Consider the following 49,704-nt stretch of genomic DNA (forward strand, 5'->3'; position numbering starts at 1 on the left):
GCCCCGGACGGGCCGGCCGGCCGGCGGGGCACCGGAGCGGCCGGAGCCGCCGTCCGAGCAGGTCGGCGGCAGCCGGGCGGGCCGGACCCGGCCAGGTGCGCCCCAGGACGACTACCCTACGGGCGAGTTCACCTTCGTCGACGAGGAGGCGGAGGAGTCCGAGGACGTCATCGACTGGCTGAAGTTCGCCGAGTCGCGCTCCGAGCGCCGTGACGAGCGGCGCCGCAAGCTGCGCAACCGGCTGGTCGGCGCGGCCGTGGCGCTGGCGCTGCTGGGCGCCGGGGCGGGCGGCTACGTCTGGTTCACCCGGGAGGACACCTCGGCGGCGGCCGCGGCCGGCGGGCGCCAGGTCAACGTGGTGCACCTGCGCGACCTGCAGGGCAAGGTGTCGACGGCACTGCTGGTCAACGACGCCTCCGGGAAGAAGGGCACGGTCCTGCTGCTGCCGGACACCCTGAAGCTGCCCGGTCCGGGCGACCCGCCGGTGGTCGCCCTCTCCCAGGCGATGGACAGCCTCGGCGCCTCCGGCACCCGCGACGGCCTGACCACCGTGCTGGGCGCGCCGGTGGCCGGCACCTGGCGGCTGGACACGCCGTTCCTGCGGCTGCTGGTCTCGCAGCTGGGCGGGGTCCGGGTGGACACCGACGTGGAGACCCACGAGGGCGGCAAGCCGGAGGGCAAACTGCTGGCCCCGGCCGGCAAGAACACCCTGCTCAGCGGGCAGGCCGCGGTGGAGTACGCCACCTACCAGGGCCCCGGCGAGAGCCGGGACGCCCAGCTGAAGCGCTTCGGGCAGGTGATGGACGCGGTGGTGCGCACCACGCCCACCGCCTTCGCCGACGCGAAGGACACCGTGCACCGGATGAACGGGCTCTTCGACCCGTCGCTGCCCGAGGAGGCGGTGGCCGGGGTGCTGGCCCAGCTCTCCCAGCTCGCCAAGGACGGCCACTTCTCGACCGTCCCGCTCCAGGTCAAGCCGGACGGCACGCTGGACGAGGCGACGGCCGGCAAGCAGGTCAAGGAGGTGCTGGGCGGCACGGTGAAGTCCGCACAGGGCGGCGAGGGCGCGGCCCGGGTCTCGATCCAGGACGCCACCGGCAACGACCAGGCGGCCGTGGCGGCCCAGGTGCAGGTGGTCAACTCCGGCCTCACCTTCGTGCCGGGCGGGGCCAAGGCGGCGCCGCAGGCCGCCAGTGAGATCCGCTACACCGACGACGCCAAGCAGGCGGCGGCCAAGTCGCTGGCGACCAGCCTCAACCTGCCGGAGACGGCGGTCAAGAAGGTCACCGACCCGCAGAACGCGGACCTGGTGGTCGTCCTCGGCAAGGACTACGCGCCCCCGAAGGCCCCGTAGCCGCGGACCGGACCGGGGCCGCCCCGCGGGGCGGCCCCGGAAAACGGTTCCGGGGCCGCCGCGGCGGCGTGAGATCCTGGAAGGCGATCCCGGCCCGAGCGCCGGGGCGCAGTCCAAGCCGCCGAGCCGGAAGAACACCGTGACCGTCACCGACCACAGCCAGGAACTCATCACCGTCGCCGCCCAGGCGGCGGCCGACAAGCTGGCCCACAACATCGTCGCGTTCGACGTCAGCGAGGTGCTGTCGATCACCGACGCCTTCCTGATCGCCTCCGCGAGCAACGACCGCCAGGTCCGTTCGATCGCCGAGGAGATCGAGGACCAGCTGCGCGAGCAGCTGTCCGTCAAGCCGGTGCGCCGCGAGGGCGAGCGCGAGGGCCGCTGGATCCTGCTCGACTACCTGGACATCGTGGTGCACGTCCAGCACTCCGAGGAGCGCTCCTTCTACTCGCTGGACCGCCTCTGGAAGGACTGCCCCGAGCTGCCGCTGCCCGCCGACGCGATCGCCTCCCGCAACCGCCCCGAGGGCGCGCACACCGACGCGGCCGGCAACGCCGTCGCCCCGGCCGAGCAGGCCCCGGCGGACGACTTCGGCGCCGAGGACTACAGCTGAGCCGGGACGCGCGGGGCCCGCGCATCGTCTTCTGGCGGCACGGCCAGACCTCCTGGAACCTCGAATCGCGCTTCCAGGGCACCACGGACATCGAGCTGACCGGCCAGGGCGTGCTGCAGGCGCAGCGCGCGGCCCGGCTGCTGTCCGGGCTCCGGCCCGACCTGCTGATCTCCTCGGACCTCCGGCGCGCCAGGCGCACCGCCGAGGAGCTGGCCCGGATCACCGACCTGGAGGTGCAGCACCACGAGGGGCTGCGCGAGACCTACGCGGGCGAGTGGCAGGGCCTGACCAACGCCGAGATCCGGGCGCGCTTCCCGGAGGAGTACGCGGCCTGGGCGCAGGGCGAACCGGTGCGCCGCGGCGGTGGCGAACTCTCCACCGAGGTCGCGGACCGCTCGGTGCCGGTGGTGCTGGCGGCGGTCGAGAAGCTGCCCGAGAACGGCACCCTGGTGGTGGTCAGCCACGGCGGCACCATCCGGACCATGCTCGGGCGGCTGCTCGGGCTGGAGCCGCCGCTCTGGGAGTGCTTCGGCGGGCTGTCCAACTGCTGCTGGTCGGTGCTCGGCCAGGGGGCGCGCGGTTGGCGCCTGCTGGAGCACAACGCCGGCACCCTCCCGGAGCCGGTCATCGGCGACGACACCTGACCGGCGGTCGACCGGCCCGTTCGCGGCCGGTCGCCGACGGTCGGCGGGGCGGTCCGCGGGGGCGGATTTCGCAGTTCCGGGCCTGACCGGCTAGAGTCTTCCTCGTTCGCACGGAGGGAACGCGGCCCGGAAGGGAAGCGGGAGATCCGGTGAGTGCGGGGCTGTAGCTCAGTTGGTAGAGCGCTTGCATGGCATGCAAGAGGTCCGGGGTTCAATTCCCCGTAGCTCCACTCCGCACCTGCGGTCCGCGAGGGCCGTGCGTGTTGCGGGGCTGTAGCTCAGTTGGTAGAGCGCTTGCATGGCATGCAAGAGGTCCGGGGTTCAATTCCCCGTAGCTCCACAGCGGAGGAGAGGCCGTCACCCACCGGGTGGCGGCCTCTCCTCGTTCAGCAGCCGCTGCCGTGGCAGCTGGGGCACGGGTCCTCCCAGGACCAGGCCGGTGCGTCGACCAGCCGCTCCATCCGCTCCCGGTCCTCCGCGCCCTCCGGGGTGTAGACCAGCAGGTAGGTCTCCGGCACCCCGGGCATGGTCAGGTACGACGCGTTGAACCGCAGCACCCCGACCGCCGGGTGCCGGAACACCCGCAGGGACGTCCGCGGCGGCGCCACCTCCTGCCGCGCCCACACCTCCCGGAACTCCGCGCTGCGCTCGGACAGCGCCCGGATGTGCTCCTCCCAGGCGGGCTCGCCCACGTGCCGCCCGTACGAGGCGCGCAGCACCGCCACCATCCGGGGCATCGCCTCGTCCCGGTTGAGGAAGGGGTTGCAGCAGCTCGGGGTGGACAGCGCGCACCAGAGGCTGTTGAACCCGCCGTGGTACGAGGTCGAGCGCGTGGGGCCGAACAGCGCGAGGTAGCCGCTGTTGTGCAGCAGGACGTCGAAGCGGGTGTTGGAGACCGCGGCCGGCAGCGGGGCCAGGGCGTCCAGGATGACCTGCGTCGCCGGGTCGAGGATCGCGGCGGGCGGCTCCGGGGGCGTCTTGGCGGTGACCCCGGCGAGGCGGTGGAGGTGTTCCCGCTCGGTGCCGTCCAGCCGCAGTGCCCGGGCGACCGCGGTCAGCACCTGCTCGCTGGCGTTGATCGGGCGGCCCTGCTCCAGCCACGTGTACCAGGTGATCCCGACACCGGCGAGCTGGGCCACCTCCTCGCGGCGCAGCCCCGGGGTACGGCGGCGGGGACCGGGCGGCAGGCCGACGTCCTCCGGGGTGACCCTCGCCCGGCAGGCCTTGAGGAAGCGGGCGAGTTCGGTGCGCCGGTGGGCCTCCCGGCCGGTGGTGGCGGCGGGTGCGTCGTCCAGGACGGTCATACGGTCATCGTGCCGGATCGGACCGGGCCGTAACAGGTGCTGCCGGTACCAGGATCAGCAGGCTCTAACCACCAGTACCGGCGCCCGCCGAAGGTGGTGGCATGACGGACCTCCAGACCCGACCGGCACCGGTCGACCCCACTCCGCGCCGGGCGGTACGGCCCGGCCTGCTCCTCGCCCTCGTGCTCTGCGGCCAGTTCATGGCCGTGCTCGACGCCTCCATCGTCAACGTCGCCGTCCCCGGTATCCGCACCGACCTGGACGCCTCCGGGGCGGCCCTGCAACTGGTGATCGCCGGCTACACCATCGCGTACGCCGTGCTGCTGATCACCGGCGCGCGGCTCGGCGCCCGCTACGGCTACAGCCGGGTCTTCCAGCTGGGCCTGGCCGTCTTCACCGCCGCCTCGCTGGCCTGCGGGCTCGCCCCGGCCACCGGCTGGCTGATCGCCTTCCGGGTGCTGCAGGGCGCCGGTTCGGCGCTGATGGTGCCCCAGGTGATGAGCCTGGTGCAGCGGACCTTCACCGGCGCGGCCCGGGTGCGGGCGCTCGGCCTGTACGCGGCCGTGCTCGCCGGGGGCATGGCGGTCGGCCAGGTGGTCGGCGGGGTGCTGGTGAACGCCGACCTGTTCGGGACGGGCTGGCGCCCGGTGTTCCTGGTGAACCTGCCGATCGGGCTGGTCCTGCTGGCGATCGGCGCGCGGACCCTGCCCGCGCTGCCCGGCGACCGCGACCGCCGTTTCGACGTGCCCGGGCTGGTGGTGCTCGGGGCCGCCCTCGGACTGCTGGTGGTGCCGCTCGTCCTCGGCCACGAGCTGGGCTGGCCGCTCTGGTGCTGGGCGATGCCGGCCGGCAGCGCGGTGCTGTTCGGACTGTTCGCGGTGGTCGAGCGCCGGATCGCCCGGCGCGGCGGGCAGCCGCTGATCTCCGGCCGGGTGCTCCGGGCACCGGGGCTGCGACCCGCGGCCGGCGCGATCTTCCTGATCATGTCGGCGGTCGCCGGCTACCTGTTCGCCTTCGCCCTGCACCAGCAGGCCGGACTCGGCCACAGCGCGCTGCGGGCCGGGCTGCACTCGGCTCCGATGGCGGTCGGCTTCGGGGTGGCGAGCCTGCACTGGCAGCGGCTGCCCGCCCGGCTGCACCGCTCGCTGCCGGTCGCCGGCACCGCCGCGCTCGCCCTCGGCTACCTGCTGCTCGGCCTCCTGCTGGGCGGCGGCGCGGGGATCGGGCCCGGCACGCTGCTGCTGATGACGGCACTGGGCCTGGTGGCCGGCTGTGCCTACGCGCCGCTGTTCGCCCGGGCCCTGGCGGAGGTGGCCCCGGCGGACGCGGCGGACGCCAGCGGGGTGATGGTGACGGTCGTCCAGCTCGGCCAGGTGGTCGGGGTGGCGCTGCTCGGCACGGTCTTCCTCGGCGGGGTCTCCTACCCGGCCACGGCGGCCGACTCCGGCCACGCCCTGCTGGTGGCCTCGGCGGCCATCGCGGGTGCGGTCGCCCTCGGGACGGGCTTCGCGGCCCGTACCCGGCGCGCGGCCGGCTGAGCGCCGGGTGCGGGCCCGAGTGCCGCGGCCGGGGTTCGACAGTCGGCCGGCTGAGTGCCGCGGCCCGGGTTCGACGGCTGGCCGGCTGAGTGCCGCAGATCGGGTTCGACGGCCGCGGTCCGGGCCTGCGGGAGGGGCCTGGGAACTGATTCGTGGAGCACCCCTTCGACCGTGTAAAGTAGTCGATGTCGCCGAGGGAAACCGAAGGAAACCTCCGGTGACAACGCAGGTCGAGGGGCTGTAGCTCAGTTGGTAGAGCGCTTGCATGGCATGCAAGAGGTCCGGGGTTCAATTCCCCGTAGCTCCACAGTGGTCGAGGGCCGCCTTCCGGATCGGGAGGCGGCCCTTGGCGTTCTCGGCGTTGTCGCCGCCCGCGCCGCTCCCGCCGCGCTCGTTGCTGTGGCGCTCCGTCGGGTGGTCCCGGCCGGTCGGGCCTTCCGCCCCGCGGGGCCGGCCCGGACCGCTACCGTCGGGTCATGGCCGATCTGGAGCGCAGACGCAACGAGGAGCTGGCCCGGATCCTGCACCAGCTCGGGTGGAGCCCGGAGCGGCTCGCCCGCGAGGTCGGCCTCGCCCTCCCGCCCAGCCTGGCGATCAGCTCCACCGCCCCCTACAAGTGGCGCGACCGGGGCATGGTCCCGCGCAGCCCGCACGACCAGGCGGTCTGCGAGGTGCTCGGCCGCGCCCTCGGCATCGCCGTCACCTACGAGCAGCTCTGGGGACCGATGGGCAGCAACCGCGGCGCCAAGATCCTCTCGCCCGGCCTGCTCACCGACCCGTGGACGGCCGACACCGCGCGGACCGCGCTGCGCGAGACGGCCACCGGCGCCGGTCCGGTCCGGCTCACGGACCTCCTCCGCGGCGCCGAACTCGACCGCGCCACCCGGCACCTGGCCTCCCCGCCGCCCGCCGTCGACGGCGGCGGGGGCGCCCTGCGGATCGCCCCGGAGATGCCCGGCGACCTGCTCCACTCCTACCGCGGCAAGCTCCGGCTGGCGCGGGCCTGCGGCGGCGGACTCGTGCTCGGCCCGGCCCGCGCGGAACTCGGCATGGTCGCCAAACTGCTCGAACTCGGTTCCTACGACGAGAAGTCGGGCCGCGAGCTGTACGGCGCGGCGAGCCGACTGGCCCGGCTGGTCGGCCGGGCCGGCGACGACCTCGGCCACGACGCCGCCGCCCAGCGGGCCTTCGCCGCCGCCCTGCGCGCCGCGCACCTCGCCGACGAGCCCCGGCTCGCGGTGGCCGCGGCCGGCGGCCTGCTGGCCCAGGCCACCCGCGGCCCGGGCGGACGGGAGCCGGCGGCCGTCGGGATGCTGACCGCGCTGCTCGCGGCGGCGGAGTCCGCCCCCGAACCGCTCACCCCGGCCGAGCGGGCCCGGCAGCTGGGCCGGATCGCCCGCGCGCACGGCCGCCGCGGCGAGGAGGCGGAGGCCGAACGCGCGGCCGGACGGGCCCTCGCCGCAGGGGCCCAGGGGGAGGGCGCCGCGCTGGCCGAAGGCCTGGTCGGGGAGGCGTACCTGTACCTCGGCGCGCCCCTGCGGGCCCGCCCGCTGCTCGCCGCGGCGGTCGACGGCCTCGGCCCCGGACGGGCCAGGGTGAAGGCGCTGCTGATGGTCCGGCTCGCCGATGCGCACCGGCGCACCGGCAACCGCGGCGAGGCCGCCCGGATCGCCGACCGGGCCCGCGCCCTGGCCGCCGGCATGCAGTCGGAACGGGTGGCCGCGGCACTGCACGACTTCGACGCGGCCGTCCGCGGGCGCGACGGCCGCGGTGCCACGGGCTGAGACGCCGCGGTATCGCCGGGAGGCGGCCGAGCGGCTTGCGGTACCCTGAGCCCATGCGAACCGTGCGCCTGCTCCTTAGCCGGCCGCGCTGACCAGGACCGGCCGCGCCCCAGGGCAGTGCCGGAGTCGGCGTGGCGTCCCCTCCTGCGAGGGGCTTTTTTGTTTTCCGACCCTGCCGGTCGAGACCGGTTCGCTATCCGACACCGATGGAGCCTGAAGGACCATGAGCGAGACGACCCCTGCTTCCGGCGCGGCGGAGGCCGCGACCGAGCCGTTCCGGTACAGCGCCTCCCTGGCCGCGGACATCGAGTCCCGCTGGCAGGACATCTGGGAGAAGGAGGGGACGTTCAACGCCCCCAACCCGGCCGGCGCGCTGGCCGACCCGGCCGCGGGCGACGTCTCCGCGAAGCCGCACAGCTTCATCATGGACATGTTCCCGTACCCCTCGGGCGCGGGTCTGCACGTCGGCCACCCGCTGGGCTACATCGCCACCGACGTGTACGCCCGCTACCAGCGGATGACCGGCCACAACGTCCTGCACACCCTGGGCTACGACGCGTTCGGCCTGCCCGCCGAGCAGCACGCCGTCGCCACCGGCCAGCACCCGCGGATCACCACCGAGGCGGCCATGGCCAACATGCGCCGCCAGCTGCGCCGCCTGGGCCTGGGCCACGACTCCCGCCGGTCGATCGCCACCATCGACCCGGAGTACTACCGCTGGACCCAGTGGATCTTCCTGCAGATCTTCAACTCCTGGTTCGACCCCGAGGCCGGGAAGGCCCGCCCGATCGCCGAGCTGGTCGCCGCGTTCGAGTCCGGTGCCCAGGCCACCCCGGACGGCCGCCCCTGGGCCGAGCTGACCGGTGCCGAGCGCGACGAACTGCTGGGCGAGTACCGGCTGGCGTACGCCAAGGAGGTGCCGGTCAACTGGTGCCCCGGCCTGGGCACCGTGCTGGCCAACGAGGAGGTCACCGCGGACGGCCGCTCCGAGCGCGGCAACTTCCCGGTGTTCAAGTCCAACCTGCGCCAGTGGATGATGCGGATCACCGCGTACGCCGACCGCCTGATCGGCGACCTGGACCTGCTGGACTGGCCGGAGGCCATCAAGCTTCAGCAGCGGAACTGGATCGGCCGCTCCGAGGGCGCCCGGGTCGACTTCGCCGTCACCACCGCGGCCGGCGGCGACGAGAAGATCACCGTCTTCACCACCCGCCCGGACACCCTGTTCGGCGCCACCTACATGGTGCTGGCCCCCGAGCACGGCCTGGTCGACGCCGTCGTCCCGGCCGCCTGGCCGGCCGGCGCCCCCGAGGCGTGGACCGGCGGCGCCGCCACCCCCGCCGAGGCCGTCGCCGCCTACCGCGCCGCCGCGGCCGCCAAGTCCGACGTCGAGCGCCAGGTCGAGGCCAAGGTCAAGACCGGCGTCTTCACCGGTGCGTACGCCGTGAACCCGGTCAGCGGCGAGCCCGTCCCGGTCTTCATCGCCGACTACGTGCTGATGGGCTACGGCACCGGCGCCATCATGGCCGTCCCCGCGCACGACCACCGCGACTTCGCCTTCGCCCGCGCCTTCGAACTGCCGATGCGCTGCGTCGTGCAGCCCACCGACGGCCGCGGCGAGGACCCGGCGGAGTGGGCCGACGCCTTCGACACCTACGACTCCGTCATCGTCAACTCGGCGCACGACGAGGGCACCGCCGACGGCATCGCGCTGGACGGCCTGTCCGTGGTCGACGCCAAGGCCGCCGTCACCGCCTGGCTGACCGGCCGCGGCATCGGCGAGGGCACCGTCAACTACCGCCTGCGCGACTGGCTGTTCAGCCGCCAGCGATACTGGGGCGAGCCCTTCCCGATCGTCTACGACGAGGACGGCGTCATGCACGCGCTGCCCGAGTCGATGCTGCCGGTCGAGGTCCCCGAGGTCGACGACTACTCGCCGCACACCTACGACCCGTACGACTCCACCTCCTCGCCGAAGACCCCGCTGTCGCGCAACGAGGCCTGGGTCGAGGTCGAGCTGGACCTGGGCGACGGCCCCAGGAAGTACCGCCGCGAGACCAACACCATGCCCAACTGGGCCGGCTCCTGCTGGTACGAGCTGCGCTACGTCGACCCGGTCGACCGCGAGCAGGTCGTCGACCCCGCCAACGAGCAGTACTGGATGGGCCCGACCGCCGACAAGCCGGCCGGCGGCGTCGACCTGTACGTCGGCGGTGCCGAGCACGCCGTGCTGCACCTGCTGTACGCCCGCTTCTGGCACAAGGTGCTGCACGACCTGGGCCACGTCTCCTCGGTCGAGCCGTTCCACAAGCTGTTCAACCAGGGCATGATCACCGCCGACGTCTACCGCGACGAGCGCGGCTTCCCGGTGCCCGCCGCCGAGGTCGAGGAGCACGACGGCCAGTACTCCTGGCAGGGCGAGCCGGTCAAGCGCGAGGCCGGCAAGATGGGCAAGTCCCTGAAGAACGCCGTCGCCCCCGACGAGATCGCCGACGAGTACGGCGCCGACACCCTGCGCCTGTACGAGATGTCGATGGGCCCGCTGGACGTCTCCCGCCCCTGGGACACCCGCGCCGTCGTCGGCTCGTACCGCTTCCTGCAGCGCCTGTGGCGCAACATCGTCTCCGAGACCACCGGCGAGCCGGTCGTCACGGAGGAGGAGGCCGACGAGGCCACCCTGCGCGCCCTGCACAAGGCGATCGACGGCATCCGCGGCGACATGGCCGGCCTGCGCTTCAACACCGCCGTCGCCAAGGCCATCGAGCTGAACAACTTCCTGGTCAAGCGCGGCTCCACCCCGCGGTCGGTCGCCGACCAGCTGGTCCTGCTGGTCGCCCCGCTGGCCCCGCACATCGCCGAGGAGCTGTGGCGCCGCCTGGGCCACGAGGGCTCGCTGGCCTTCGCCGACTACCCGGTCGCCGACCCGGCGTACGTGGTGGACGAGAGCGTCACCTGCGTCGTGCAGATCAAGGGCAAGGTCAAGGCCCGGCTGGAGGTCGCCCCGTCGATCTCCGACGCCGAGCTGGAGGCGCTGGCACTGGCCGACCCGGCGGTCGTCGCGGCCATCGGGGACGCGCCGGTGCGCAAGGTGATCGCGCGGGCGCCGAAGCTGGTGAACATCGTCACGGGCTGACGGCGTACGGCACGGGTCGGCGGGCCGGCGGTGCACGGCACGGGCTGACGGCGTGCGGCACGGGTCGGCGGGCGCACGCGGTACGGCGTGCGGGCCGGTGGTCGTCACGGGCCGGCCGTTCGCGGCCGTGCGGCAGGGCGGGTGCTCCTCGGGGCGCCCGCCCTGCGGCGTCCGGTCCGGGGTGGGGAGATCGGCGAAGGGCCCTCAGGGGGATCCCCGATCTGTCCCTGATCCGGGGCCCCGGGCGGTCCTTCGGGCTGCCCGGCGCAGGTCGATCCCGATACGGTGGAACCGTCGGTGACCCGGCCCGCGTTGGGCCTGGTGGCGGCTCCGTATCGGTGCTGCTCGGCTCGGAGGAAGGCGGCTTGTGATGGAAGCGCTCAGCGTGATGGTGGGGCTGGCCCTGCTCATCGGCGTGACGCTGCTCGTCCTGGCGGTGGTCGGCACGGTCAAGGTGACCAAGAAGGTGGCGTCCAAGGCCGCCAAGGAGGCCGCCAAGCAGGAGGCCGTGGCCCGGCGGGCCATCGAGAACGTCGCCCTCAAGGCGAAGAGCTACACCAAGATCGGCCCGGCGGGGCAGATCTCCGCCGTCCGGCTGTCGCTGCGCACCTCGCTCGACAACACCCGGCACATCCTGGAGGGCGGCCTCGCCGAGGACAGCCAGCTCGGCGAGTCGCTGCAGCTGCTGACCCGGCTCGACGCCCACGCGGCCGAACTCGACAGGGAGCTGCGCCTGCTGGAGCGCGAGCCCGACGTCGACCGGATCGCCGCCAAACTGCCGGAGCTGCGCGAGCGCGCCGAGCGGATCACCCACGCGGCGGAGACCATGCGCTGGGCCGCCCAGGACCGGATGCACCGCTTCGCCGACGACGAGCTGGGCCGGCTCAGCCAGGAGTGCGAGAGCGAGGCCGGGGCGCTGCGGCACTGGGACGCCGTCGGGTCGGCCGGTCCGGCTGCCGGTGCTGCGGGTGCGGCCGGTGCGCCCGCCGGTTCTTCGGCCGGGACTGGTGCTGCCGGGGCCGGTGCTGCCGGTGCCGGTTCGGCGGCGGCTCGGGAGGAGGCGTCGCAGCGTCCGGCGCTCGCGCCCGGTGCCGGCAACCGTCCGACCGCCGAGGAACTGCTCGGGCTCGCCGACCCGCTGACCCGGCTCGGACAGCGACTGCGCAAGCCCAACGCGGGACCCTCGGCGGGCTGACCTTCGTCTTGCGCCCGGCGGGCCGGTGGACCTTGGGTCCGCCGGCCTGCTTCGTTCGTGGCGCCCGGGGCCGTCCCGTTCGGGCGGGCCTCCGGCTCCGTGCTTCCGGTGTCCCGGTCCGTCGGCGGCGGCGCCCGCCTCCGTTCGGGCGGGCCTCCGGTTTCGTTCGGGCGTCCGGCTGCGTCGCGTTACCGGGTCGGCGATCCGCGTCGGTGGATCCGGGACGGTGATCCGGGTCGCGCGCGTGGGTCCGGCCGCGGGGCGGTCGAGCAGGACGTCGGCTGCGACACGGCGCTGTCGTCCGCGCCGGGCGGGGGGTAACCTCCGGCACATGCCCGCCGACCTCGCCCTCGTCACGGATTCCACGGCCTACCTGCCGCAGGAGGCCATCGACCGCCACGGCATCACCGTCGTCCCGCTGAGCGTCGCGGTCGGCGACACCGTCCTCGCCGAGGGCGTCGAGATCTCGCCGAAGGACGTCGCCGAGGCGCTGCGCGGCCGGCAGCGGGTGACCACCTCCCGCCCCAACCCGGAGACCTTCGCCGCCGCGTACCGGGCCGCAGCCGAGGCCGGCGCCCGCGGGATCATCTCGGTGCACATCTCCGGCGAGCTGTCAGGCACCCACGAGGCCGCCCTGCTGGCCGCCGCCGAAGCGCCCGTCCCGGTGCGGGTGGTCGACAGCCGGCTGGTCGGCATGGCCCTCGGGTACGCGGTGCTGGCGGCGGCCGAGGCCGTAGCGGGGGGCCGGGGACTGGACGAGGCGGCCGGCGCCGCCGTCGACCGCGCGGCCGGGACCAGCGGCTTCTTCTACGTCGACACGCTGGAGTACCTGCGCCGCGGCGGCAGGATCGGAGCCGCCCGGGCCCTGCTGGGCTCGGCGCTGGCCGTGAAGCCGCTGCTGCACCTCGCGGGCGGGCGGATCGAGCCGCTGGAGAAGGTCCGGACGGCTTCCCGCGCCATCGCCAGGCTGGAGGAGATCGCCGTCGAGCACGCCGGGGAGCGGGAGGTCGACATCGCCGTGCACCACCTGGCCGCCGAGGACCGCGCCGAGCCGCTGGCGGAGCGGCTGCGGGTCCGGGTGCCCGGGCTGCGGGAGCTGCAGGTGAGCGAGGTCGGTGCGGTGATCGGTGCGCACGTCGGGCCGGGGCTGCTCGCGGTGGTCGTCTCGCCGCGCTGAGGCGGGCGCGGGCGGTCCGGTGGTCCGGGCGTCCGGGGTGTCACGGGATGCCTCTGGGTGTTCCGGGTCCTGGGTGTTCCGGATCGTGGGCGTGGCGTGGGCCTGGTTCACTCGTTCGGGCGACAGTGGTTTTCCACAGGGCCGGGTTGTCCACAGGGTCCCGGATGTTTTCCCTGCGGGCGGGCGGAGTCGTCTACGGTGCTCCGCATGACGACTCTTCGTAAGCGTTCGAGTGCCGTGAGTGGTGCTGTGAGTGGTGCTGCGGGTGGTGCTTTCGGTGGGGGTGGCCGCGGGGCCGGGGCTGCCGGAGCCGTTGCGCGGCTGAGGTTGGCCGCCCTGTTCCCTCCGCCGGACGGGCGTGCGGGTGGGGCACCCGTGGCCGGCGGACCGGCCGCGGGCGAGGGACCGGCCGTGGGAGGTCGGGGTGCGGGGCCCGACCCGCCGCCGCACGGGGCATCCGACTCCGCCGGGACGTCCGATTCCAACGGGACGTCCGACGTCCCTGAGGTGTCCGACGATCCGTTCGGGCTGCCCGAGCCCGTTCGGGGCGGGGGTCTGCAGCGGTTCGGCCGGGCCGTCCTGCTCGACCGGCGAGCGGCGGTCGGGCTCGGCGTCCTGCTGTTGATCGCCGTCGCCTACGCCGCGCAGCACTTCTGGCTCGGTCGGCCGCAGGAGGTTCCGTTGCCCGTGCCGCGCGCCGAGGCCGTGGCCTCCGCCGGTGCCGCGCCCGCCGGGCCGGGGGTGCCGGGGCCGTCGGACGCCGCCTCCCCGTACGCCCCGTCTCCGGCGGCCGGCGGCCCGGCCGGAGCGGTCGCCCCCGGCACCCCGGGCGCCCCGGGCGGCGCGGACCCGGTGGTGGTGGACATCGCCGGCCGGGTGCCGACCCCGGGCGTGCACACCCTCCCGGGCGGAGCGCGCGTGGCGGATGCCCTGCGGGTGGCCGGGGGCGCGCTGCCCGGCACGGACACCCGGGCGCTCAACCTGGCCCGGGTCCTGACGGACGGCGAGCAGATCCTGGTCGGGGAGACAGCAGTGCCCCAGCCTCCGCAGGTCCAGCTGCCGGCCCCGGTCGGCACGGCGCCCCGGCAGCCGATCAGCCTCAACCGGGCCACCCTCGAACAACTCGACACCCTCCCCGGTGTCGGCCCGACCCTCGCCCGGCGCATCCTCGCACACCGGCAGGCCCACGGTCCGTTCCGCTCGCTCGACCAACTGCGCCAGGTCGGCGGGATCGGGGAGCGCACCTACGCCGAACTCCGACCGCTGCTCACCCTCTGACCGCCCCGAAGGGAGGTGCCCGCCGTGCTCTCCATCCCGGTCCTCCGCCCTCCGGTGCCCTCCGCGAACGGGCCCACCTCCCCGTGGCCCGCCGCGGACGCACCCTCGCCGAGGGCCCCGACGCCGTTGCTGCTCCCCGCCGCCTCCGCCTGGCTGGTCACCGCCCTGGCGCTCGGCCCCGGGGCCGGCCACGGCCTCCTCCTCGCCGTCGCCGCGGGTACCGCCACCCTGATCGCGGTCCTGCTGCTCCGGCGAGCGGCGGGCCGCCGGGGTGCGGCGGTCACGGCGGCCGCCGCCCTGCTCACCGGTGCGGCAGCGGTCGCGGCCACCGTGCTGCACACCGCCGACCTCCACCGGGGCCCGCTGCCGGCCCTCGCCCGTCCCGCCGCAGCCGCCGCCCACGGCGAGACCGGCCCCCGCGAACCGTCACCGCGGCCGCCGACGGCAGGCGTCGAACTGACCGTCACCGGCGATCCCAGCACGGGCACCTCCCGGACCAGGGGGACCACCGCGGGCCGCGCGTACCTCACCGTGGACGCCGTGGCCGACCACGTCACCGTGCTCACCGCCCCCGCGGGCGGTCCGCCGCCCGGCAGCACCACGCGGACCCGGACGCCGGTCACCGTCCTGGTCCGGGCACCGGACACCGCCGCCTGGCAGTCGCTGCTGCCCTCCACCCGGCTCGCGGTCGAGGCCAGGGTCGCACCGCCCGGCCAGGGGCACGGGGAGGAGTCGTCGACCCTGCTGCTCCCACAGGGGCCGCCCCGAGTCCTCGCGGGCCCCAGCCTCCCGCAGCGGGTCGCGGGCCGACTGCGGGCGGGCCTGCGCTCGGCCACCGACGGGCTTCCTGCGGACGCCCGCGGGCTCCTCCCGGGCCTGGTCGTCGGCGACACCTCACGCCTCCCCGACGACCTGCGGGACGCCTTCCGGGCCACCGACCTGGCCCACCTGACGGCCGTCAGCGGCGCCAACCTCGCCATCGTCCTGGGCGTCCTGATCGGCGTGCCCGGCCGGGCGGGAACGGCCGAACGCAGCGGGCTCGCCGCCCTCTGCGGACTCTCGCTGCGCGGCACCGCGACCGCCGGGGCGGCCCTCGTCCTGGCCTTCGTGGTCGTGTGCCGACCGGAACCCAGTGTGCTCCGGGCCGCCGGCACCGGCCTGATCGGGCTGCTCGCCCTCGCCACCGGCCGTCCCCGGCAGGCCGTCCCGGCGCTCTCCGGCACGGTCCTGGTCCTGGTGCTGCTGGATCCGTCCCTGGCCCGCTCGTACGGGTTCCTGCTCTCGGTGCTCGCCACCACCGGGCTGCTGGTGCTCGGCCCGCGCTGGGCCGACGCGCTGCGGGCCCGGGGCTGGCCGCCCCGCCCGGCCGCCGCGGTCGCGGCCGCGGCAGCCGCCCAGGCGCTCTGCGCACCCGTCACCGTGCTGCTCTCCGGGCACGTCAGCCTGGTCGGGATCCCGTGCAACCTGCTCGCCGAACTCGCGGTCGCCCCCGCCACCCTGCTCGGCTTCACCGTCCTCGCCGTCGAACCGCTCTCCCCGGCGGCCGCCGGGGCGCTCGCCGAGGCGGCGGCCGTCCCGACGGGCTGGCTCGCCGCGGTGGCCCGGCACGGCGCGAGCCTCCCCGGCGCACAACTGGCCTGGCCGGACACCCTCCTGGGCACCGCGGCGCTCGCCGTCGCCACCCTCGCGGCCTGCTGGGCGGCCCCGCTGCTGCTCGCACCCGGCGGCGGCCGCAGGGCGGCGCGGCTGCGGCCGGCCGTGGCGGGCGCACTGGCAGCAGCCCTGCTGGTCGTCCTGTGGCGACCCCCGCTGCTCACCCGGGTCGCCACCGGCTGGCCCCCGCCGGGATGGCGGCTGGCCATGTGCGACGTCGGGCAGGGCGACATGCTGGTACTGCCCGTCACCCCGGACGGCGGCACCGGAGCCGGTGCCGGTGCTGGTGTGGGGACCGGTGCCGACAGCGCGGTGGTGGTCGATGCCGGCCCCGATCCGCGGGCGGCCGACCGCTGCCTGCGCTCCCTCGGCATCACCGCCGTACCGCTCCTGCTGATCACCCACTTCCACGCGGACCACGCCGAGGGCATCCCCGGAGTGCTGCGCGGGCGCCGGGTCGGCGCGATCCAGGGCAGCACCCTGGACGATCCGCCGGGCGAGGCCGAGCGGGTCCGGCGGTGGGCAGCGGCTGCCGGGGTCCCGCTGCTGCGGGCCGGGCGCGGCGAGCGCCGCACCGCAGGACCGGGCCTCAGCTGGGAGGTGCTCTGGCCGGACGCGCCGGCCGGGGCCTGGGCCCCGGGCGCCAACAACGCCAGCGTCGCCCTGCTCGTCACGCTCGGCGGGGGCCTGCGGCTCGCCCTGCTCGGCGACCTCGAACCCCCGGCCCAGGCCGCGCTGCTTGCCCGGCCCGGGCCCGGCCGGGTCGACGTCCTCAAGGTGGCCCACCACGGTTCCGCCCACCAGGACTGGGGGCTGGCCGCGGCGCTCGACCCGCGCCTCGCGCTGATCTCCTGCGGGCGGGGCAACTCCTACGGCCACCCCTCGCCCCGGACGGTCGACCGGCTGCGCGCGCTCGGGGCGACCGTGCTGCGCACCGACCAGGCCGGTGACATCGCCGTGCTCGGCTCGACGCCGGCCGAGCTCGGGGTGGTCACCCACCCGGCGGGGGAGTGACCGTGGCTCCCCGCGAGCGGCCCGCGGGCCTCAGCTCTCCTCGCGCCAGCCGTCGTACTCGGCCACCAGCTCGTCCAGGCCGCGCAGCCGCTCGACCGTCCACCCCTCCTCGGGGGGTTCCACGACCACCAGCCACTGGGCGTCATCGGCGTCGTCCTCACCGGCCAGTGCGTCCCGGACGACCTCCAGCTCCCCGAGGTCGGCGTGACGGGCGCTCAACTCCTCGGCCACCTCGTCGGCGGCGTCCCGGTCGGCCAGTACCAGCAGCTGCCTCTGCTGCGGGTCGAAGCCCTCCACCGCACCACGTCCCTGTTCGTCGTTCACACGCTTGTCACTCACCCGCCCATTCTGCCGACCGCCTCCGGGGCTTCCGCACGGAGGTCGCCCTTGATCAACAGGAGAGGGGAGGTGCCGGGAGGTCGGGGTTCGGGAGGCGCGGCGGGGGGTGGGTGCGCCTCGGGGGCCGGGGAGTGTCCGCGGGGCGTGGGATGCTGGTAGGCGATGGCCAGGAAGAGTGCTCCCGATGACCTGCTCGCTCCGCTGACCCTTGCGGTCGGTCAGGAGGAGCTGCTGCTCGACCGCGCGGTCGCCCAGGTGGTGGCGGCGGCGAAGGCGGCCGACCCCGACACCGACGTCCGTGACCTCGCCCCCGGGGCGCTGCAGCCTGGCGCGCTCGCCGAGCTCACCACGCCCTCGCTGTTCGCGGAGCGCAAGGTGATCGTGGTCCGGGCCGCGCAGGACCTCTCCGCCGAGTCGGTGAAGGAGGTCAAGGCGTACATCGAGGCCCCGGCCGATGAGGTGATCCTCGTCCTGGTGCACGCCGGCGGGGCCAAGGGCAAGGGCCTGCTGGACGCCGGACGGAAGGCGGGCGGCCGGGAGGTCGCGTGCGCGAAGCTCGCCAAGGCGTCGGAGCGACTGGCCTTCGTGAAGGGCGAGTTCCGCACCCTCGGGCGCTCGGCGAGCCCGGAGGCCTGTCAGGCGCTGCTCGACGCGCTCGGCAGCGACCTGCGCGAGCTGGCCGCCGCGTGCAGCCAGTTGACCTCCGACGTCGAGGGCACGATCGACGAGAGCGTGGTGGCCCGGTACTACAGCGGGCGGGCCGAGGCGACCGGCTTCGAGGTCGCCGACCTGGCGGTCACCGGGCGGGCGGCCGAGGCGCTGGAGCGGCTGCGCTGGGCCCTGGCCGTCGGGCAGCCGCCCACCGGCATCACGTACGCGCTGGCCTCCGGCGTCCGCAGCATCGGGCGGCTGGCCACCGCCGGGCGCAACATGCGTCCGGCGGACCTGGCGCGCGAGTTGGGCATGCCACCGTGGAAGGTCGACCGGGTCCGCCAGCAGATGCGCGGCTGGACGGGTGACGGCGTGGCGACCGCGCTGACCGCCATCGCGCAGGCCGACGCGGCGGTCAAGGGCGGCTCCGACGACCCGGCCTACGCCCTGGAGCGGGCCGTGGTCGCCGTGGCGAGGGCCTCCCGCGCCGGCGCCCGGCAGTACTGAGCCCGGCAGTCCCCAGCCCGGCAGTCCCCAGCCCGGCAGTCCCGAGCTCGGCAACCCGGGATCCGGCCGCTATGCGAGGTCCGAGACCCCGGCCGTACCGCCCGCGCACCGGCCGGCCTGTCGCCATCGGTCGTACCGCCCCGCGCACCGGTCTGCCCTCCCTGAGCACCCGGTGCGGCCCGGGCGCCGCCCCCGCGGCTGCCCGGGCCGGCGGGCGCCGGTGGGTCGGTCAGGACCCGCCGATGGCCTTCATGGCGTCCCGGCCGTCGGAGAGCAGGGCCTGCCGGATGGTGTCCTTCTCCACGACCTTGGTCTTGCCCGACTGGTAGCTGCCGATCCAGGTGAAGCTCATCGTCATGCCGCCGTGCCGGATCATCAGGACGTAGTTGACGTCGTGGTAGCTGCTGGTGGAGCCGGTCGCCTCGTCCCGGTAGGCGAGGTACGCCTCGTCGCCGTAGTTCGGCACGTCGGTCAGCTCGTACTTCTGCTGCGTGTACGCGGCCTTGGTGCCGGCGAACTCGGGGGCCGAGTCGACGGTCTTGTGCAGCTGGACCTGAAGGTCGACCGTGGCGTAGTCGGGCAGGTCCTCGCCGGTGACCGAGCGCTTCATGTAGGCGAAGCAGCTCATGGTGTCCAGTGACGTGTGCCGACTGAACCGGGGCTTCGGGTAGTTGTCGACCATCCGGTAGGTCTGCTCGAACTTGGTGAACTTGCCGGTTTTGCAGAGGTCGTCGACGACCCGGTAGCCGTGCAGCTTCTGCGCTCCGCCGCCGCCTTCGCCGACGAGGCCGGGAACGGTGAACACCGCGGTGGCCCAGGCCGCCGAGACGAGCAGCGCGCCGGTGAACGCCCAGACGGTGTTGCGGCGCAGGTTCCCGCCCCGGTTGCCGCCGGGGCCGCTGCCGCCGCTACCGGCCGGGGGCAGCCCCGGCGAGGCGGGCAGTCCCGGTGACGCGGGCAGGCCGGGCGGCGGGCCGAAGCCCTGGACACCGCCGTTCGGTGCGGGCTGCTGAGACTGCTGCTGCGGGAAGCTGCCGAACCCCTGCCCGCTCTGCGGCGGCGGTGGTGCCGTCATACTCGTCCCCCCTGAATCCGTACCCCTGGATCCGGTTCCGCCGGATTCGTTCCCGGCGCCGTCGGTACCCGGGTGCGAGCCGTCTCCGTGCCCGTCTCCGTACCTCCGGTGATCCCTCGATGTCCGACGACCATAGCGGTAGGGCCGGTTCCCGGGACATCGAGCCCGGTGCCCGGTGCCCGGCCCGGGCCCGCCACCACCCGGCCCCGGAAACGCGACGGCGCCGGAACACGACGGCCCCGGAAACGCGACTGCCCGACCGGTGGGGACCGGTCGGGCAGTGGTCGAGGCCTCCGATGAATCGGGGCCTCCGGCAGAGCCGTGTGCACCGCACCCGCGTGGCGAACGCAGGCCGCGTGTGTTCGAGACATCTGACTGACCAGCGGAAACAGCCCTATAGGCCGGTTGACCTGGGGAAACGCAATCCCGCGTTATCCCTCGCTATCCCGGCTCATCTCGCACTCATGTGTACTGAATGTGTACTGCAGACGAGAGCGGCGCCGCCCGGTGGTGAGACACCGGACGACGCCTGAGCCGGACCCCTCACAACAGGGAGTCCGACCTTGACGCACGACCCTACCCCCGCCATGCCCAGGCCCCGGCGACGCCTGCCGGACTTCGCGGCCACGAGCCCGCTGCACCTGCTGATGCTGTCCATGGACCTCAGCGTGGACGACCCGCGAGACGTCCTGCTCGCCGTGGTGTACCGGCTGGCCGCCCGCATCGAACGCCGGATGGCCCCGTGGGACGCTGACGGCCTCGACCTGGTCGGCGCCTCCGCCTACGCCAACCTCACCGGCGGACCGTGCAGCGTCCACCTGCAGGCCCGCATCGGCCGGTACGACGACCGCGGGGACGGTGCCCTGTGACCACCACTGCCGAGCGCTGGCTGACCGGCGCTGCCGCCCTGGTGATCGTGGCCCTGACCGGCGCCGCGTTCTGGCTGTCCTACGCCCACCTGCACACCGTGGCCGCCGGACACGGACTCGGCGCCTCGCCGGCGCGGGCCTGGGCGTGGCCGGCCACCCTCGACCTGTTCATCGTCGCCGGAGAGCTGATGATGCTGCGGGCCTCGCTGGCCCGGCGCCCGGACTGGTGGGCGATCGGGCTGACCGTGGCTGGCTCGGGCGGCAGCATCGCGCTGAACATCGCCGGCGTCGAGGGCACCGACCCGCTCGACTACATCACGGCCGCCGTCCCGCCGACCGCCGCGCTGCTGGCGTTCGGCGCGCTGATGCGGCAGGTGCACGGGCTGCTGGCTGCCGAACAGCCGGCGGCCGGTGCGGCCTCCGTGGTGGAGAGCACCATGCAGGCCGGTGACCAGCCTCATACGGTGATCACCGAAGCAGCCTCCGACCGTGGCGATATCGCCACGGTTGTGGGGGACACGGTGTCCCTCACAGGGGTCCCGGAAGGACCCGAGTTCGTTGGGTCCCTCGGGGGCCTGACTGCGGGCGGTCGCGTTGCGGGCCGCGCCGAGGAGATCGAGAAGGGTACTCACTCACTGCGTACCCCTGCGGGTCCCGCCAGTCTGGCCGACGGAAAGGGGCTGCAGAGCCTGCACACCCTCGACGCCATCGAGGCCATCTCGCCGGGTGGGGTCAGCGGCGCGTACCCCACCGACGGCCCGGTGCACCCGGAGCCTGTACCCGCCGGGTACACCCCGCTCCCGGAGCGGGTACGGCTGGAGTTCCTGCCGCTGCCCGATCGGGTCGGGGCAGTCCTTGCCCGGCCGGCAACGGCCGCCGCCAAGGGGGCGCGCAAGCGGGTCGAGGTACACGCCGAGTACGTACCCGAGCGCACCGTACCCGCCGAGTACACGGCCGCTGAACAGGACGAACGGGACGACCTCGCCGACACCGCCCGCTCACGGTTCGCGGGTGTACTCGCCCGCGGCGGCGTGCCCTCGATCCGTACCCTGCGCGCCGAGTACGGCATCGGCCAGGCCCGCGCCCAGCGGGTACAGGACGCGCTTCGCTCCGTACCCGCGGCCGTCTGAGAGGCCGCTCCCCATGCTGCTCGCCCTCGCGGTGTGGCTGCTGCTGACGGCGGCCGGGTTCACCGGCCTGGCCGCCGTCGCTCCCCACGCCCTGCCCGCCGTGCTGCGGACCACCTTCCTTGTCCTGCTCGCCTGTGCCTTCCTGGCCGGCCTGTTCTCCCTGTGAGGATCACCATGAACACCGTCACCCTCGGCGGCCTCTGCGTCGGCATCAGCGTTCTCATCGGCATCGGCGTGCGCTGGTGGTTCCACGAGGCGCACAGGCCGGCCGCCGCCGTCCCCTACCTCCTGTCCATCGCCTACGGGATGATCGGGATCATCTCCACCGGCGGGCTCCTCTCCGGCGTCTTCGGGATCGCCCTGTGGGGCGCCAGCGGTCTCGGTGACCTGGCCTTGGTCTTCGGGGTCGGTGGCAGCACCGCCGACACCACGCGAGCTCAGCAGGTCGCCCTCACCAGCGGCGGCTACGTCACGGTCCTTCTGCTCACCGTCACCGTGATCTGCCTGGTCAGGTGGGCCAGCGCCGTCCCGGTCCGCAAGGTGATCGCCGGGTCCCTCGGGGGTGCGTGCCTCGGCCTGTCCGGCACCGTCGCCGGAGCCGCCGCCGTCCCCCTCGCCTCAGCCGTCAACGCCCTCGGCGCCGCAGTCACCATGGCCATCCAGTGACCGGCCGCCTGCTGGCCGGCGGGGGAGTGCTCCTCCACCGCGTGACCGCCTGGTGGGCCCGGGACGGCGTCAAGTCCGGCATCGCCCGCGTCATCGGCACCATCCTCGGCGTCGCCTTCGCGGCCGGGATGCTCGCCGCCGCCCCCGTCCTCTGGTGGCCCCTCGCCGCCGGCTGGCTCATCACCTCCTGGTGCACCACCCCGGCCGCCGCCGAGGCGCCCGAGGCCGGCCCGAGCGAGGAGGAGACGACCGCGTTCCTCGCCACCCTCCACCTGATCATCGGCGGCGAGAAGGGCGCGCACCTCGCCCAGCTCGCCGCCGCGATCCTCGGGGACGAGACCGCGACCGACCGCATCCGCGAGATGTGCACGGCCGCGGGCGTCCCCATCAACCGGGGGGTGCGCGTGCGAGACCGGGGGGTGTCTACCGGGGTGAGGCGGGACGATCTGCCCCCGCTCCCCCCGACCGCTCTCCAGCCCCTTCTGGCCGGTGTTGCTGCTGGTCAGAGCGAGCAACAGCAACAGCAACACGCGTCTGGAGAGGGGCCCCGAAAGGGGTTCTCGATCATCGACGACCCGGCCAACCCGGCCCGATCCGCCGTCCACTGGCGGAGCTGAGACGGCCATCTGATCAAGAGTGCGCCCCGGTCCGCCGACCGGGGCGCGCTCAGCACTATGCCGCTGGGCAACCAGCGTGCTCGACAAGGGAGGTGTGCGGGGTCAGGTCCTCGATCCACGGCCCTCGCACCCAGAGACCGCAGTCCGGGCACATGCCGAGTTCGGCCGGCCGCTCACCCGCGGGGGCCTCCCCGCTGGCCGCTGCAGGCTGGTCCGCAGCGGTTGCGCCCCACTGTCGGTGGACCATGTCCAACAGTTCGGCCAGGGCCTGGCTGCCCGGAAGCGACTGGTGGAACATCATGCGTGCCTCCCACGGTGGATCCGCTGTATCCGCGTGACCAGCACCGTAGGTGTCCGGATTGCTCGCTATCCCGGAGATTGCTCGGGATTTCTCCCGCACCTGTGCAGAGTTCGGGAAGTTGCTCACACAGGAGTGAGCGATGCCCGGGCGCGGGCTATCAGCCTGTGCGCCGCTGGCCCGTACACCGCGGCGTCGTGCAGCTTCCCCCAGACCTTGTAGTACAGCGCGATGTCCGACCGGTCGTCGAGCCACATCTCGGTGTTCCACGTCTCGACGATCGCCAGCCGATCATCGAAGATCCAGAATCCGTGCTTCGGGATCACAGACACCGGGGCACCCAGCGGGACGATCCCCAGCTCGACGTTGTCGAGGCCCAGGAGCCCGCCGAGCCGGTCGAGCTGTGCGGCCAGGACGTCGGGCGGGCAGATCTGTACGTACAGCGCGGCTTCGGCCACGATGAACCGGAACCGCTTCCCGGCCTGGTAGAGGGCTTCCTGCCGGCGCATGCGTGCCCGGACGCCGTCCTCGATGTCGCGTGGGCTGTCGTGCAGGTCGCAGGCGTGCGTGAGGACGTGACGGGCGTACTCGGGGATCTGGAACAGGCCCGGGATGATGCCCGGTTCGTAGCCGGTCGTCACCGTCGTCTCCTGGCTGTGCGACACCCCCACCTCCTGCCGGGCCCGGTGCCCGCCGGCCAACAGGCGCTTCCACGCCCGGTAGCGGGACTCCAGCCCCTGCAGGCGTCCCTTCAGCTCCCCCGCGGACTCCGGGCGGCCGACAGCCTCAGCCCATGCCTGCAGGTCCAGGGGAGTGGCCGTCTGCTTGCCGTTCTCCAACTTCGACACCTTCGACGCGGGCCAGCCGAGCCGGGCGGCGAGGTCCCGGCCGTTCACGCCTGCCTCGGTGCGCAGTTCACGCAACCGCGCACCGAGGGACAGCCGGGCCTGCTGGAAGTCGGTGCTCACACGCCGGAGAGTACCCGGGCGGCGAACTCCCGGGTCGGTACGGCGAAGTGCCATGCCGCGTCGCGTGCCTGACACGCGGACAGGACATCGGCCGGGTCCTCGGTGATCTCGACGCCGAGGGTGTTATCCGACCCGTCGAAGTGGAAGCGGGCCAGTACCCGGGAGTCGAACAGCCAGAAGTCGAACCGGGGGAGGCTGAGCCGATCACCCTCGGCGCGGGGCAGGTTCCGGATGTCCTCCCCGGCCTCGGCGTTGCCGAGCCCCGACACGAGCAGGAACCGCTGGCCGAGGGTGATCGGCTCGTCGACCAGGCGGACGCGCTCGAAGCGCTTGCCGGCTGCGGTCTGGCGCCGCACGTTGGCGTGCCACGGGTTGTCGGGCTCGAAGGGAAGCGCTTCGCCCCGAATGAAGCGCTCGTAGCGCTCGGTGCCGATGTCGACGGCGTACCCGCGGCGCGTCTCCAGCCGGAACGCGGTGTGCTCGAAGTCCTCGAAGAAGTGGGCGACTGCCTCGAAGGGGAGGATGTTCGACACCGCGCTACTCCTTCGGCGCGAAGCGTACGAGCAGCTCGCGCGGGATGACGACGAAAGTCTCGGAGTCCTTCACGTCCCGAAGCTGGGCGAGGGCTTCGGGGTCGGTGAGCCGGTCGCCCTGGACCACGATGTCGCCGGCCTCCGTCTCGTACAGCGTCGGGCAGTTGCCACTGTCGCTGGTGGTGCCGAGGAACCTGAGCTTCACGGCGCTCTCCCTCTCTCTGCCGGGTGGACCACCAGGATGGCGGCCGAGAGTGGCGGATGTGCGCGGTTTCGCGGATCTGCGTTGCTCTCAGGCCCACACAGGTGCCTGTACGGATTCGTTACGGCTGCGCGTGAGATCTACGCGCGCGGTAGGCCCGCTGCCTGCACGCGGAGCCGCAGAAGCGGGCGTCCGCGCGGCCGGTGTCGATGACGGCCTCGCAGCTCTCGCACGGCTGGCCGGAGCCCTGACCCCCGTTACGGCTACGTGTGAGATCGGTAGAGCAGACGTGGGAACAGGTCACCCGCTTCAACAGCGGATCCCCCTTCCGTACCACCAGGCGACCGCAGTTCGCGCAAGGCGTGGCGGGTAGAAGCTCCCCCCTGCCGACCAGCTCGCGCCAGCGACATTCGGCGGACTCACGGGTCGCGGCGGGGCGGGACAGGCCGGTCGCAGGGTCCGGCCCGCCGCGGTCGTAGCAGACGCCACAGATCAACAGCACTTCCGCGTGCCAGCGGCGGCGAATCCTGCGCGCGCCCGCCACGAGGTAGCCGGCGCCGTCGATCGGCTGGTCGCACATGGGGCAGTCACTCTCACGCATAGCCGTAACGCTACGCCGGGCACTGTGGTTGCAACAGCCGCGTGACGCAGCGATGCGCCCGGCCGCCGTGGTGGCAGCCGGGCGCACGGGCGCCGCATCAGCCGGTCAGGAATCGCGTATCGGCTGGTCAGCGCCGGGGAGAGAATTTTGGAAGTTGGGCGCGGGGCTGGGGAGTCGCCTCCTCCAAAAACTGGCCGGCTCCGGCGGCTGGCCTTCGCCAGTGCCGGGCCGCTCACCCGGGAGCAGGACGGTCCGGCATGTGTCGATCAGGCCAGCGGGCTGTCGGCGCCCTCCTGGTCGGGGGTGATGAACAGGAGGGGGACGGCCTTGCGGGTGCCGTTGAAGGTCGGGCGCGGCGTGGAGCGCTCGAACGCTTCGCCGGCTCGTCGCCAGCCGCGTTGGCGTGCGGCGTGCACCTCGCCAGGGATGACGAGACTCGTCACTCGGGCGGCGCGGTACGCCCTTTCGCCTTGGTCGGCTCCGGCCCTGCATGCGGTGAGGCGGCTCTGTTCCCAGGCGTGGCAGGTCTTCAGGTGTTCGTCCCAGGAAGGGGCGTTGGTGGGCTTCATGCGGCATCCCCGGGGGCGAAGCGGCGGTGGATGAGGAGAGCGCGTGCGGCGGGGCCGTGCAGGTGTCGAGTTGCCCTGCTGGCGAGTGCGCGGCGCCGGACGGTCTGCAGGGCCCGTTGCTCGGCCACCCGGGCAAGGACCCATGCGGCCCGCTCCTCGCTGAACCGGGTGCCGGGCGGTGTGCCCCACTCCAACGGGAATGCGGACCCGCGACCGAAGGCGGCGAGGCCCTGGCCGGGCGCTTCGCTGTCGGGGTTGAGCTGGTACGTCATGGTCTTCTTCCCCTCTAGGGTTCGGTCGATGGAGCTGGCGGTCCCGGTGTCGAGGGTCACCCGCTCGGTCATCAGTCCAGCGCCAAGCGCCCGGCCCGCCTCAGCTGGTGTGCCGCGGCGAGGACTTCCTCGCGGTGCTCCGCCAGGATCTCCCGCGCGCGTTGGTAGGTATCCCTCGCCTGCATGTCCCCGGTCGTGTTGCGGACCACCATCAGCCGGTCGTGGCTGAACTCCCGCTGACGCGCGCCGGGGAAGGCAATGTGCCGGAACTCCGTGATCCAGACCTCGGCCGCTGCGGCGACCATGGCGGACCCGAACGGGGACGTGCTGCGGAAGCTGGTCACCCCGGACCGTCCGTCCTCGTTGATCACCGCCACGACCGGCCCGAGGCCGAGCGCGCGGGCAACCACCGCATGCGCCGCCTCGTGCTCGCATGTGCTCTGCAGCTCCACGTCGTCCGGGTTGAGCTTGCGGCGGTGCCAGTCGTCCGGTTCGCCTGCCTGGTATCGCCGCCCGCCCAGCGCGCCGGAGTTGAGCAGCGCCGTCGTCATGTCGACACCCAGCCCCCGCCACGAGTCCACGGCAGCCCTTGCTTCCGTGCCCAGCTCTGCGTACATGCGGTGCGCGACCTCGTCAGACCCCATCATGTGCCTGGCTCCCTCGGGCGGGCCTGCAGCCAAGGCGGGCGAGCTCGGCATCGACCTGCGCCACCCGATCGGCCAGCCCGCGCGCAACGTAGCCGGCGCGCTCGACGAGCAGCGCAGGGACCAGCGTCTCGTTGGACTGAGCCGTCGGGGTCAGCTCCGGGTCCGCCACCATGGGCCGACCGTAGTGCTGCACAGCCATGAACTCCTCCTGTGTCCTGATTCGGCAGAGCGGCCCTCGGAAGGCTCCGAGGGCCGCTCGTTCCCGCGGGACGAGATCAGGCGGCCTGCCGGGCGCCAGCCCCGACCGCACCGGGGGCGCCGCCCGGAGCGGTGGGGGCCACGCCTGCCGGGTCATCTGCCGGCCGGACGCTGCGTTCCCTGTAGGCCAAGACGGCGGACCGGTCCAACAACCACCGGCCTCCAGTGCGCCGGCCCATCCCGTCGTGAGCCGCCGCGATCTGCCGGATTCGCCGCTGGCTCAGGGCCAGGATGGCCCCGGCCTCCGCCGTCGTGATCTCGTGCTCCCACTGTGGCCCAGGGGCATCGGGCGGAAGTTCCGTATTGCCGTCCGCGGCCGTCGGCAGGGCCTCGTAGGCGCGGGCGGCTCGTCGCACGGCCCGGCGGGTGGCGTCCACCTCGGGACGCATCCACGGGGGGAGGGACGCGAGGACGGCGGAGACGTGCGGCGCGGCCAGGATGCGGTCGAGGACGTGCGCGCTCACCCCAGTGACGAGCGCGCCCTCGACATACCCGGGGCCGGTCATCCTGCAGTCTCCGTGAGCAGGACGGCCCTGCGCGCCGCTCGCCGCGCTCGCAGGTCGGACAGCTCGTCCTCGCCGTCGCCGGTCTCCGCCAGCTGGGACATCACGGTCGTCAACTCCCTGACGAGGCCAGGCAGGCCGGACGCATTCGCGTCGATCGAGGCGGCGAGCCTCAGGGCGCACCGGGCCAGCACCAGCTGCGGACCACCGTCGGCGCCGGGAGGCACGGTCTCGATGAACTCCAGCACGGCGGCGGTCACCGAGTCACCTGCAGGCGGCAGTTCGAAGGGAACCGTCTCCCTCGGCGCCCGGTCGCAGTTCTCGGCACGGCAGAGGGAGTGATCTCCCCGGCGATGAGCCCTGTGGCGACGGGCCCGAACGGCCTCGGAATCGGGCTGCTTGGACATGGGCGGTTCCTCCTTGCGTCACGTTGCTTGTGTGATCACTCACGCGGAAAGGGATGCGGGGGAATGGGCGCGGGGCCTCCCGGCCGTGCCGGGCTAAAAACGGGGAGCGTGTTCGGACGCGGCCCGCAGTCGCGCGGCCTCGACGGCGTCCGCGATGAGGCGCACGGCCGTTTCCCGGGTGATGTGCTGCTCGGTGGTCACTGGGACTCCTGACGGCGGGGAGGCGGGGTGTGAACCCACGGGTGGACGTCGAAGGTCGGCGAGGGCTTGCGGCCCCGGGTGCCGGCGGGACGGTCGGGCGGGGGCTGGAGTGCGATCCAGCCGTGGTCTTCCAGCTCGCCGAGGGCGGCGGTCATGTCGTCCATCTCGCTGGCCCACTTGCGGCCCTTGAGGGCCTGCCACGCCTGCCGGGCGGTGAACGGGGCGGCGGGGTCGGGCCGGGAGCGTAGCCACGCGAGGACGTCCCGCAGCGGTCCGAGGCGGCCCTCGCCGTCGGCGCCCATGAGGTCGAACACGGCCTTGGCGTGGGCGATGAAGTACGGGGCCATGGCGATCACGGCGGCCATGCGTTCGCGGGTGACGACGGTGGCCTCGGGGCTCTCGTACACGGTGAGGCAGGCGGCGATGCGGATGAGCTGGCCGCGGAACTTGCCTGCCCAGTCGGCGACCTGGTGGAGGTCGCCGCCGGGCTTGCGGCGCTTGGCGAAGCCGTTGTAGTACTCGCCGAACAGGGCGCGGGCGTCCGGGTCGAGGTCGAGGGTGGTGACCTCGCTGCGGTTCCACACACGCTCGACCAGGGCGCGGATGCGCTTGGCGTAGGCGTCCGTGACTGCGGCCGGGACGGGCGGGGAGTCGAAGGTGTCTTCCTCGGTGGCGGCGGGCCGCCCGTACAGGAAGCGGCCGAGCAGACCGTTCTCCCGGAACTCGGGGTTCTTCTTCTCCAGTCCGCTGAACACGCCAGGCTGCACGATGAGTCCGATGGCCAGGAACGTGGCGGACATACGGGCGGAGGACCGGCCGGTGCGGTCGATGGTGTAGGGGCTGCCGGTGTACGCCTCCAACAGCAGGTCGGTGTTCGCCTTGCCGTTGTTGCCGTACAGGCCTCCGGCCACCTTGATGAGCCCGCCCTCGGAGGCGAGGAGCCCGATCCGGCCGCCCTGGCCGTGCATCACCTTGGCGATGGCCTCCAACGTGGCGTCACGGATGAGCAGGCGCGGCAGCTCCGGCTGCTCGCCGAGTTCGAGGAGCTTGGTCCGGGCGGCCTCGGCGTCCGCGAGGGCGTTGTCGGGCTTGTCGCTGGCGGCCTTCTGCTCGGCCTTGGCCATCTGGCCCTGCGTGATCCGGATCTCCTGGGCGGTGGCCTCGACCTGCGGGCGGGCGGCTTCGATCAGGTCGTCCTCGATCTCGCGCAGCGGCGCGGCGGCGGCGTTGAGCGCTGGGGTCTTCTTCTCCGAGGAGTCGGCGAGCGCAGCGAGGTACAGGGCCGTCGACTCGTACCAGTCGGCCTTGACCCGGACGCGGCGCCGGCCGCCGGTGGCGGCGGAGATGGTGGCGAGGGCGGCGAACGCGACCAGGTCGGGCGGGACCTGCAGGGAGGCGGCGTTGGCGGTGACGAACGCTCCGAGTTCGCCCAGGTGCTCGACTGGGAACGGCGGGAGCGGTCGGGCGTCGAGGGGGATCGGCTCGTCCCACCCATCATCCCCGGATCGCATCCCAGAAATCCCAGAATGGCCGTGGGGGTCCGGAGACTGGGACGGCCCCGGGATTCTGGGATTTGTGGGACGCACTTCGGCGGTCACCAGGTCGGCGTAGCCGAGGCCGGCGGCGAGGTGGTCGGAGACGTCCTTGCCCGCGGCGGGCTCGACGACCCGGTGCGGGACTCCGGCCCGCTGCAGGGAGGCCGCGACCTGGGCGGCATGGGCCCGGCCGGGTTCGTCGCGGTCGGCGACGACGACCACCTCGCCCGCGCCGCGCAGGGCCTGCGCGTGGTCGTCGGTCCACTTCCCGGCGCCGCCCGAGTTGCAGGTCGCCACGACACCGGCGGCGGTGAGGTTGTCGACGTCCTTCTCGCCCTCGACGACCAGGACCAGGCCGCCGGCGGCAGCCTCGGCGAGGACCTGCGGCAGCCGGTAGGGGACACGGCGGATGCCCTTGATGCTCGGACTACCGTCCGCGGCGTACTGCCGGAAGGTCTTCGGCTGGTAGCGGACGACGGTGTACAGGAGTGCGCCCTGCTCGTCGCAGTACGGGTACTCGGCGACCTTCACGGGCCGGTGGTTCCTGTTCTCTCGGGGCTCGTCGAACAGGTCGGCGAGGGTGAGGCCGAGGGCGGTGACGACGTCCTCGGTGGGGCATCCGGCGTGGCAGTGGACGACGACGTCGGCACCGCGGCTGCCGCGCCCGACGGACAGGGACGGCGAGGTGTCGTCGTGGGCGGGACACTGCCAGGAGCGGCCGGTGTGGTCGCTGCGGCTGCCGACGGCGGACAGGGCGTCGTGGACGCGGTCGAGGGCGCTCAGCACGAGGTCACCTCCTTCTCGGCCTGGCGGGCGGTGAATCGGCGGCGCAGCTCCCACAGCTGCCAGCCGGCGGCGGACAGGCGACGGAGCTCGGCGCGCGTCTCGCGGCGGGTGAGGCCGTACGGGGACGGCCCGAGGGCCCCCGCCGTGGTGGCGGGGGCCTCGGTGGTGGTGCGGCGGTTCATCAGCCGGCCTCGACCTTGGCGGTCGGGAGGTGGATGGGCCGGCTGTGGCGGACCGGGTCGGTCATGTGGCGCCAGATCAGCTGGCGGGCGACCCGGTCGCGCTCGTCGGGGTCCTGGTCGGCGGGCATGACGAGCATGGCGTGGCCGTCGATGTGCTGGAGCAGCATGCCGCTGAACTTGCTGCGGAGGTAGTCCGGGAGGTCTGCGGGTCCGACCTCGTGGAACTGCAGGCCGACGCGGTCGAGGAGGCCGGCCAGGGGCAGGTAGCGCAGCGCGTCGGTGGTGATCGGGCCGCCCTCCAGGGCGCGGATCGACTCCAGCAGGACCTGGGCGGTCGCGCGCGGGTCCGGGGTGGCGTGGACGAGCGCCATCACGTCCTCGGGCGTGGGCGTGCTGGTGGTCTTGGGCAGGGAGCCCGTAGTCTGGTTCACAGCGTTCTCCTTCGTGAGGTGACGGGCCCCGGGTCCTCTTGGCCGATGACCGGGGCTTTGTCGTTGTCGGAGGCGTCAGGCCCCTGTCCGGATTGCTGTCCTGGTGGGGGCCGTTCGCGTTGTCAGGCCGCGATGGTCTGGGCGTCGAGCCACTTCTCGATGTCGCGGCGGCGGTAGCGGATTCGACCGCCCCGTCCGGGGGTCAGCTTGATGAAGGCGGGACCGACGCCCTGCCACCGGTAGTTGGCGAGGGTCTGCGGCGCGATGCCGTAGGCGATGTGAACTTCGCGGGGGCTCAGAAGCTCAATGGCGGCCACTTTAACTCCAGCTGAGTTGACTTTAGAAGCAGTCAGGGTCAAAGTAGACCCATGCGAAGGACGATAGCAGAACATCCACACCTAAGGCAGATTCGTCTAGCGCCTAATCTGGGGCGCATGACAGAGCAGCGAAAGGCCGGCCGCGGCGCCGTCGAGATGGGCCCCACCTCGGCGGCAGTGGCCGCGAACGTGCGTCGAGTCCGTGAGCGTCGTGGCCTCTCGACCTACCAGCTCGCGCGGCTTCTCCTCGACGCCGGCAGGGCGATCACCCCCTCCGCCATCTCCAAGCTGGAGCGGGGTGACCGACGAGTAGATGTCGACGACCTGATGGCTCTGGCTGCAGTACTCGGGGTCTCACCGTCGTCGCTCCTGCTGCCGCTCACCGATGACCCGACGGTTCCCGTCGAGATCACCGGTGGGGGCACCGTCCCCGCGATGGATGCGTGGCGTTGGGCTCATGGGAATCGGCCGCTCAAGCTGTCTCCTGGCAAGGAGCGGACCGAGATGCTGGAGCACCAGCTCTACGGGTTGCCCCAGTGGCTTCGGCAGATGCACCCGCAGGACACCGCACTGGTGAATGCCAGGCTCCGGGAGGCGGGCCTCCCGGCCGACGAGTTGCTGCGGGGTCAGGGACTCATGGAGCCGGGCGGGGGTGACTGATGGCACGGGTCTGGATCGAGGACCGCTCCACCCAGAAGGACTACGCCACCGCGATGGAGAAATGGCGCACGGCGAAGAAGGCCGGCAGCAAGCGGGTCGAGCCGGGCCGGTGGCGGGTCCGATGGTACGACCCGGACGGTAAGCCGAAGGCCCGCACCTTCGGAAAGCTGCCTGCTGCCGAGAAGTGCCAGCAGGAGACGCTGGAACGGCTCGACAAGGGCACCTACCGCGATCCGAAGCAGGGTAAGACCCTGTTCGCGGACGTGGCCGCCGCTTGGTTCGGATCGCTCCGTCGGCCCGGCGAGCGCACCAAGGACGACTACCGCGAACTGCTCGACCTGTACGTCCTGCCGAAGTGGGGGACGTGGCCGGTCGGCTCGATCCAGTGGGAGAACGTCTCGGAGTGGCTGACCGAGCTGTGCAACACGCCCGGCGCGCGGGGCAAGCCGCTGTCCCCGGCCCGGATTGCCAAGACGCACCTGGTGTTCGGCATGGTGCTCAAGTACGCCGTGAAGACGGGGAAGATCGCCGTCAGCCCGGCCGTCGACCACGAACTCCCGCAGGACGAGGACGACGACGATCACGTCTACCTCACACACGACCAGGTCGAGGCGCTGGCCGCGGCGGCGGGGGATCACGCGCTGATGCTGCTCGTGCTGGCCTACTGCGGGATCCGGTGGGGCGAGGTCTCGGCCCTGAAGGCCGGCCGGGTGCAGGTCTCCACGCGGAGGCTGCGGGTGGTTCAGGCGTACACCCGTAAGCGTGGCGGCGGGCTACTGCTCAAGGACGTGAAGAACCACGAGAAGCGGTCCGTGCCGATCCTCGGGTCGCTGATCTCCGACCTGCGGGACGCGCTCAAAGGCAAGGGGCGGGACGCGCTGCTGTTCACCGGCCGCGACGGCGAGCCGATGGGCTACTGGGAGTTCCGCTCGACCATCTTCGACCCGGCGGTGAAGGCGGCCGGCCTCGACGGCCTCGGCCTCACCCCGCACAAGCTCCGCCACACCGCGGCCTCGCTCGCCATCGCAGCCGGCGCGGACGTGAAGGTCGTTCAGCAGATGCTCGGCCACAAGTCGGCGGCGATGACCCTCGACGTGTACGGACACCTGTTCCCGGACCGCCTCGACGAGGTGGCGAACGCCCTCGACGCGGCCCGTGCCTCCGCACTCGCGGCCCGGACTGCGCTCGCCGCGTAGAAGGGGCGATCAGGTCCATGTGTACAAAATGCGTACTGCCCGACCGGTGGGGACCGATCGGGCAGTAGCGGAAGGGCCTATGAGCTGGCGCTTCTGGTCGATCTCTGTGCACCGCACCCGCGTGGCGAACGCAGGCCGCGTGCGGTGCGAAGTTCGTGCTGCGCCTCAGGGGTCCGGGTAGAGGGCCGGGTCCTCCTGAGGGGGCTGGGGCCTGAGGGCCCCGGGGCGTCAGGCCTGGACGGCGTTGATGCGCTTGGTGATCGCCGACTTCTTGTTGGCGGCCTGGTTGGCGTGGATGATGCCCTTGCTCGCGGCCTTGTCCAGCGCCTTGGAGGCGGCGCGGGCCAGCTCGACGGCCTTCTCGGTCTCGCCGGCGGCAGCGGCCTCACGGGCCTTGCGCAGAGCGGTCTTCAGCGAGGACTTGACGGCCTTGTTGCGCAGGCGCGCCTTCTCGTTGGTCTTGTTGCGCTTGATCTGGGACTTGATGTTCGCCACGAAAGAGCCTCAGTCTGTGTGAATCGATGGTTCGGGACGCACCGGCGGCCGTCGGACCAGCTGAGAGGGCATGCCGAGGGCCAGGTGCAGCAGTCCACGGTACCAGGGGCGCAGCGGCCGTCCCAAACCGGCGCCCACCACCCGGCCCACCACCTTCGGCTGCGGCCGGCCACCCCCGAACGCCCCCGCCCCCGAACACTCCCGGCCCGCCCCCCGAACGCCCCGCTACGCCCGCCGCACCGCGGACAGCGGCTCCCCGTAGTGCTCCACCTCGGGGAAGGGCTCGTAGTAGGGGTGCAGCAGCTCGCGCCACCGCCGGTACTCCGCGGAGCGCCGGAATCCCTCGGTGTGGTGCTCCAGGGTGTCCCATGCGACCTGGAGGAGGAAGCGGGAGCTCCGGCCGGCGTCCAGACAGCGGCGCAGTTCCAGCGAGCGGAACCCGTCCTGCACCGCGATCAGCGGTTCGGCCTCGGCGAACGCGGCGAGGAAGGCGTCCTCGCGGCCGGGCAGGACGTCCAGCAGTGCGCTTTCGAGGATCATGGAGCGCCATCGTGCCACCGCGGGGCACCTCATCGGCAGGGCACCCCCCGCTCGTGGGAAGATGGGAGGGACTATTTCGATCGGACGACCGTCCGGTCCCCGGGAAGGCCGGTCAGTGATGACCCGGACGCCCCCGGCCCCCCGGACCAACGGAGAATCGGACCAAGGTGCCCGCGACCCCCAGCAATGTGCCCCAGCCCAGCCGTACCGACCCGGCGCTGATCCGCAACTTCTGCATCATCGCCCACATCGACCACGGCAAGTCGACGCTCGCCGACCGGATGCTGCAGATCACCGGTGTCGTCGACCCCCGGCAGATGCGCGCCCAGTACCTCGACCGGATGGACATCGAGCGCGAGCGCGGTATCACCATCAAGTCGCAGGCCGTCCGTCTGCCGTGGGCGCCGAAGACCGGGCCGAACGCCGGGACGACGCACATCCTCAACATGATCGACACCCCGGGCCACGTGGACTTCACGTACGAGGTGTCCCGGTCCCTCGCCGCGTGCGAGGGCACCATCCTGGTCGTCGACGCCGCGCAGGGCATCGAGGCGCAGACCCTCGCCAACCTGTACCTGGCGCTGGAGAACGACCTCACGATCATCCCGGTGCTGAACAAGATCGACCTCCCGGCCGCCCAGCCGGAGAAGTACGCCGCGGAGATCGCCCACATCATCGGCTGCGACCCGGGCGACGTGCTCAAGGTGAGCGCCAAGACCGGCCTCGGCGTCGAGGAGCTGCTCGACCACATCGTCGACAACATCCCGGCCCCGGTCGGCGTGGCCGACGCGCCGGCCCGCGCGATGATCTTCGACTCGGTGTACGACTCCTACCGCGGCGTCGTCACCTACGTCCGTGTCGTGGACGGCCAGCTCAACAAGCGCGAGCGCATCGCCATGATGTCGACCGGCGCGACCCACGAGCTGCTGGAGATCGGTGTCATCTCGCCCGAGCCGAAGGTCGCCGACGGCCTCGGCGTCGGCGAGGTGGGCTACATCATCACCGGGGTGAAGGACGTCCGGCAGTCCAAGGTCGGTGACACGATCACCTCGATGCACAAGGGCGCCACCGTGGCGCTGGGCGGCTACAAGGACCCGCGCCCGATGGTGTTCTCCGGCCTCTACCCGCTGGACGGCTCGGACTACCCGCTGCTGCGCGACGCCCTCGACAAGCTGCGCCTGAACGACGCCGCGCTGGTGTACGAGCCGGAGACCTCGGTCGCGCTCGGCTTCGGTTACCGCTGCGGCTTCCTCGGCCTGCTGCACCTGGAGATCATCCGGGAGCGCCTGGAGCGCGAGTTCAACCTCGACCTGATCTCCACCGCCCCGAACGTGGTCTACCGGGTCGTGATGGAGGACGGTACCGAGCACACCGTCACCAACCCGAGCGAGTTCCCCACCGGCAAGATCGCCGAGGTGTTCGAGCCGGTCGTGCGCGGCACCATCCTGGCGCCCAACGAGTTCGTCGGCGCGATCATGGAGCTCTGCCAGTCCCGCCGCGGCAGCCTCCAGGGGATGGACTACCTCTCCGAGGACCGCGTCGAGCTGCGCTACACCCTGCCGCTCGCGGAGATCGTCTTCGACTTCTTCGACCAGCTGAAGTCCAAGACCCGCGGCTACGCCTCGCTCGACTACGAGCCCATCGGCGAGCAGAGCGCCAGCCTGGTGAAGGTCGACATCCTGCTGCACGGCGACGCGGTGGACGCGTTCTCCGCGATCGTGCACAAGGACAAGGCGTACAACTACGGCGTGATGATGGCCGGCAAGCTGCAGAAGCTGATCCCGCGCCAGCAGTTCGAGGTGCCGATCCAGGCGGCCATCGGATCCCGGGTGATCGCCCGTGAGACGGTCCGCGCGATCCGCAAGGACGTCCTCGCCAAGTGCTACGGCGGTGACATCTCGCGCAAGCGCAAGCTGCTGGAGAAGCAGAAGGAGGGCAAGAAGCGGATGAAGATGGTCGGCCGCGTGGAGGTCCCGCAGGAGGCCTTCATCGCCGCGCTGTCCACCGACGCCGAGGCCCCGAAGGACAAGAAGTAGCAAGCCGTGGCCGGCCCGGGGACGGGTCGGCACGCCGGCGCCCGGGTACGGACCGAGGGCCCGGAGCGGAGACGCTCCGGGCCCTCGGGCGTGTGCGGGGGGCGACCGCGGCTACTCGATTTCGGCGACGGCCTCGGCGAACTGCGCCCGGTAGAGGCGGGCGTAGGCGCCGCCGGCGGTGATCAGTTCCTCGTGCGAGCCCTGCTCGACGATCGAGCCGTGCTCCATCACCAGGATCACGTCGGCGTCCCGGATGGTGGAGAGGCGGTGCGCGATGACGAAGCTGGTGCGACCGGTGCGCAGCCGGGCCATGGCGCGCTGGATCAGCACCTCGGTCCGGGTGTCCACCGAGCTGGTCGCCTCGTCCAGGACGAGGATGGACGGCTGGGAGAGGAACGCCCGCGCGATGGTGATCAGCTGCTTCTCGCCGGCGCTGACGCCCGCCCCCTCGTCGTCGATGACGGTGTCGTAGCCGTCCGGGAGGGTCCGTACGAAGCGGTCGACGTGGGCGGCCCTGGCGGCCTCGACGACCTGGTCGCGGGTGGCTCCCTGGGCGCCGTACGCGATGTTGTCGGCGATGGAGCCGCCGAACAGCCAGGTGTCCTGCAGCACCATGCCGATGCCGGCGCGCAGTTCCTCGCGGTCCATCGCGGCGATGTCGACGCCGTCCAGGGTGATCCGGCCGGAGCTGACCTCGTAGAACCGCATCAGCAGGTTGACCAGGGTGGTCTTGCCGGCGCCGGTGGGGCCGACGATGGCGACGGTCTGGCCGGGCTCGACCTTGAGCGAGAGGTCGTCGATCAGCGGCGTGTCCGGGTCGTAGCGGAAGGCGACGTCCTGGAAGGCGACCCGGCCGCGGACGGCGTCCGGGCGCTCGGGCATGGCGGGCTCGGGGCTCTGCTCGGAGGCGTCCAGCAGTTCGAAGACGCGCTCCGCGGAGGCGACGCCGGACTGCACCAGGTTGGCCATGCTGGCGACCTGGGTGAGCGGCTGGCTGAACTGGCGCGAGTACTGGATGAACGCCTGCACGTCGCCGATCGACAGCGCGCCGCTCGCCACCCGCAGTCCGCCGACGACGGCGACCAGCACGTACTGCAGGTTGCCGATCAGCATCATCGCGGGCTGGATGATCCCGGAGATGAACTGGGCGCGGAAGCTGGAGCCGTACAGGGCCTCGTTGTGCTCGCGGAAGACCTCGGCGGCCTGCTCCTGCCGGCCGAACACCTTCACCAGGGTGTGTCCGGTGTACATCTCCTCGATGTGGGCGTTCAGCTGTCCGGTGGACTTCCACTGCTGGACGAACTGCGGCTGGGCCCGCTTGCCGACCTTGGTCGCGACCAGCACCGACAGCGGGACGGACACCAGGGCGATCAGGGCGAGCAGCGGCGAGATCCAGAACATCATGGCCAGCACGCCGACGACGGTGAGCAGCGAGTTCACCACCTGGCCCATGGTCTGCTGCATGGACTGGCCGATGTTGTCGATGTCGTTGGTGACCCGGCTGAGCACCTCGCCGCGCGGCTGCCGGTCGAAGTAGCTGAGCGGCAGTCGGCCGATCTTGGACTCGACGTCCTGGCGGAGCCGGTAGCTCGCGCGCTGGACGGCCCGGGTGGCGAGCCGGCCCTGGGCGATGCCGAAGACGGCGGAGGCCAGGTAGATGCCGAGCACCCAGAGCAGGACGGTGCCGATGGCGCCGAAGTCCATGCCCCGGCCGGGGACGAAGGAGATCGAGGAGAGCAGGTCGGCGACGGTTCCCTCGCCCTGCCGGCGCAGCCCGTCGATGACCTGCTGCTTGGTCTCGCCGGCGGCGTACTGCTCGCCGACCACGCCCGCGAAGATCAGGTCGGTGGCGCGGCCGAGCAGGATCGGGCCGACGACGGCGCAGCCGATGCTGACCACGCCGAGGGCCAGGACCCCGGCGATGGCGGCGCGCTCGGGCCGCAGCAGGGCGAGCACCCGCTTGCCGGAGTTCCTGAAGTCCATCGACTTCTCGGCGCCCTGACCGCCCATGAAGCGGCCCGGTCCGGCCGGTCCGCGGCGGGCGGCGGCGGCCTGCGAGTCGCTGGGGAGGTCGTCGTCGCCGCCCGGGCCGGCGGGGCCCTTGCGCAGCGCGTTCACGCCGGGGCCGCCCTTGCCGAGCGTCTCCGGTCCGAGTGCGCCCCTGCCCTTGCCCTTGTTCACGCCCTTGCCGGGGGTGCTCATGCCGCCTCCTGTTCGGTGAGCTGGGAGAGCACGATCTCCCGGTACGTCGGGTTGTCGGCCATGAGTTCGCCGTGGGTGCCGCTGCCGACGACCGCGCCCTCGTCCAGGACGACGATCCGGTCGGCGTCGCGGATGGTGGAGACCCGCTGGGCGACGATCAGGACGGCCGCGTCGGCGGTCTCCCGGGCGAGCGCCTTGCGCAGTGCGGCGTCGGTGGCGTAGTCGAGCGCCGAGAAGGAGTCGTCGAAGAGGTAGACGCCGGGCTTGCGGACCAGGGCGCGGGCGATGGCCAGGCGCTGGCGCTGGCCGCCGGAGAGGTTGCTGCCGCCCTGGGCGATCGGGGCGTCCAGGCCCTCGGCGAAGCGTTCGACGAACTCCTTGGCCTGGGCGACCTCCAGGGCGTGCCAGAGTTCCTCGTCGGTGGCGTCGGGCCGGCCGTAGCGCAGGTTGGAGGCGACGGTGCCGGAGAAGAGGTACGGCTTCTGCGGGACGAAGCCGATGGCCTCGGCGATGGCCGCGGGGTCGAGGTCGCGCACGTCGGTGCCGCCCAGCAGGACCTGGCCGGAGGTGGCGTCGAAGAGCCGGGGGACGAGCCCGAGCAGGGTGGACTTGCCGCTGCCGGTGGAGCCGATGACGGCGGTGGTGTGCCCGGGCCGGGCGACCAGGTCGATGCCGCGCAGTACGGGCGATTCGGCGCCGGGGTAGCGGAACTCGACGTCGCGCAGTTCCAGGTGGCCGCGGCGCAGCACCTCGGTGACCGGGGCGGCGGGCGGTACGACGCTGGAGGAGGTGGTCAGCACGGCCTGGATGCGCTCGGCGCAGACCTCGGCGCGCGGCACCATCATGAACATGAAGGTGGCCATCATGACGCTCATCAGGATCTGCATCAGATAGGTGAGGAAGGCGGTGAGCGCGCCGATCTCCATGCCGCCGCTGTCGATGCGGTGCGCGCCGAACCAGAGGACGGCGACGCTGGAGACGTTCACGACCAGCATCACCGTCGGGAACATGAAGGCCATCAGTCGGCCGACGGTGGTGGCGACGTCGGTGAGGTCCTGGTTGGCGGCGGCGAAGCGGCGCTGCTCGTGGTCGTCCTTGACGAAGGCCCGGATCACCCGGATGCCGGTGATCTGTTCGCGCAGCACCCGGTTGACGGTGTCGATCCGCTCCTGCATGCCGCGGAACTCGGGGCGCAGCCGGCGGATGAGCAGCACCACCACGACGCCCAGCAGCGGGACGACGGCCAGCAGCAGCGCGGAGAGCGGCACGTCCTGGTTGAGCGCCATCAGGATCCCGCCGATGCACATGATCGGCGCGGCGACCATCAGCAGGAAGCCCATCAGCACCAGCATCTGGACCTGCTGGACGTCGTTGGTGGTCCGGGTGATCAGCGAGGCGGAGCCGAACCGGCCCATCTCGCGGGCGGAGAAGCCCTGGACGCGCTCGAACACGGCGGCGCGGACGTCCCGTCCGACGGCCATCGCGGTGCGGGCGCCGTAGTAGGTCGCGCCGATCGCGCAGAGGGCCTGCAGGACGGTGACGGCGATCATCAGTCCGCCGGTGCGCACGATGTAGCCGGTGTCGCCCTTGACCACGCCGTCGTCGATGATGTCGGCGTTGAGGGCGGGCAGGTAGAGCAGTGCGAGGGTGGACACCAGCTGGAGCAGGACCAGCAGGGTGATCGGTCGGGAGTAGGGCCGTAGGTGGGCCCTGAGCAGTCTGATCAGCACTGGCTCACTCTTGTCGTCGACGGTGGGGTGCGCACCCCAATTCTCTGGGTTTCGTCGACTCGCACAGGGGATTGCCGGGGTGCGACCCTGAGGTTTGTCCAGTCCTTTGCCCGGACTGCACTGGGGAAGCGGTGTCGTGCCAGGTGGCTCCAGCCTCTTACGGAACGGCCGGTTTCCCCCTAGGCTGCTGATTGCCCCCTTGTTACTGACTGGTATCGGGTCTATTGCCCGGGGGGCCCGGCGACCGCCCCCCACGGGCGCCGCAACCATCCCTCACACGGCCACCCGCCCTCCGGAGGTCCTCGTTGAGTTCCGCGCAGTCCCTGATCGACTCCGGCAGTGCCGACCTCGTCGCCGGGCGTCCCGCCTCCGTCGCCCATCTCCTGCTGGAGCGGGTCGCCGCCACGCCGAACGACGAGGCGTACCGTTACCCCGCCCCCGTGGACGAGCACGCGGCCGACGGCGCCCCCGGCGCCGAGCAGTGGCGTTCGCTGACCTGGGCGCAGACCATGGTCCGGGTGAAGGCGGTGGCCGCCGGCCTGATGGCGCTGGGCATCCGCCCCGAGGACCGGGTCGCGCTGGCCTCCTCCACCCGGCTGGAGTGGGTGCTCGCCGACCTCGGCAACATGTGCGCGGGTGCGGCCACCACGACGGTCTACCCGAGCACCAACGCCGACGAGACGGCCTTCATCCTCTCGGACTCCGGGTGCAGAGCGATGTTCGCCGAGAACGCGGCCCAGCTGGCCAAGGCCGTCTCCGAGGTCGACAAGCTGCCGGAGCTGCGCACGGTCGTCCTCTTCGATGCCCCGGAGGAGGGCCCGGAGACCGGCGGGCTGAAGGTCCTCACCTTCGCCGAGCTGGAGCAGCTGGGCGCGGAGTACCTGGCCGAGCACCCCGACGCCGTCGAGCAGGCGGTCGCCGCGCTCGACAAGGAGCAGCTCGCCACCCTCATCTACACCTCCGGCACCACCGGCCGCCCCAAGGGCGTGCGCCTGGTGCACGACTGCTGGGCGTACGAGGGCCGGGCGCAGGAGGCCAGCGGGCTGCTGGCCGCCGACGACGTGCAGTTCATGTGGCTGCCGCTGTCGCACGTGTTCGGCAAGACGCTGATCTCCGGCCAGATCGCCACCGGCCACGTGATGGCGCTGGACGGCCGGGTGGACCGGATCATCCACAACCTGCCGGTGATCCGGCCGACCATCATGGCCTCCGCGCCGCGCATCTTCGAGAAGGTCTACAACGGCATCGCCGGCAGGGCCCGGGCCGAGGGCGGCGCCAAGTACAAGATCTTCCTGTGGGCGGCCAAGGTCGCCCGCGAGCACGCCCGGGTCCGCCAGGCCAACCGGATCGCCACCGGCCGCGACAGCGTGCCCTTCGGCCTCGGGCTGCAGCACGCGCTGGCCGACAAGCTGGTGTACGCCAAGATCCGCAACGCCTTCGGCGGGCGGCTGCGCGGGGCGGTCTCCGGCAGCGCCGCGCTCGCCCCGGAGATCGGCTACTTCTTCGTCGGAGCCGGCGTGCCGATCCTGGAGGGCTACGGCCTGAGCGAGACCAGCGCGGGCTCCTGCGTCAACCGCGCCGAGGACATCCGGGTCGGCACCGTGGGCCGTCCGCTGCCCGGCACCGAGGTCCGGATCGCCGAGGACGGCGAGATCCTGCTGCGCGGCCCGGGCATCATGCGCGGCTACCACAACCTGCCGGAGAAGACCGCCGAGGTGCTGGAGGCCGACGGCTGGTTCCACACCGAGGACATCGGCGAGGTCTCCCCGGACGGCTTCCTGCGGATCACCGACCGCAAGAAGGACATGTTCAAGACCTCGGGCGGCAAGTACGTCGCGCCCAGCGAGGTGGAGGGCAAGTTCAAGGCGGTCTGCCCGTTCGTCAGCAACGTCCTGGTGATCGGCAACGGCCGCAACTTCTGCACCGCGCTGATCGCCCTCGACGAGACCGTGGTGATGCCCTGGGCCGCCGAGCACGGCCTCGCCGGCAAGTCCTACGCCGAGGTCGCCGCCGACCCGAAGACCCGCGAGCTGATCGAGGGCTTCGTGCAGCGGCTCAACGCCGGGCTCCAGCGCTGGCAGACGATCAAGAAGTTCCACCTGCTCCCGCGGGACCTCGACGTCGAGCACGGCGAGCTCACCCCGAGCCTGAAGATCAAGCGCCCGGTCGTCGAGAAGGAGTACGCCGACGCCGTCGCCGAGATGTACGCGGGCACCGTCGAGGCCTGACCCGCACCCCTCCGTACGGCCCGGCACCCGCTCCTTTCCGGCGGGCCCGGGCCGTACGGGACAATGGGGTCATGCCCTCCGCACTTCCCGACGGCGATCCCGTGCCGTCCGACGGTTCCCTGCCCGCGCACGCCCTCGACGGGCTGGGCTCGCGGCCGTTCGGCTTCTACGTGCACGTTCCGTACTGCGCGAGCCGCTGCGGCTACTGCGACTTCAACACCTACACCGCCACCGAGCTGCGCTCCTCCGGGGCGGTCGCCTCGCAGGACACCTACGCGGACAACGTGGTCGCCGAGATCCGGCTCGCCCGGAAGGTCCTCGGCGGGGCCGAGCTGCCCGTGCGGACCGTCTTCCTCGGCGGCGGCACCCCGACCCTGCTGCCCGCCCGGGACCTCGTCCGGATGCTCGCCGCGATCCGCGAGGAGTTCGGGCTCGCCGACGACGCCGAGGTCACCACCGAGGCCAACCCGGAGTCCGTCGACCCGCGCTACCTCGCCGAGCTGCGCGAGGGCGGCTACAACCGGATCTCCTTCGGCATGCAGAGCGCCCGCCCGCACGTGCTGCAGCTGCTCGACCGCCACCACACCCCGGGCCGCCCCGAGGCGTGCGTCGCCGAGGCCCGCGCGGCCGGCTTCGACCACGTCAACCTCGACCTCATCTACGGCACCCCCGGCGAGTCCGACGACGACTGGCGGGCCTCCCTGGACGCCGCGATCGGCGCCGGCCCGGACCACGTCTCCGCGTACTCGCTGATCGTCGAGGACGGCACCCGGCTCGCCGCCCGGGTCAAGCGCGGCGAACTCCCGATGATCGACGACGACGTGCACGCCGACCGCTACCTGATCGCCGAGGAGGCCCTCACCGGCGCCGGCTACTCCTGGTACGAGGTCTCCAACTGGGCGACCGGCGAGGCCGCCCGCTGCCGCCACAACGAGCTCTACTGGACCGGCGCCGACTGGTGGGGCGCCGGCCCCGGGGCGCACAGCCACGTCGGCGGCGTCCGCTGGTGGAACGCCAAGCACCCCGCCGCGTACGCCCGCGCCCTCGCCGAGGCCCGCACCCCCGCCCAGGCCCGCGAGGTGCTCGACCCCGAGGACCGCCGGGTCGAGCGCGTGCTGCTCGAACTGCGGCTGGCCGACGGCATCCCGCTCGACCTGCTCACCGCGCAGGGCCTCAAGGCCGCCGAGCGGGCCCGCCAGGACGGCCTCCTCGACTCCGCCCCGTACGACCGGGGCCGCGCCGTCCTCACCCTCCCGGGCCGCCTGCTGGCCGACGCCGTGGTGCGTGACCTGGTGGACTGAGATTCGTTAGCGTGGGTGTCAGCCGTCGGAGGGAGGGCACCATTCCCGCCTATCTGATCGTCGACCCGATCAAGGGCGTCTGCGTGCTGCTGACCGAGTTGGGTCAGGTGTCCGCCCCCGGAGCCACGCGCTACATGTCCGAGCGCACCAGCAAGTTCGGCGAGCCCGTCCCGGTCGACGTGCTCGGCGTCACCCTGGAGACCGGCGACTTCCAGACCTGCGCCTGACCGCCGTCACTCCGGGGTGCTCACGAAGTCGATCAGTTCCTCGACGCGGCCGAGCAGGGCGGGTTCGAGGTCCTTGTAGGAGTCGACCGTGGCGAGGATGCGCTTCCAGGCGGCGGGGGTGTCGTCGGGCCAGCCGAGGCGGCGGCAGGTGCCGCGCTTCCAGTCCTCGCCGTACGGGACGTCCGGCCATCCTGGGATGCCGACCGAGGCGGGCTTCACGGCCTGCCAGACGTCGACGAAGGGGTGGCCGACCACCAGGACGTGCGCGCCGGTGACCCGGGCCGCGATGCGGTGCTCCTTGGTGCCCGGCAGCAGGTGGTCGACCAGCACGCCGAGGCGGCGGCCGGGCCCGGGGGCGAAGTCGGCGACGATCGCCGGCAGGTCGTCGACGCCCTCCAGGTACTCGACCACCACGCCCTCGATCCGCAGGTCGTCGCCCCAGACCCGCTCCACCAGCTCGGCGTCGTGCCGGCCCTCGACGTAGATCCGGGACTCACGGGCCACCCGGGCCCGGGCCCCGGGGACGGCGACCGAGCCGGAGGCCGTCCGGCCGGGGGCGCGGGAGGGGGCCGGGGCGGCCGGGCGGACCAGGGTGACCACCCGGCCCTCCAGCAGGAAGCCGCGCGGCACCAGCGGGAACACCCGGTGCGCCCCGAAGCGGTCCTCCAGGGTGACGGTGAACCCCTCGGCGGTCTTCTCGCAGCGCACCACCGCCCCGCAGAAGCCGGTCACCGCCTCCTCCACCACCAGGTCCCGCTCGGCGGGCACCTCGGGGGCGGGCTGCTGCCGCTTCCACGGCGGGGTGAGGTCGGGTCCGTACCGGCGGCTGTGCATGCCCCGGAGTCTAGGTCAGGGCCTACGGGGCGTCAGCCCGTGAACGGCGAGTCGACCACCAGGGCCTCGGCGATCCGTCCGCGCAGGGCGGTGGAGTGGCGTACCGTCAGCGGCTCGCCGCCGCGCTCCTCGCGCACGCCGCGGTCGGCGAGCACGTAGACCATGCGCAGGACGCGCAGCGTGTTGGAGACGTTCGCGGGGACGCCGGGGACCGCCGCGGAGGGGCGCCGCGGGGGCCGGGCGACGAGCGGATCGAGCCATTCCAGCGCCTGCCGCTCGGTCAGTTCCGGGCGGGTGAGGACCAGCGCGACGGCGCGGCCGAGGCGGTCGTCCTCCAGGGCGTCCAGGACGTGGTCGGTCGGCGCCAGCAGCCGGGCGGCGGCGAGCTCCAGCAGCGGGGCGGGGTCGTCGACCAGCGGGCTGCGGCCGAGGACGGCCAGCAGGTCGGCGCCGTGCGCGACCGCGTGCAGCCAGCCGAGCTGCGGGTCCCAGCCGCGCAGGTCGGTCTCGGCCGGGTACCAGCGGGCGAACGCCTCCAGCCAGGACGGGCGGTAGGCGCCGGCTCCGACCACCTCGGCGAGCACCAGCGGGGCGAAGGTGCGGGCCTGGATCTCGGGGTCGCCGAGCCGTTCGGCCAGCTCGTCGCCGAGGGCGAGCAGCTCGGCCGGGGCCAGTCGCGGCACCCAGCGGCAGAGCTGCTCGTAGGCGAGGAGGTCGCGGACCTCCGGGGCGGGGGAGCGCAGGGCGGCGCTCACGGCGGCGAGCAGCGCGGGGGTGGGCGCCGCGTCCTCGATCTCGTTCCAGTCGATGATCACGTGGGCGCACCCTAGGCGCCGCGCCGACCGGCGGGCCAGCGAATATCCGGGCCCGCCGCCGTGCCCGAGGCAGCGGCTCCCGGGTCACAGCCCCGGCGCGCCCCAGACCGGGAACCAGCGGCCGAGTTCCCCCTCGATCCGCAGGTCGTTGCCGAGCAGCGCCTTCACCTGCAGCTCCAGCGGGCTGTTGCGCCGCTCCCCGCCGCCGGGCTGCGGTGCGAACGGGTAGAACGTCCCGCGCTTGTACAGGTAGACCAGCGCCAGCGGCTGCCCGCCCGCGTCCCGGAAGCCGACCAGCGAGCAGAGCAGCTGCGGGCCGAAGCCGTTGGCCTCCAGCTCGCTGTTGACCGCGTGCAGGTCGTTGACCAGCTCCGGCAGTTCCTCGGGGGTGTGGCGGGCGAGCAGCCAGGAGTAGCCGTACGCGTCCTTGGACGCCTCGACGGGCACCCCGCCGCGGCCGGTGTCGGCGTCCAGCAGGGCCCGCACCTGCCGTTCCACCTCGCCGAACGCGCCGCCCTCGACGGCGGCGAAGCAGACCGAGCCGAGCCCGGTCGGGCGGAAGCCGGCCCCGGCCTCCAGGGTGAGCGCGGCCGAGGGGATGCCGAAGAGCCGGTCGAGGTCCGGCCGGACCGGCTTGGTCCGGCCGAACAGGGCGTCCAGGAAGCCCACGGTGGTCCTTCCCCGGGAGGATCAGTGCCCGAGCCGGGCGGAGATCCTCGCCAGCTGGTCGAGCCGCTGCTCCAGCGGCGGGTGGGTGGAGAGCAGGCGCGAGGCGGTGGCCTTCGGGCTCAGCGCCGGGGCGAACCAGAAGGCGTTGTACGGCTGCGCGCGGCGCAGGTCCTCGGTCGGGATCGCGGCGATCTGCCCGGTCACCTTGGTCAGCGCGGAGGCGAGCGCGCTGGGCTGTCCGGTGAGCTGGGCGGCGGCCCGGTCGGCGGCCAGCTCGCGGTAGCGGGAGAGCAGCCGGGTGAGCAGGAAGCTGATCGCGTACACCGCCATCGACACCAGCGGGACGACGATCGCCGCGATCGCCACGTTGGAGTCGTTGCTGTTGCGCCCGCTGTTCAGGAAGCCGCCGTACAGGGCGATCCGGGTCATCGCCCCGGCCAGCACGCCGAGGAAGCCGGCGACGGTCATCACGGCGACGTCCCGGTGGGCGACGTGCGACAGCTCGTGGGCGAGCACGCCCTCCAGTTCGGCCGGTTCCAGCCGGCGCAGCAGCCCGGTGGTGACGCAGACCACGGCCTTCTGCGGGTTGCGCCCGGTGGCGAAGGCGTTCGGCAGGTCGTTGTCGGCGACCGCGACCCGGGGCTTGGGCATGTCGGCGAGCGCGCAGAGCCGGTCGACGGTGCCGTGCAGCTGCGGGTACTGCTCGGGCGTGACCGGCCGGGCCCCCATGGCCTTCTCGGTGATCTTGTCGCTGAACCAGAACTGCGCGACGAACAGCCCGCCCGAGATCAGCACGATCAGCGGCCAGGCGCCGCGCAGCAGCACGATCAGCAGTCCGGTGAACCCGACGTACAGCAGGCCGATCACGAACATGGTGCCGACCATCCGGCCGGTCAGGCCGCGGTCGGGTGCGAAGCGGGTGTGGTGGCCCGAGGTCGACATCGCTGCTCCTCCGTTCGCCGTCCGTCTCCGATGCTGCCACCGCCGCGGTCGGCGCGCCGCCGACGGCACCGTCACCCGTGCGGCGTGCACCCGGCCGGGATGCGGGCAGGATCACCCCGGACTGGCCGTTCCTGCGGTCGGACCCGGGCCTTACACTGGCAGGTACGGTTTTGGCACTCGGCTGTTGCGAGTGCCAGGTCCGGGGCCTCTCGGAACGGCCCACAACACGTCATAACGGACAACGTGCGAAGACGGAGGTGCGTGCCCATGGCCGGTGAGGTCCGCCCGCTGGACGAACGCAAGCTCGCCGTGCTGCGCGCCATCGTCCAGGACTACGTGGGCACCGAGGAGCCGGTCGGCTCGAAGGCCCTGGTGGAACGGCACAACCTGGGGGTCTCCCCGGCGACCGTCCGCAACGACATGGCGGCGCTGGAGGAGGAGGGGTACATCCACCAGCCGCACACCAGTGCGGGCCGGATCCCCACCGACAAGGGCTACCGGCTGTTCGTGGACCGGCTCGCCGAGGTCAAGCCGATGAGCGCGCCCGAGCGCCGCGCCATCCGGCACTTCCTGGACGGCGCCGTCGACCTCGACGACGTGGTGGCCCGGACGGTCCGGCTGCTCGCGCAGCTGACCCGCCAGGTCGCCGTGGTGCAGTACCCCTCGCTGTCGCGCTCGACCGTGCGGCACATCGAGCTGGTGGCGCTCGCCCCGGCCAAGGTGATGCTGGTCCTGATCACCAACACCGGCCGGGTCGAGCAGCGGCTGGTCGACTGCCCGGGCACGGTCGGCGAGACCGTCCTGGCGGACCTGCGCTCGCGGGTCAACGCCCGGGCCGCCGGCCAGCGGCTGCCCGACGTGCCCGGTCTGCTGGAGGAACTCCCGGCCGGCTTCGAGCCGGCCGACCGGCCGACCGTCACCACGGTGCTGGCGACGCTCTTCGAGACCCTCGCCGAGCAGAGCGAGGAGCGGATCATGCTGGCCGGCACGGCCAACCTGACCCGCTTCGGCCACGACTTCCCGCTCACCATCCAGCCGGTGCTGGAGGCGCTGGAGGAGCAGGTCATCCTGCTCCGCCTCCTGGGTGAGACCGGGGACGCGGGGATGACGGTCCGGATCGGGCGGGAGAACGCCTACGAGGGGCTGAATTCCACCTCCGTCGTGTCGGTCGGCTACGGTTCGGGCGACGAGAGTGTGGCCAAACTGGGTGTGATCGGTCCGACCCGGATGGACTACCCGGGCACAATGGGGGCGGTGCGAGCGGTGGCACGGTACGTGGGCCAGATCCTGGCCGAGTCGTAGGGAACGGCCACCGTCACAGCAGGTGACGGCGGCCCCAGTCGCAAGCACTTCAACAGGCGGAACAAGCGGAGCATTTGGTGGCCACGGACTACTACGCGGTACTCGGCGTCCGACGGGATGCGGGGCAGGACGAGATCAAGAAGGCGTTCCGGCGCCTGGCACGCGAACTGCACCCGGACGTCAACCCGGACCCGAAGACGCAGGAGCGGTTCAAGGAGATCAACGCCGCCTACGAGGTGCTCTCCGATCCGCAGAAGCGCCAGGTCTACGACCTCGGCGGCGACCCGCTGTCGCCCAACGGCGGGGCCGGCGGCTTCGGCGCGGGCGCGGCCGGCTTCGGCTTCTCCGACATCATGGACGCCTTCTTCGGCGCCGCCTCCGGCCAGCGCGGCCCGCGCTCGCGCACCCGGCGCGGCCAGGACGCCATGATCCGCCTGGAGATCACCCTGGAGGAGGCCGCGTTCGGCACCACCAAGGAGCTCCAGGTCGACACCGCCGTCACCTGCACCACGTGCAGCGGCGAGGGCGCGGCCCCCGGCACCTCGGCGCAGACCTGTGACATGTGCCGCGGCAAGGGCGAGGTCTCCCAGGTCACCCGGTCCTTCCTGGGCCAGGTCATGACCTCCCGCCCCTGCCCGCAGTGCCAGGGCTTCGGCACCGTCGTGCCGACCCCGTGCCCCGAGTGCGCCGGCGACGGCCGGGTCCGCGCCCGCCGCACCCTGACCGTCAAGATCCCGGCCGGTGTCGACAACGGCACCCGCATCCAGCTGGCCGGCGAGGGCGAGGTCGGCCCCGGCGGCGGCCCGGCCGGCGACCTGTACGTCGAGATCGCCGAGACCACCCACCCGACCTTCCAGCGGCGCGGGGACGACCTGCACTGCACCGTCACCATCCCGATGACGGCAGCCTCGCTCGGCACCCAGGTGCCGCTGCAGACCCTGGACGGCCTGGAGGAGGTCGACATCCGGCCCGGCACCCAGTCCGGCCAGTCGATCCCGCTGCACGGCAGGGGCATCACCCACCTGCGCGGCGGCGGCCGGGGCGACCTGATAGTGCACGTCGAGGTGCAGACGCCCACCAAGCTCGACCCCGAGCAGGAGGAGCTGCTGCGCCGGCTCGCGGTGCTGCGCGGCGAGGAGCGGCCCTCGGGCCAGTTCGCGCCGGGCCAGCAGGGCCTGTTCTCCCGTCTGAAGGACGCCTTCAACGGGCGCTGAGCCCGCACCGCGGCCCCCGGGGGCCGCTGAGCCCGCCCGAGCGCCCGGCGGTCCGCACGGAC

Annotated in this window: 48 protein-coding genes and 3 tRNA genes; 27 read left to right on the forward strand and 24 right to left on the reverse strand. The window is 73.0% G+C overall.

Annotated elements, in window-relative coordinates; genetic code table 11:
• The 5 genes from ACWGB8_RS17190 to ACWGB8_RS17210 form a co-directional block, all read left to right on the forward strand.
• The coding region (locus tag ACWGB8_RS17190) for an LCP family protein (protein ID WP_452214314.1) at positions 1-1,354 on the forward strand (1,354 nt) is incomplete at its 5' end.
• 139 nt (positions 1,355-1,493) lie between these two features.
• Positions 1,494-1,967, forward strand: coding sequence for a ribosome silencing factor (gene rsfS, locus ACWGB8_RS17195; RefSeq protein ID WP_452214315.1), 474 nt, complete (start codon positions 1,494-1,496; stop codon positions 1,965-1,967).
• Positions 1,964-2,611 carry a histidine phosphatase family protein gene (locus ACWGB8_RS17200; RefSeq protein ID WP_452214359.1) on the forward strand — a complete coding sequence of 216 codons (648 nt, stop codon included), beginning with the start codon at positions 1,964-1,966 and terminating at the stop codon, positions 2,609-2,611. The genes rsfS and ACWGB8_RS17200 overlap by 4 nt, the downstream gene beginning before the upstream one ends.
• A gap of 157 nt (positions 2,612-2,768) precedes the next feature.
• Positions 2,769-2,841: transfer RNA gene (locus ACWGB8_RS17205), tRNA-Ala, on the forward strand.
• Positions 2,842-2,878: 37 nt separating this feature from the next.
• A tRNA-Ala gene (locus ACWGB8_RS17210) sits at positions 2,879-2,951 on the forward strand.
• Between the two features lie 46 nt (positions 2,952-2,997).
• Here the strand turns inward: ACWGB8_RS17210 and ACWGB8_RS17215 are convergent.
• Positions 2,998-3,915: a helix-turn-helix transcriptional regulator gene (locus ACWGB8_RS17215; RefSeq protein WP_452214316.1), complete on the reverse strand. Its 918-nt coding sequence runs from the start codon at positions 3,913-3,915 to the stop codon at positions 2,998-3,000.
• A gap of 101 nt (positions 3,916-4,016) precedes the next feature.
• Here ACWGB8_RS17215 and ACWGB8_RS17220 point away from each other — a divergent pair, with 101 nt between their 5' ends.
• The 8 genes from ACWGB8_RS17220 to ACWGB8_RS17255 all read left to right on the forward strand — a co-directional run bounded on the left by ACWGB8_RS17220 (position 4,017) and on the right by ACWGB8_RS17255 (position 16,687).
• Positions 4,017-5,453, forward strand: a complete 1,437-nt coding sequence (locus tag ACWGB8_RS17220; protein WP_452214317.1) for an MFS transporter — start codon at positions 4,017-4,019, stop codon at positions 5,451-5,453.
• 234 nt (positions 5,454-5,687) lie between these two features.
• Positions 5,688-5,760: transfer RNA gene (locus ACWGB8_RS17225), tRNA-Ala, on the forward strand.
• A gap of 169 nt (positions 5,761-5,929) precedes the next feature.
• Positions 5,930-7,237, forward strand: a complete 1,308-nt coding sequence (locus tag ACWGB8_RS17230; RefSeq protein WP_452214318.1) for a hypothetical protein — start codon at positions 5,930-5,932, stop codon at positions 7,235-7,237.
• A 223-nt stretch (positions 7,238-7,460) separates the two neighbouring features.
• Entirely contained in the window at positions 7,461-10,370 is a 2,910-nt protein-coding gene (leuS, locus tag ACWGB8_RS17235) for a leucine--tRNA ligase (protein WP_452214319.1), read from the forward strand.
• Between the two features lie 370 nt (positions 10,371-10,740).
• Entirely contained in the window at positions 10,741-11,565 is an 825-nt protein-coding gene (locus ACWGB8_RS17240; RefSeq protein WP_452214320.1) for a hypothetical protein, read from the forward strand.
• A gap of 331 nt (positions 11,566-11,896) precedes the next feature.
• A complete protein-coding gene (locus ACWGB8_RS17245) occupies positions 11,897-12,742 on the forward strand; it encodes a DegV family protein (RefSeq protein WP_452214321.1) in 846 nt (281 codons plus the stop codon).
• Between the two features lie 507 nt (positions 12,743-13,249).
• Positions 13,250-14,020 carry a helix-hairpin-helix domain-containing protein gene (locus tag ACWGB8_RS17250; RefSeq protein ID WP_452214322.1) on the forward strand — a complete coding sequence of 257 codons (771 nt, stop codon included), beginning with the start codon at positions 13,250-13,252 and terminating at the stop codon, positions 14,018-14,020.
• A 24-nt stretch (positions 14,021-14,044) separates the two neighbouring features.
• Positions 14,045-16,687 (forward strand): ComEC/Rec2 family competence protein, encoded by a 2,643-nt coding sequence (locus ACWGB8_RS17255; protein WP_452214323.1) that lies wholly within the window; start codon positions 14,045-14,047, stop codon positions 16,685-16,687.
• A 30-nt stretch (positions 16,688-16,717) separates the two neighbouring features.
• On the opposite strand, the gene ACWGB8_RS17260 is transcribed toward ACWGB8_RS17255, so the two are convergent.
• A complete protein-coding gene (locus tag ACWGB8_RS17260) occupies positions 16,718-16,954 on the reverse strand; it encodes a hypothetical protein (protein WP_452214360.1) in 237 nt (78 codons plus the stop codon).
• A 234-nt stretch (positions 16,955-17,188) separates the two neighbouring features.
• Between ACWGB8_RS17260 and holA the strand changes: the two genes are divergently transcribed.
• On the forward strand, positions 17,189-18,184 hold the full coding sequence (holA, locus tag ACWGB8_RS17265) for a DNA polymerase III subunit delta (protein WP_452214324.1): 996 nt from the start codon (positions 17,189-17,191) through the stop codon (positions 18,182-18,184).
• A gap of 229 nt (positions 18,185-18,413) precedes the next feature.
• Here the strand turns inward: holA and ACWGB8_RS17270 are convergent, their stop codons facing one another.
• Positions 18,414-19,259, reverse strand: coding sequence for a hypothetical protein (locus tag ACWGB8_RS17270; RefSeq protein WP_452214325.1), 846 nt, complete (start codon positions 19,257-19,259; stop codon positions 18,414-18,416).
• A gap of 563 nt (positions 19,260-19,822) precedes the next feature.
• Here ACWGB8_RS17270 and ACWGB8_RS17275 point away from each other — a divergent pair.
• From ACWGB8_RS17275 to ACWGB8_RS17295, 5 genes are read left to right on the forward strand one after another with little or no spacing between them, the layout of a single operon-like run.
• Complete coding sequence (locus ACWGB8_RS17275; RefSeq protein WP_452214326.1) at positions 19,823-20,128, forward strand: hypothetical protein; 306 nt, start codon at positions 19,823-19,825, stop codon at positions 20,126-20,128.
• Positions 20,125-21,258 carry a DUF2637 domain-containing protein gene (locus ACWGB8_RS17280; RefSeq protein ID WP_452214327.1) on the forward strand — a complete coding sequence of 378 codons (1,134 nt, stop codon included), beginning with the start codon at positions 20,125-20,127 and terminating at the stop codon, positions 21,256-21,258. The genes ACWGB8_RS17275 and ACWGB8_RS17280 overlap by 4 nt, the downstream gene beginning before the upstream one ends.
• A gap of 13 nt (positions 21,259-21,271) precedes the next feature.
• Complete coding sequence (locus tag ACWGB8_RS17285; protein ID WP_452214328.1) at positions 21,272-21,424, forward strand: hypothetical protein; 153 nt, start codon at positions 21,272-21,274, stop codon at positions 21,422-21,424.
• Positions 21,425-21,432: 8 nt separating this feature from the next.
• On the forward strand, positions 21,433-21,924 hold the full coding sequence (locus ACWGB8_RS17290; protein WP_452214329.1) for a hypothetical protein: 492 nt from the start codon (positions 21,433-21,435) through the stop codon (positions 21,922-21,924).
• Positions 21,921-22,541, forward strand: a complete 621-nt coding sequence (locus ACWGB8_RS17295) for a hypothetical protein (RefSeq protein ID WP_452214330.1) — start codon at positions 21,921-21,923, stop codon at positions 22,539-22,541. Before ACWGB8_RS17290 ends, ACWGB8_RS17295 begins: the two co-directional genes overlap by 4 nt.
• A gap of 423 nt (positions 22,542-22,964) precedes the next feature.
• Here ACWGB8_RS17295 and ACWGB8_RS17300 read toward each other — a convergent pair whose 3' ends face one another.
• From ACWGB8_RS17300 to ACWGB8_RS17360, 13 genes are all read right to left on the reverse strand, one after another.
• On the reverse strand, positions 22,965-23,807 hold the full coding sequence (locus tag ACWGB8_RS17300) for a helix-turn-helix domain-containing protein (protein ID WP_452214331.1): 843 nt from the start codon (positions 23,805-23,807) through the stop codon (positions 22,965-22,967).
• Positions 23,804-24,340, reverse strand: a complete 537-nt coding sequence (locus ACWGB8_RS17305; protein WP_452214332.1) for a DUF6879 family protein — start codon at positions 24,338-24,340, stop codon at positions 23,804-23,806. The genes ACWGB8_RS17300 and ACWGB8_RS17305 overlap by 4 nt, the downstream gene beginning before the upstream one ends.
• A 4-nt stretch (positions 24,341-24,344) precedes the next feature.
• The gene (locus ACWGB8_RS17310) at positions 24,345-24,545 is read right to left on the reverse strand and encodes a hypothetical protein (RefSeq protein ID WP_452214333.1); all 201 of its coding nucleotides are present in this window, start codon (positions 24,543-24,545) and stop codon (positions 24,345-24,347) included.
• 864 nt (positions 24,546-25,409) lie between these two features.
• A complete protein-coding gene (locus ACWGB8_RS17315; RefSeq protein ID WP_452214334.1) occupies positions 25,410-25,712 on the reverse strand; it encodes a hypothetical protein in 303 nt (100 codons plus the stop codon).
• Complete coding sequence (locus tag ACWGB8_RS17320) at positions 25,709-26,056, reverse strand: hypothetical protein (RefSeq protein ID WP_452214335.1); 348 nt, start codon at positions 26,054-26,056, stop codon at positions 25,709-25,711. The genes ACWGB8_RS17315 and ACWGB8_RS17320 overlap by 4 nt, the downstream gene beginning before the upstream one ends.
• A complete protein-coding gene (locus tag ACWGB8_RS17325) occupies positions 26,056-26,631 on the reverse strand; it encodes a hypothetical protein (RefSeq protein ID WP_452214336.1) in 576 nt (191 codons plus the stop codon). The genes ACWGB8_RS17320 and ACWGB8_RS17325 overlap by 1 nt, the downstream gene beginning before the upstream one ends.
• Entirely contained in the window at positions 26,618-26,830 is a 213-nt protein-coding gene (locus ACWGB8_RS17330; RefSeq protein WP_452214337.1) for a hypothetical protein, read from the reverse strand. The genes ACWGB8_RS17325 and ACWGB8_RS17330 overlap by 14 nt, the downstream gene beginning before the upstream one ends.
• A 76-nt stretch (positions 26,831-26,906) precedes the next feature.
• On the reverse strand, positions 26,907-27,395 hold the full coding sequence (locus tag ACWGB8_RS17335; RefSeq protein ID WP_452214338.1) for a helix-turn-helix domain-containing protein: 489 nt from the start codon (positions 27,393-27,395) through the stop codon (positions 26,907-26,909).
• Positions 27,392-27,652 carry a hypothetical protein gene (locus ACWGB8_RS17340; protein ID WP_452214339.1) on the reverse strand — a complete coding sequence of 87 codons (261 nt, stop codon included), beginning with the start codon at positions 27,650-27,652 and terminating at the stop codon, positions 27,392-27,394. The genes ACWGB8_RS17335 and ACWGB8_RS17340 overlap by 4 nt, the downstream gene beginning before the upstream one ends.
• A 344-nt stretch (positions 27,653-27,996) precedes the next feature.
• Complete coding sequence (locus ACWGB8_RS17345; protein ID WP_452214340.1) at positions 27,997-30,321, reverse strand: DUF3987 domain-containing protein; 2,325 nt, start codon at positions 30,319-30,321, stop codon at positions 27,997-27,999.
• Complete coding sequence (locus ACWGB8_RS17350; protein WP_452214341.1) at positions 30,315-30,503, reverse strand: hypothetical protein; 189 nt, start codon at positions 30,501-30,503, stop codon at positions 30,315-30,317. Before ACWGB8_RS17350 ends, ACWGB8_RS17345 begins: the two co-directional genes overlap by 7 nt.
• Positions 30,503-30,934 (reverse strand): hypothetical protein, encoded by a 432-nt coding sequence (locus ACWGB8_RS17355; protein WP_452214342.1) that lies wholly within the window; start codon positions 30,932-30,934, stop codon positions 30,503-30,505. Before ACWGB8_RS17355 ends, ACWGB8_RS17350 begins: the two co-directional genes overlap by 1 nt.
• A 122-nt stretch (positions 30,935-31,056) precedes the next feature.
• Positions 31,057-31,251, reverse strand: coding sequence for a helix-turn-helix domain-containing protein (locus ACWGB8_RS17360; protein WP_452214343.1), 195 nt, complete (start codon positions 31,249-31,251; stop codon positions 31,057-31,059).
• 117 nt (positions 31,252-31,368) lie between these two features.
• Here ACWGB8_RS17360 and ACWGB8_RS17365 point away from each other — a divergent pair, with 117 nt between their 5' ends.
• Together ACWGB8_RS17365 and ACWGB8_RS17370 are read left to right on the forward strand one after the other, a co-directional pair.
• On the forward strand, positions 31,369-31,911 hold the full coding sequence (locus tag ACWGB8_RS17365) for a helix-turn-helix domain-containing protein (protein ID WP_452214344.1): 543 nt from the start codon (positions 31,369-31,371) through the stop codon (positions 31,909-31,911).
• Positions 31,911-33,107, forward strand: coding sequence for a tyrosine-type recombinase/integrase (locus tag ACWGB8_RS17370; RefSeq protein ID WP_452214345.1), 1,197 nt, complete (start codon positions 31,911-31,913; stop codon positions 33,105-33,107). Before ACWGB8_RS17365 ends, ACWGB8_RS17370 begins: the two co-directional genes overlap by 1 nt.
• A gap of 228 nt (positions 33,108-33,335) precedes the next feature.
• On the opposite strand, the gene rpsT is transcribed toward ACWGB8_RS17370, so the two are convergent.
• Entirely contained in the window at positions 33,336-33,602 is a 267-nt protein-coding gene (gene rpsT / locus ACWGB8_RS17375) for a 30S ribosomal protein S20 (protein WP_452214346.1), read from the reverse strand.
• Positions 33,603-33,827: 225 nt separating this feature from the next.
• Positions 33,828-34,142: an antibiotic biosynthesis monooxygenase family protein gene (locus tag ACWGB8_RS17380; protein ID WP_452214347.1), complete on the reverse strand. Its 315-nt coding sequence runs from the start codon at positions 34,140-34,142 to the stop codon at positions 33,828-33,830.
• Positions 34,143-34,309: 167 nt separating this feature from the next.
• On the opposite strand from ACWGB8_RS17380, the gene lepA reads away from it, so the two are divergent.
• On the forward strand, positions 34,310-36,178 hold the full coding sequence (gene lepA / locus ACWGB8_RS17385) for a translation elongation factor 4 (RefSeq protein WP_452214348.1): 1,869 nt from the start codon (positions 34,310-34,312) through the stop codon (positions 36,176-36,178).
• A 111-nt stretch (positions 36,179-36,289) separates the two neighbouring features.
• Here lepA and ACWGB8_RS17390 read toward each other — a convergent pair whose 3' ends face one another.
• Both ACWGB8_RS17390 and ACWGB8_RS17395 read right to left on the reverse strand, forming a co-directional pair.
• Positions 36,290-38,188 (reverse strand): ABC transporter ATP-binding protein, encoded by a 1,899-nt coding sequence (locus ACWGB8_RS17390; RefSeq protein WP_452214361.1) that lies wholly within the window; start codon positions 38,186-38,188, stop codon positions 36,290-36,292.
• A gap of 188 nt (positions 38,189-38,376) precedes the next feature.
• Positions 38,377-40,110 (reverse strand): ABC transporter ATP-binding protein, encoded by a 1,734-nt coding sequence (locus ACWGB8_RS17395; RefSeq protein WP_452214349.1) that lies wholly within the window; start codon positions 40,108-40,110, stop codon positions 38,377-38,379.
• 305 nt (positions 40,111-40,415) lie between these two features.
• Here ACWGB8_RS17395 and ACWGB8_RS17400 point away from each other — a divergent pair, with 305 nt between their 5' ends.
• The 3 genes from ACWGB8_RS17400 (at position 40,416) to ACWGB8_RS17410 (ending at position 43,866) form a co-directional block, all read left to right on the forward strand.
• On the forward strand, positions 40,416-42,338 hold the full coding sequence (locus ACWGB8_RS17400; protein WP_452214350.1) for an AMP-dependent synthetase/ligase: 1,923 nt from the start codon (positions 40,416-40,418) through the stop codon (positions 42,336-42,338).
• A gap of 71 nt (positions 42,339-42,409) precedes the next feature.
• Positions 42,410-43,639, forward strand: coding sequence for a radical SAM family heme chaperone HemW (gene hemW, locus ACWGB8_RS17405; protein WP_452214351.1), 1,230 nt, complete (start codon positions 42,410-42,412; stop codon positions 43,637-43,639).
• An 11-nt stretch (positions 43,640-43,650) separates the two neighbouring features.
• A complete protein-coding gene (locus tag ACWGB8_RS17410) occupies positions 43,651-43,866 on the forward strand; it encodes a hypothetical protein (protein WP_452214352.1) in 216 nt (71 codons plus the stop codon).
• Between the two features lie 6 nt (positions 43,867-43,872).
• Here the strand turns inward: ACWGB8_RS17410 and ACWGB8_RS17415 are convergent, their stop codons facing one another.
• The 4 genes from ACWGB8_RS17415 to htpX form a co-directional block, all read right to left on the reverse strand.
• A complete protein-coding gene (locus ACWGB8_RS17415) occupies positions 43,873-44,700 on the reverse strand; it encodes a DUF3097 domain-containing protein (protein WP_452214353.1) in 828 nt (275 codons plus the stop codon).
• Between the two features lie 32 nt (positions 44,701-44,732).
• Positions 44,733-45,515 carry a DUF2785 domain-containing protein gene (locus ACWGB8_RS17420; protein ID WP_452214354.1) on the reverse strand — a complete coding sequence of 261 codons (783 nt, stop codon included), beginning with the start codon at positions 45,513-45,515 and terminating at the stop codon, positions 44,733-44,735.
• Positions 45,516-45,599: 84 nt separating this feature from the next.
• Positions 45,600-46,184, reverse strand: a complete 585-nt coding sequence (gene pspAB, locus ACWGB8_RS17425; RefSeq protein ID WP_452214355.1) for a PspA-associated protein PspAB — start codon at positions 46,182-46,184, stop codon at positions 45,600-45,602.
• Positions 46,185-46,205: 21 nt separating this feature from the next.
• Positions 46,206-47,126 carry a zinc metalloprotease HtpX gene (gene htpX, locus ACWGB8_RS17430; RefSeq protein ID WP_452214356.1) on the reverse strand — a complete coding sequence of 307 codons (921 nt, stop codon included), beginning with the start codon at positions 47,124-47,126 and terminating at the stop codon, positions 46,206-46,208.
• 267 nt (positions 47,127-47,393) lie between these two features.
• On the opposite strand from htpX, the gene hrcA reads away from it, so the two are divergent.
• Both hrcA and dnaJ read left to right on the forward strand, forming a co-directional pair.
• Positions 47,394-48,428 (forward strand): heat-inducible transcriptional repressor HrcA, encoded by a 1,035-nt coding sequence (gene hrcA, locus ACWGB8_RS17435; RefSeq protein ID WP_452214357.1) that lies wholly within the window; start codon positions 47,394-47,396, stop codon positions 48,426-48,428.
• Between the two features lie 77 nt (positions 48,429-48,505).
• A complete protein-coding gene (gene dnaJ, locus ACWGB8_RS17440) occupies positions 48,506-49,642 on the forward strand; it encodes a molecular chaperone DnaJ (protein WP_452214358.1) in 1,137 nt (378 codons plus the stop codon).
• The last annotated feature ends 62 nt before the right edge of the window (positions 49,643-49,704 follow it).

It is taken from the genome of Kitasatospora sp. NPDC054939, assembly GCF_053610105.1.

What these genes read in the sequence shown, in the direction of transcription:
- ACWGB8_RS17215 (WP_452214316.1), bottom strand. Translation starts at nt 3,915, where the DNA reads ATGACCGTCCTGGACGACGCACCCGCCGCCACCACCGGCCGGGAGGCC.
- ACWGB8_RS17220 (WP_452214317.1), top strand. Translation starts at nt 4,017, where the DNA reads ATGACGGACCTCCAGACCCGACCGGCACCGGTCGACCCCACTCCGCGC.
- ACWGB8_RS17230 (WP_452214318.1), top strand. Translation starts at nt 5,930, where the DNA reads ATGGCCGATCTGGAGCGCAGACGCAACGAGGAGCTGGCCCGGATCCTG.
- leuS (WP_452214319.1), top strand. Translation starts at nt 7,461, where the DNA reads ATGAGCGAGACGACCCCTGCTTCCGGCGCGGCGGAGGCCGCGACCGAG.
- ACWGB8_RS17240 (WP_452214320.1), top strand. Translation starts at nt 10,741, where the DNA reads ATGGAAGCGCTCAGCGTGATGGTGGGGCTGGCCCTGCTCATCGGCGTG.
- ACWGB8_RS17245 (WP_452214321.1), top strand. Translation starts at nt 11,897, where the DNA reads ATGCCCGCCGACCTCGCCCTCGTCACGGATTCCACGGCCTACCTGCCG.
- holA (WP_452214324.1), top strand. Translation starts at nt 17,189, where the DNA reads ATGGCCAGGAAGAGTGCTCCCGATGACCTGCTCGCTCCGCTGACCCTT.
- ACWGB8_RS17270 (WP_452214325.1), bottom strand. Translation starts at nt 19,259, where the DNA reads ATGACGGCACCACCGCCGCCGCAGAGCGGGCAGGGGTTCGGCAGCTTC.
- ACWGB8_RS17285 (WP_452214328.1), top strand. Translation starts at nt 21,272, where the DNA reads ATGCTGCTCGCCCTCGCGGTGTGGCTGCTGCTGACGGCGGCCGGGTTC.
- ACWGB8_RS17290 (WP_452214329.1), top strand. Translation starts at nt 21,433, where the DNA reads ATGAACACCGTCACCCTCGGCGGCCTCTGCGTCGGCATCAGCGTTCTC.
- ACWGB8_RS17315 (WP_452214334.1), bottom strand. Translation starts at nt 25,712, where the DNA reads ATGAAGCCCACCAACGCCCCTTCCTGGGACGAACACCTGAAGACCTGC.
- ACWGB8_RS17320 (WP_452214335.1), bottom strand. Translation starts at nt 26,056, where the DNA reads ATGACCGAGCGGGTGACCCTCGACACCGGGACCGCCAGCTCCATCGAC.
- ACWGB8_RS17325 (WP_452214336.1), bottom strand. Translation starts at nt 26,631, where the DNA reads ATGATGGGGTCTGACGAGGTCGCGCACCGCATGTACGCAGAGCTGGGC.
- ACWGB8_RS17330 (WP_452214337.1), bottom strand. Translation starts at nt 26,830, where the DNA reads ATGGCTGTGCAGCACTACGGTCGGCCCATGGTGGCGGACCCGGAGCTG.
- ACWGB8_RS17335 (WP_452214338.1), bottom strand. Translation starts at nt 27,395, where the DNA reads ATGACCGGCCCCGGGTATGTCGAGGGCGCGCTCGTCACTGGGGTGAGC.
- ACWGB8_RS17350 (WP_452214341.1), bottom strand. Translation starts at nt 30,503, where the DNA reads ATGAACCGCCGCACCACCACCGAGGCCCCCGCCACCACGGCGGGGGCC.
- ACWGB8_RS17365 (WP_452214344.1), top strand. Translation starts at nt 31,369, where the DNA reads ATGACAGAGCAGCGAAAGGCCGGCCGCGGCGCCGTCGAGATGGGCCCC.
- ACWGB8_RS17370 (WP_452214345.1), top strand. Translation starts at nt 31,911, where the DNA reads ATGGCACGGGTCTGGATCGAGGACCGCTCCACCCAGAAGGACTACGCC.
- ACWGB8_RS17380 (WP_452214347.1), bottom strand. Translation starts at nt 34,142, where the DNA reads ATGATCCTCGAAAGCGCACTGCTGGACGTCCTGCCCGGCCGCGAGGAC.
- ACWGB8_RS17390 (WP_452214361.1), bottom strand. Translation starts at nt 38,188, where the DNA reads ATGGGCGGTCAGGGCGCCGAGAAGTCGATGGACTTCAGGAACTCCGGC.
- hemW (WP_452214351.1), top strand. Translation starts at nt 42,410, where the DNA reads ATGCCCTCCGCACTTCCCGACGGCGATCCCGTGCCGTCCGACGGTTCC.
- ACWGB8_RS17415 (WP_452214353.1), bottom strand. Translation starts at nt 44,700, where the DNA reads ATGCACAGCCGCCGGTACGGACCCGACCTCACCCCGCCGTGGAAGCGG.
- htpX (WP_452214356.1), bottom strand. Translation starts at nt 47,126, where the DNA reads ATGTCGACCTCGGGCCACCACACCCGCTTCGCACCCGACCGCGGCCTG.
- hrcA (WP_452214357.1), top strand. Translation starts at nt 47,394, where the DNA reads ATGGCCGGTGAGGTCCGCCCGCTGGACGAACGCAAGCTCGCCGTGCTG.